At 36.8% G+C, this 57,671-nt stretch carries 55 protein-coding genes and 1 pseudogene (2 of these 56 only partly in view); 35 read left to right on the plus strand and 21 right to left on the minus strand.

What is annotated here, in order from left to right:
* Positions 1-210, plus strand: the 3' end of a protein-coding gene (locus MP477_RS15135) for an arylamine N-acetyltransferase (protein ID WP_257191053.1). It extends 594 nt beyond the left edge of the window; the window shows 210 of its 804 coding nt (coding positions 595-804); the start codon falls outside the window, past its left edge; its stop codon occupies positions 208-210.
* Positions 211-275: 65 nt separating this feature from the next.
* Here MP477_RS15135 and MP477_RS15140 read toward each other — a convergent pair whose 3' ends face one another.
* Positions 276-1,220: a hypothetical protein gene (locus MP477_RS15140; protein WP_257191054.1), complete on the minus strand. Its 945-nt coding sequence runs from the start codon at positions 1,218-1,220 to the stop codon at positions 276-278.
* 321 nt (positions 1,221-1,541) lie between these two features.
* Between MP477_RS15140 and MP477_RS15145 the strand changes: the two genes are divergently transcribed.
* From MP477_RS15145 to MP477_RS15160, 4 genes are all read left to right on the plus strand, one after another.
* The gene (locus MP477_RS15145; RefSeq protein ID WP_047485241.1) at positions 1,542-1,877 is read left to right on the plus strand and encodes a twin-arginine translocase TatA/TatE family subunit; all 336 of its coding nucleotides are present in this window, start codon (positions 1,542-1,544) and stop codon (positions 1,875-1,877) included.
* 3 nt (positions 1,878-1,880) lie between these two features.
* Complete coding sequence (locus MP477_RS15150) at positions 1,881-2,447, plus strand: phosphatase PAP2 family protein (protein WP_230034733.1); 567 nt, start codon at positions 1,881-1,883, stop codon at positions 2,445-2,447.
* Positions 2,444-3,259 carry a tetratricopeptide repeat protein gene (locus tag MP477_RS15155; protein WP_257191055.1) on the plus strand — a complete coding sequence of 272 codons (816 nt, stop codon included), beginning with the start codon at positions 2,444-2,446 and terminating at the stop codon, positions 3,257-3,259. Before MP477_RS15150 ends, MP477_RS15155 begins: the two co-directional genes overlap by 4 nt.
* Positions 3,260-3,645: 386 nt before the next feature.
* The gene (locus MP477_RS15160) at positions 3,646-4,101 is read left to right on the plus strand and encodes a tRNA (cytidine(34)-2'-O)-methyltransferase (RefSeq protein ID WP_257191056.1); all 456 of its coding nucleotides are present in this window, start codon (positions 3,646-3,648) and stop codon (positions 4,099-4,101) included.
* 75 nt (positions 4,102-4,176) lie between these two features.
* On the opposite strand, the gene MP477_RS15165 is transcribed toward MP477_RS15160, so the two are convergent.
* Positions 4,177-4,650 (minus strand): 23S rRNA (pseudouridine(1915)-N(3))-methyltransferase RlmH, encoded by a 474-nt coding sequence (locus tag MP477_RS15165; RefSeq protein ID WP_047485233.1) that lies wholly within the window; start codon positions 4,648-4,650, stop codon positions 4,177-4,179.
* Positions 4,651-4,816: 166 nt separating this feature from the next.
* A complete protein-coding gene (locus MP477_RS15170) occupies positions 4,817-5,803 on the minus strand; it encodes a GlxA family transcriptional regulator (RefSeq protein ID WP_257191057.1) in 987 nt (328 codons plus the stop codon).
* A gap of 119 nt (positions 5,804-5,922) precedes the next feature.
* Here MP477_RS15170 and MP477_RS15175 point away from each other — a divergent pair, with 119 nt between their 5' ends.
* Positions 5,923-6,372: a DUF1569 domain-containing protein gene (locus tag MP477_RS15175; protein ID WP_257191058.1), complete on the plus strand. Its 450-nt coding sequence runs from the start codon at positions 5,923-5,925 to the stop codon at positions 6,370-6,372.
* Positions 6,373-6,624: 252 nt separating this feature from the next.
* Complete coding sequence (locus tag MP477_RS15180; RefSeq protein WP_230034744.1) at positions 6,625-7,638, plus strand: YihY/virulence factor BrkB family protein; 1,014 nt, start codon at positions 6,625-6,627, stop codon at positions 7,636-7,638.
* On the opposite strand, the gene nhaA is transcribed toward MP477_RS15180, so the two are convergent.
* The 12 genes from nhaA to MP477_RS15240 all read right to left on the minus strand — a co-directional run bounded on the left by nhaA (position 7,635) and on the right by MP477_RS15240 (position 23,329).
* A complete protein-coding gene (gene nhaA / locus MP477_RS15185) occupies positions 7,635-8,813 on the minus strand; it encodes a Na+/H+ antiporter NhaA (RefSeq protein ID WP_230034746.1) in 1,179 nt (392 codons plus the stop codon). The genes MP477_RS15180 and nhaA overlap by 4 nt on opposite strands.
* Positions 8,814-8,815: 2 nt before the next feature.
* Positions 8,816-11,026 (minus strand): bifunctional (p)ppGpp synthetase/guanosine-3',5'-bis(diphosphate) 3'-pyrophosphohydrolase, encoded by a 2,211-nt coding sequence (locus tag MP477_RS15190; RefSeq protein WP_257191059.1) that lies wholly within the window; start codon positions 11,024-11,026, stop codon positions 8,816-8,818.
* A gap of 110 nt (positions 11,027-11,136) precedes the next feature.
* The gene (locus MP477_RS15195; protein WP_230034751.1) at positions 11,137-11,502 is read right to left on the minus strand and encodes a hypothetical protein; all 366 of its coding nucleotides are present in this window, start codon (positions 11,500-11,502) and stop codon (positions 11,137-11,139) included.
* A 447-nt stretch (positions 11,503-11,949) separates the two neighbouring features.
* Positions 11,950-13,857: an acetate--CoA ligase gene (gene acs, locus MP477_RS15200; RefSeq protein ID WP_257191060.1), complete on the minus strand. Its 1,908-nt coding sequence runs from the start codon at positions 13,855-13,857 to the stop codon at positions 11,950-11,952.
* Positions 13,858-13,914: 57 nt separating this feature from the next.
* Entirely contained in the window at positions 13,915-15,798 is a 1,884-nt protein-coding gene (locus tag MP477_RS15205) for an AMP-binding protein (protein ID WP_257191061.1), read from the minus strand.
* A gap of 151 nt (positions 15,799-15,949) precedes the next feature.
* The gene (locus MP477_RS15210; RefSeq protein ID WP_257191062.1) at positions 15,950-16,312 is read right to left on the minus strand and encodes a response regulator transcription factor; all 363 of its coding nucleotides are present in this window, start codon (positions 16,310-16,312) and stop codon (positions 15,950-15,952) included.
* Between the two features lie 9 nt (positions 16,313-16,321).
* Complete coding sequence (locus MP477_RS15215) at positions 16,322-19,021, minus strand: ATP-binding protein (protein ID WP_257191127.1); 2,700 nt, start codon at positions 19,019-19,021, stop codon at positions 16,322-16,324.
* Complete coding sequence (locus MP477_RS15220; RefSeq protein ID WP_257191063.1) at positions 19,014-19,208, minus strand: hypothetical protein; 195 nt, start codon at positions 19,206-19,208, stop codon at positions 19,014-19,016. Before MP477_RS15220 ends, MP477_RS15215 begins: the two co-directional genes overlap by 8 nt.
* Positions 19,209-19,270: 62 nt before the next feature.
* A complete protein-coding gene (locus MP477_RS15225; protein WP_047485203.1) occupies positions 19,271-19,498 on the minus strand; it encodes a DUF6814 family protein in 228 nt (75 codons plus the stop codon).
* Between the two features lie 43 nt (positions 19,499-19,541).
* Entirely contained in the window at positions 19,542-21,122 is a 1,581-nt protein-coding gene (locus tag MP477_RS15230; protein ID WP_257191064.1) for an MFS transporter, read from the minus strand.
* A 106-nt stretch (positions 21,123-21,228) separates the two neighbouring features.
* Positions 21,229-22,608: a porin gene (locus MP477_RS15235; RefSeq protein ID WP_257191065.1), complete on the minus strand. Its 1,380-nt coding sequence runs from the start codon at positions 22,606-22,608 to the stop codon at positions 21,229-21,231.
* A gap of 304 nt (positions 22,609-22,912) precedes the next feature.
* Positions 22,913-23,329: a helix-turn-helix domain-containing protein gene (locus MP477_RS15240; protein WP_257191066.1), complete on the minus strand. Its 417-nt coding sequence runs from the start codon at positions 23,327-23,329 to the stop codon at positions 22,913-22,915.
* A gap of 160 nt (positions 23,330-23,489) precedes the next feature.
* Between MP477_RS15240 and MP477_RS15245 the strand changes: the two genes are divergently transcribed.
* From MP477_RS15245 to argH, 8 genes are all read left to right on the plus strand, one after another.
* On the plus strand, positions 23,490-24,176 hold the full coding sequence (locus MP477_RS15245; protein WP_257191067.1) for a GNAT family N-acetyltransferase: 687 nt from the start codon (positions 23,490-23,492) through the stop codon (positions 24,174-24,176).
* Positions 24,148-25,347, plus strand: coding sequence for an argininosuccinate synthase (locus tag MP477_RS15250; RefSeq protein WP_257191068.1), 1,200 nt, complete (start codon positions 24,148-24,150; stop codon positions 25,345-25,347). The genes MP477_RS15245 and MP477_RS15250 overlap by 29 nt, the downstream gene beginning before the upstream one ends.
* 52 nt (positions 25,348-25,399) lie before the next feature.
* The gene (gene argC, locus MP477_RS15255; protein WP_257191069.1) at positions 25,400-26,365 is read left to right on the plus strand and encodes an N-acetyl-gamma-glutamyl-phosphate reductase; all 966 of its coding nucleotides are present in this window, start codon (positions 25,400-25,402) and stop codon (positions 26,363-26,365) included.
* Between the two features lie 106 nt (positions 26,366-26,471).
* Positions 26,472-27,611, plus strand: coding sequence for an aspartate aminotransferase family protein (locus tag MP477_RS15260; protein ID WP_257191070.1), 1,140 nt, complete (start codon positions 26,472-26,474; stop codon positions 27,609-27,611).
* 345 nt (positions 27,612-27,956) lie between these two features.
* Entirely contained in the window at positions 27,957-28,916 is a 960-nt protein-coding gene (locus MP477_RS15265) for an N-acetylornithine carbamoyltransferase (RefSeq protein WP_257191071.1), read from the plus strand.
* Between the two features lie 65 nt (positions 28,917-28,981).
* On the plus strand, positions 28,982-29,776 hold the full coding sequence (gene argB, locus MP477_RS15270; protein ID WP_257191072.1) for an acetylglutamate kinase: 795 nt from the start codon (positions 28,982-28,984) through the stop codon (positions 29,774-29,776).
* Positions 29,751-30,833 (plus strand): M20 family metallo-hydrolase, encoded by a 1,083-nt coding sequence (locus MP477_RS15275; RefSeq protein ID WP_257191073.1) that lies wholly within the window; start codon positions 29,751-29,753, stop codon positions 30,831-30,833. Before argB ends, MP477_RS15275 begins: the two co-directional genes overlap by 26 nt.
* A 241-nt stretch (positions 30,834-31,074) precedes the next feature.
* Entirely contained in the window at positions 31,075-32,379 is a 1,305-nt protein-coding gene (gene argH / locus MP477_RS15280; protein WP_257191074.1) for an argininosuccinate lyase, read from the plus strand.
* Between the two features lie 424 nt (positions 32,380-32,803).
* Here argH and MP477_RS15285 read toward each other — a convergent pair whose 3' ends face one another.
* Positions 32,804-33,265 carry an Lrp/AsnC family transcriptional regulator gene (locus tag MP477_RS15285; protein WP_047485178.1) on the minus strand — a complete coding sequence of 154 codons (462 nt, stop codon included), beginning with the start codon at positions 33,263-33,265 and terminating at the stop codon, positions 32,804-32,806.
* A 241-nt stretch (positions 33,266-33,506) separates the two neighbouring features.
* On the opposite strand from MP477_RS15285, the gene MP477_RS15290 reads away from it, so the two are divergent.
* The 9 genes from MP477_RS15290 to MP477_RS15330 all read left to right on the plus strand — a co-directional run bounded on the left by MP477_RS15290 (position 33,507) and on the right by MP477_RS15330 (position 46,309).
* Positions 33,507-34,397, plus strand: coding sequence for an aspartate carbamoyltransferase catalytic subunit (locus MP477_RS15290; RefSeq protein WP_230034781.1), 891 nt, complete (start codon positions 33,507-33,509; stop codon positions 34,395-34,397).
* 156 nt (positions 34,398-34,553) lie between these two features.
* Complete coding sequence (locus tag MP477_RS15295; RefSeq protein ID WP_230034783.1) at positions 34,554-35,636, plus strand: carbamoyl phosphate synthase small subunit; 1,083 nt, start codon at positions 34,554-34,556, stop codon at positions 35,634-35,636.
* A gap of 11 nt (positions 35,637-35,647) precedes the next feature.
* A complete protein-coding gene (locus MP477_RS15300) occupies positions 35,648-36,010 on the plus strand; it encodes a four helix bundle protein (protein ID WP_257191075.1) in 363 nt (120 codons plus the stop codon).
* Positions 36,011-36,057: 47 nt separating this feature from the next.
* A complete protein-coding gene (gene carB / locus MP477_RS15305) occupies positions 36,058-39,237 on the plus strand; it encodes a carbamoyl-phosphate synthase large subunit (RefSeq protein ID WP_230034793.1) in 3,180 nt (1,059 codons plus the stop codon).
* Between the two features lie 608 nt (positions 39,238-39,845).
* Complete coding sequence (locus tag MP477_RS15310; protein ID WP_257191076.1) at positions 39,846-40,685, plus strand: prolyl oligopeptidase family serine peptidase; 840 nt, start codon at positions 39,846-39,848, stop codon at positions 40,683-40,685.
* 276 nt (positions 40,686-40,961) lie between these two features.
* Complete coding sequence (locus MP477_RS15315) at positions 40,962-41,459, plus strand: hypothetical protein (protein ID WP_257191077.1); 498 nt, start codon at positions 40,962-40,964, stop codon at positions 41,457-41,459.
* Positions 41,460-41,695: 236 nt separating this feature from the next.
* On the plus strand, positions 41,696-43,864 hold the full coding sequence (locus MP477_RS15320; RefSeq protein WP_257191078.1) for a TonB-dependent siderophore receptor: 2,169 nt from the start codon (positions 41,696-41,698) through the stop codon (positions 43,862-43,864).
* Between the two features lie 128 nt (positions 43,865-43,992).
* Entirely contained in the window at positions 43,993-45,267 is a 1,275-nt protein-coding gene (locus MP477_RS15325) for a PepSY domain-containing protein (RefSeq protein WP_257191079.1), read from the plus strand.
* A complete protein-coding gene (locus MP477_RS15330; RefSeq protein WP_257191080.1) occupies positions 45,251-46,309 on the plus strand; it encodes an alpha/beta hydrolase in 1,059 nt (352 codons plus the stop codon). The genes MP477_RS15325 and MP477_RS15330 overlap by 17 nt, the downstream gene beginning before the upstream one ends.
* 308 nt (positions 46,310-46,617) lie before the next feature.
* On the opposite strand, the gene MP477_RS15335 is transcribed toward MP477_RS15330, so the two are convergent.
* Entirely contained in the window at positions 46,618-47,640 is a 1,023-nt protein-coding gene (locus tag MP477_RS15335) for a hypothetical protein (RefSeq protein ID WP_257191081.1), read from the minus strand.
* Between the two features lie 20 nt (positions 47,641-47,660).
* Positions 47,661-48,515, minus strand: coding sequence for a hypothetical protein (locus tag MP477_RS15340; protein ID WP_257191082.1), 855 nt, complete (start codon positions 48,513-48,515; stop codon positions 47,661-47,663).
* 70 nt (positions 48,516-48,585) lie between these two features.
* On the opposite strand from MP477_RS15340, the gene MP477_RS15345 reads away from it, so the two are divergent.
* From MP477_RS15345 to MP477_RS15390, 9 genes and pseudogenes are all read left to right on the plus strand, one after another.
* Positions 48,586-49,104, plus strand: a complete 519-nt coding sequence (locus tag MP477_RS15345) for a Crp/Fnr family transcriptional regulator (RefSeq protein WP_257191083.1) — start codon at positions 48,586-48,588, stop codon at positions 49,102-49,104.
* Between the two features lie 54 nt (positions 49,105-49,158).
* Positions 49,159-49,707: a DinB family protein gene (locus MP477_RS15350; protein WP_257191084.1), complete on the plus strand. Its 549-nt coding sequence runs from the start codon at positions 49,159-49,161 to the stop codon at positions 49,705-49,707.
* Between the two features lie 43 nt (positions 49,708-49,750).
* Positions 49,751-50,263: a methylated-DNA--[protein]-cysteine S-methyltransferase gene (locus MP477_RS15355; protein WP_257191085.1), complete on the plus strand. Its 513-nt coding sequence runs from the start codon at positions 49,751-49,753 to the stop codon at positions 50,261-50,263.
* Between the two features lie 158 nt (positions 50,264-50,421).
* Positions 50,422-51,184, plus strand: a pseudogene (locus MP477_RS15360) (isocitrate lyase/phosphoenolpyruvate mutase family protein).
* A gap of 2 nt (positions 51,185-51,186) precedes the next feature.
* Entirely contained in the window at positions 51,187-52,230 is a 1,044-nt protein-coding gene (locus tag MP477_RS22750; RefSeq protein ID WP_306552769.1) for a bifunctional transcriptional activator/DNA repair enzyme AdaA, read from the plus strand.
* A gap of 29 nt (positions 52,231-52,259) precedes the next feature.
* Positions 52,260-52,862 carry a DUF2911 domain-containing protein gene (locus tag MP477_RS15375; protein ID WP_047485699.1) on the plus strand — a complete coding sequence of 201 codons (603 nt, stop codon included), beginning with the start codon at positions 52,260-52,262 and terminating at the stop codon, positions 52,860-52,862.
* 3 nt (positions 52,863-52,865) lie between these two features.
* Positions 52,866-53,393 (plus strand): GNAT family N-acetyltransferase, encoded by a 528-nt coding sequence (locus MP477_RS15380; RefSeq protein ID WP_257191086.1) that lies wholly within the window; start codon positions 52,866-52,868, stop codon positions 53,391-53,393.
* Complete coding sequence (locus MP477_RS15385; protein WP_257191087.1) at positions 53,390-53,761, plus strand: cupin domain-containing protein; 372 nt, start codon at positions 53,390-53,392, stop codon at positions 53,759-53,761. The genes MP477_RS15380 and MP477_RS15385 overlap by 4 nt, the downstream gene beginning before the upstream one ends.
* A 160-nt stretch (positions 53,762-53,921) precedes the next feature.
* Positions 53,922-54,302, plus strand: coding sequence for a PEGA domain-containing protein (locus MP477_RS15390; protein ID WP_230034820.1), 381 nt, complete (start codon positions 53,922-53,924; stop codon positions 54,300-54,302).
* Positions 54,303-54,393: 91 nt separating this feature from the next.
* On the opposite strand, the gene MP477_RS15395 is transcribed toward MP477_RS15390, so the two are convergent.
* The 3 genes from MP477_RS15395 to MP477_RS15405 all read right to left on the minus strand — a co-directional run bounded on the left by MP477_RS15395 (position 54,394) and on the right by MP477_RS15405 (position 56,474).
* The gene (locus MP477_RS15395; RefSeq protein ID WP_257191088.1) at positions 54,394-55,137 is read right to left on the minus strand and encodes a dienelactone hydrolase family protein; all 744 of its coding nucleotides are present in this window, start codon (positions 55,135-55,137) and stop codon (positions 54,394-54,396) included.
* A gap of 155 nt (positions 55,138-55,292) precedes the next feature.
* The gene (locus tag MP477_RS15400) at positions 55,293-55,904 is read right to left on the minus strand and encodes an HAD family phosphatase (protein ID WP_257191089.1); all 612 of its coding nucleotides are present in this window, start codon (positions 55,902-55,904) and stop codon (positions 55,293-55,295) included.
* Positions 55,905-56,042: 138 nt separating this feature from the next.
* On the minus strand, positions 56,043-56,474 hold the full coding sequence (locus tag MP477_RS15405) for a type I restriction enzyme HsdR N-terminal domain-containing protein (RefSeq protein WP_230034826.1): 432 nt from the start codon (positions 56,472-56,474) through the stop codon (positions 56,043-56,045).
* A gap of 7 nt (positions 56,475-56,481) precedes the next feature.
* On the opposite strand from MP477_RS15405, the gene holA reads away from it, so the two are divergent.
* Both holA and MP477_RS15415 read left to right on the plus strand, forming a co-directional pair.
* Positions 56,482-57,519 (plus strand): DNA polymerase III subunit delta, encoded by a 1,038-nt coding sequence (gene holA, locus MP477_RS15410; RefSeq protein WP_257191090.1) that lies wholly within the window; start codon positions 56,482-56,484, stop codon positions 57,517-57,519.
* An 85-nt stretch (positions 57,520-57,604) separates the two neighbouring features.
* Positions 57,605-57,671, plus strand: partial view of a hypothetical protein gene (locus tag MP477_RS15415; RefSeq protein ID WP_257191091.1) — the start only. It continues 806 nt past the right edge of the window; the window shows 67 of its 873 coding nt (coding positions 1-67); the start codon lies at positions 57,605-57,607; its stop codon lies off the right edge, out of view.

A 57,671-nucleotide genomic window follows, 5' to 3' on the forward strand; every position in this document is an offset into this window, starting at 1 on the left:
ATGTTTAAGAAAAACCTTGTACTCTCAAAAGTGGATGAAGAGGCAAGATATACTTTTAGCGATCACACATTGAATATACGGAGAGAAACAGAAGAAAAAGAATCAGTAGCCATAGAAAGTGATGAACAGTTATTTCAGATATTGAAAGACATTTTCGGATTACAAGAAAATGCAGTGAAGCTTTTAAAACAAAAAATAACTAGTGAATAATTTACAGAGCAAAAGGAAGTCCATGGACTTCCTTTTACCTTTTAAAAATTGAATTCTTATGAAAATTAAGGGTAGAGTGATTTTGTACCATTGCTTACAATATTGCTTCCCAATCCTGAAAAGGATACTGAGAAATTGCTTGTATTAAAACTTAAAGACCCGGTAGGAGTACAAAGACCTAAAGCATACCGACATTGCCCATATGCCCCGGTTCTTTTAATAACTTTACTTTCGCTTTTTGCTTTTCCTAAACTGATATTCCCCCAGTCGCTTACATCAACATTTGAAACAGTGGAACCTGAATAATAGATAGTAATCTGATATCCGATTTCTCCTCTTTTAGAGCCCCAAAGCCAGTTGGCTGTCCACCATTGTTTATACCATTTGGAAACCACTCTTGCCGTTGAGCTGTTTGATACCTCAGAATTTCCTCTTGTATCCATCAGGACCAATCCACCAAAGACATTATCCCAGACAATACCCGAGTCATTATAAAAACAGAGTGTAGTAAATTTTCCATTTTTACCATCCCATGACACTTCCATGACATTAATACCTGCTTTTATCTCATCGGTAGCCATTTCTTTTAATCCTTTCTGAGCAGTGATCAGGGGATCTCCTGAATATAAGTCTCCAATTTTACCAATTTTTACAGAAGAAGGATCCGCAATATTTCCCAACCCAATAAACTGATCCTTATCAGAAATCAGATTTTGAGAGATTTCAAGACCTTTTTGGGTGGAAATTTTCCCCAGAACACTAATTCCTGTGATCTGAAGGTCATTGTTTAAATGTTTTGCAAGATTTTTTTTGGATTCATCAAGCTGTATCTGCACCGTTTGGGGAACAGCCTGTACACCGGGAATAATTTCTTTCTTAAGATCAGTTACAGAGATTTTAGCCTGAGCTGTTTCCTGTTGTGAAACTTCATTGCTTTCATTCTGGCAGCTGCTCAGAGCCAAGACTGACAAAACAGCAAAAAATTTAAAGGGAGTTAGTAATTTTTTCATATAAAAAGTATTTAGATTGTGTAGGGTAAATATACTAAAACAGACATTAAATCTCGTTATTTTGAATTAATTATTTGTTAATATGTTGTTCTCAGGGCGAAATAATTCAGGAATCGGAAATTGAATGCGACGGGAGGAGACAAGAGATTAAGAGACCAGGAGACGTAGAGAGTGGAGATAAGAGAGATGAGAGGGTGAGTGTAGCTGATATCTATAAATTTCAAACTTTAAATAATGAACGTTAGGATATGAAATCTTAAAATTTGTTTAAAATTTTAAATTACATTAAAGAGATGTTATAATCTTTCGTAATTTTACAGCATGGAATTAAGCATTGGAGAAATGGCACTCATTGCCATTGCAATCGTTGTATTATTCGGACCGGATAAACTTCCTCAGATTGCACGTGATTTAGGATCAGGTGTAAGAAAAATGCGTGGAGCAGTGGAAGATATCAAAACTGAGATTATGAAAGAAACGGATAATCCTGTTTCCGAGATCAAACGTGAAATTGAAAAGGTAAAAGATGCTGCCAAAGATTTCAACCCGGTTAATGATATCAAGAAAGATATTTTAACAGAACCTCTTGCATCTAATGAGCCTCCAAAACTAAAGCCTTCTGAAGATGAAACTTATGAAGGACCTGTAAGCAGATAAGGTATGGAGGAAATTATTCAGGAAGATAAAACGGTATTTCTGTACCTTAATAATTTGGGAGACCCTTCTTTCGATCAGCTCTGGATGTTGATTTCCAGTACCTGGATCTGGGTACCTCTTTATATTATATTCCTTTATTTTTTATACAAAAACTATAAGCTGAGATCTTTAGTTTTTATCCTGATATTTTTGGCATTGGGAGCAACGGTTTCTGACCAGCTGGCTAATGTTTTCAAATTTGGGGTTGCCAGGCTGAGACCTTGTCATGATCCTACGCTGGAACATTCTATGAGAATTGTGAAATGTGGAGGGCAGTATGGATTTTATTCTGCACATGCTTCCAATACCTTCTTTCTAGCGGCTTATCTGGGAATTTTATTAAAAAAGAAAATTAAATGGTTCCCATATGCTATATTTGTATGGGCTATAGTGGTTTCCTACAGCCGAATTTATTTAGGAGTGCATTTTCCGATAGATATTTTGGTGGGGGCGTTTGCTGGTTCTTTATTGGGAGTGATATTTGGTGCACTCGCCAAAAAAGTGATCAACAAACAAAATATAACACCATGAAAAAACCTTTATTACTTTTAGCTTCTATTTGTTTCTCCCTCAATTTCTATGCCCAGGATAAAAAAATAGCTGAGGAATGCTTTAAAAAAGCGGATTATAAATGTGCTGAGGAACAGTATTCAAAATTAGCAGAAAAAGAACAGATTCAGAAATTTCAATCCGAGTATTACAATAACCTGGGAACAGCACAAAGAAGGCTGGGAAAGGCTACAATGGCTTTTAAATCCTATGAATCTGCACTGATTGCCAATCCTATGTCTGCTCCTGTATATGCCAACCTGGCGTCATTACACAGCCAGAAAGGAAATAAAGCAAAAGCACTGGAATATGTGGATAAAGGTCTTCAGGTAGACCCTGAAAATACGGATCTGTACCTGACACGTTCCAAAATCTACGACAGCCAGGGAAAAAAGGATCTGGCTATTAAAGATCTTAATCAAATTCTGACCTTTGCACCGGATAATATTTTTGCGAAAACGGGATTGGCAAATCTGAAGAAGAGCAGTGGCGATCTTGACGGGGCTTTAAAAGATTATAACCAGCTTATTGCTGAAAAGCCGGAATCACTTTTGTACAATGGACGCGCAGATGTGTATCTTAAAATGAAAAAATACAAAGAATCCCTTACAGATGCCAATAAAGCAATTTCCATTGATCCCAAATTTGCCCAATCTTATGTAACCAAAGCATTGGTCTTATTTGATACTGCCAAACCTAAAGAAGCTTGTGAGAATCTTGATAAAGCAGTGACCTTTGGGTATGAAAAAGCTGTATTGGCAGATTATTACGCTAAATGCATCAGGAAATCATAATAATTTCAATATAAATTTTCGTTTTCCATCATGCATTATGATCGGTTTGATTAATAATTCATCTAGCCTGTTTAATAAATTAAAATTGAGTCACAAATGCTGAGTGAAATGCTATAAACACTTTAGTTTATTTTAAGTTTAAGCTGATTGAAAATAAAGAGTACACTTAAGCAAAACATCTTTGATTTTTTTTAAAACTTACGTGAGCTTTAGTAAGCTTATTTTCACAGCTTTATTAAGTGTTCAAGAAACGTTGTGATTTTTGACTACGTCGAAATAACATTCATCGACTGAAAGGAGATAATCTTCGATTTGTGGTTAAAATAAAATTCATCAATAATAAAGTGTACTTCTGAAAAGTGAATGAAGTAGATAAAGAAAAATAAATGTTAAATATTGTTTTAGTAGAACCCGAAATACCCAATAATACGGGTAACATAGGAAGATTATGTGTAGGAACGGAAAGTAAATTACATTTGGTTCATCCTTTTGGATTTGTGATTAATGATAAAAACCTGAAACGTTCAGGATTGGATTATTGGATGCATCTTGATGTTTCCGAATATGCAGATGTAGAAGAATGGATAAAAAATATTCCGGATCTTTCACGGGTCTTCCTGATGAGCTCACATGCCGAAAAATCCTATCTGGAAACTGATTTTCAGGATGGCGACTGGCTGGTTTTCGGAAAGGAAAGCAAAGGCCTAAGTAAAGAAGTTCTGGACCGTTTTGAGAATCATTTAACGATTCCTATGTCAAAATTAATCAGGAGTTTTAATATTGCCAATTCTGTTGCCTTTGTAGTAGGTGAGGCCAAAAGGCAGATTAACTCAAAAGCATAATATATTTCTTGTAAAAGTTATAATAAAGCTGTTGTTTACTGAAAAAACTAAAAAATGTTTCTACAATAGACCATTTTAGTCATTGTGATAGGGTTTTCCCTGCAGGATCTGATCAGCCCTGTAAAGCTGTTCAACAATAAATAACCGGATCATCTGATGGGTAAATGTCATTTTAGATAATGACATTTTTTCATTGGCCCTGCTGTACATTTCTTCTGAAAAACCGTAAGCACCACCAATCAGGATATGTACTTTTTTCACAGAGGAATTCATCCAGTTATCAATTTTCTGAGAAAATTCACGGCTGGTAAACTGTTTTCCTTTTTCATCAAGGATGACAACAAGGTCGTTTTTGTCTATATGGTTGAAGAACAACTTAGCCTCTTCTTTTTTTAGAAGATCTGCAGATAAGTTTTTTGCATTTTTAACATCCGGGATTTCTGTAATTTCAAAATTCCAATGCTTGGGCAGGCGATTGAGATAGTAATTGATCAGGGAAGTAATTTCTTTATCGTCCGTCTTGCCGATACAAAGTAAACTGATTCGCATTATAAGAAGTTTGAGGCCGCAAAGATATGCCTTTTTAATTTATCCGGGATTCTGATGCTATCTCTTACGCTGTAAACTCCTGCTAACAACCCATTACTTTCACACCTCCAGTCCCATATCTTCAGTCTCCAATCTCAAGGTCTCCTGTCTTTACTCTCATTCCACATCAATCCATAACACGGCTTTTATATCTGTTCCTGTAATCTGCGGGGGTTAATCCTGTAACTTTTTTAAACAGGGTTCTGAATGTTTTCAAATCATTATAACCGATACTGTAGGTGACATCAGCAATATTACCTTCGCCGGACTCCAATGCCTTTTTTGCTGCCTCTACTTTTATCCGTTGAATGTATTCTATAGGATTCAATGTAGTAGCGGTTTTAAACCTTCGGATAAAGTTCCGTTTGCTCATATTTACCTGGTGGGCAATATGCTCAACAGAAATATCTGTTTTGAATTTTTTTTCGATATAGGTTTGTGCCTGATGAATTTCATGATCATTATGAAGACGCTGCCCCGAAAAAATGGTAAAAATGCTTTGAGAGGTCCGTCCGTAATCCAAAGCATAATACTTACTGAGTTCTATAGCAATTTCTTTGCTGCAATTTTTTTCGATGAAATATAACATGGCATTTAATGAGGAAAAGCCCCCGCCCCCGGTAATAATTGCTTTGGAGTGAGTAACTACATGATCGGGTTTAAAATCTATCTGTGGATACCTCTTTTGTAAATCTTCCATAGCTCCCCAATGTGAAGTAGCCGGCATGCCATTGAGCAAACCGCATTCAGCCAAAAAGTAAGCACCGGTACATAAGCTGATAATCTCGGCTTTTTCCTGATATTTTTTTTCTATCCAACCGATCAGTGAATGGTTTTGCGCAAGCAATACATCTATTTGCTGAAGGTCCATACTTGTTGGCGGAATAATAATGACATCAGTATCAAAATCATCTGATATTGTTTTTGAACACTGAAATTGTATGGGAAGATTGGATTGTACTGTTTTCTGATGAACTCCAATTAATTCTATAAGAAAAGGAGCAGGCATACCTCTTTCTACCGCAGCTTCGTTTGCACTGGACAATAATGCTGCTGTAGTGGATACGGCAGTAGACATGATATGATCATACACTATGATTGAAATATGTTTCATGATAGGATGAATAGATATCTTAAAAATAAGCAAATTTTGGCACAAAATACACTACAGAATGTCATTTTAACGTAGGGACAGTCTTTAAGAGGTGTTGTAATTTTACAAAAAGATATATTATGAAAACTATATTTAACAAACCGGAAAGGGAAGAGCTGATGGAAAGAATCAATACACTGAATTCCCAAAATACGGCCCAATGGGGTAAGATGAACCTGTATCAGATGATGAAACACTGTACCTGCTGGAATGACTGGGTATTGGGAAACGGAGCGTATTCTTACAAACAGGAGTTTTTGGGAAAGCTGTTTGGAAAAATGGTTTTAAAAGGGATGGTAAAAGATGATAAGCCAATGAAAAAGAATTCGCCTGCCGGTATTTTTACAGTTAAAGAACAAAGTGGAGATATACAGCATCAGAAAAAGATATGGCTTGAGCAGATGGCTGCTTATGAAAACTTTTCAAATCCGGAATTTATCCATGATTTTTTTGGCAAAATGAAAACAGAGGATATCGGTATTTTTGTGTACAAGCACATGGATCATCATTTAAGACAGTTTAACGCCTGAGGCTAAAACGTGATTTGTATTATTTCAAATCCTTTTTGCTTGGGTTAAAAAGTATTGCATCAATAACGATGAATATTTTATGATTTTAATACTTCTTGTTTATCAACCTCAGTTCTATACAATTCAGTGTTGGAAGCAGGAGGCAGAAAATGTTTATATTTGTAATGAGAGATGGATGAAATTTATGAGATACTTATTAAAATGAGTGTTTCAGTTTTTTATTGCTTTCTTAATTACCAAATTATAACATAGATGAGTATAAAGGTTCCCAAATTTATCCTGAAAGTTCAAGAGTTTTTTGATGACATTCATATTCCTGTTTTGGGAATATCGCTGTGGCAGATGTTTCAGATTTACATCTCAGGAATTTTTAAAGGTAAAATAGGCAGAAAAGCAGCTGCTATTTCCTGGAGCTTTACCATCAGTTTATTTCCGTTTCTTCTGTTTTTGCTTTCGGTTTTACCCTATATGCCGCATTATGATAAGCTTCAGTTTTATATTTTTGAAGTATTGATGCATAATGTTTTTCCTTCCAATATGGAAGGGGATGTCAGGGGATATATAGAAACCAACATTATTCCCAATATGAAGGGTATCAGTAATCTTACCATTGTATTGGCGTTGGTTTTTGCTACCAACGGTACATTTTCCCTTATCAACGGATTTAATGAAAATACGGATGAAAAGCTCAGTGATGTTAAAGAATTTATTCTTTCATTTTTTATCACCATTGGCTTTATTACCATCGTATTTCTGGCTCTGTTTGGAGTTTATTATGTGGAAGTGGTGATGAAACTTTTCACACCTGCCTATGATGTTACGTGGCTGGTGGATAACCTTTCCAGTATTATTGGATTTGTGTCCTTCCCTCTGTTTTATTTTATTCTACTCACCTTATTTTACTGGCTGGGCACAGTGAAAATTACCCGTTTCAGACAGGCGGTTCCCGGAGCGGTTCTCACAACGATATTATTTGTCCTTACGACTTATATTTTTGCTATTTACGTCAAAGATATAGCCCGTTACAATGTGCTTTACGGTTCCATTGGAAGTATGATCCTGCTGATGGTTTGGGTGAATGTGAATGTCTATCTTCTCCTGTTCGGAAACGAACTGAATATGGCTATCAGAAAGCTTAGAATAGAGAAGCTGTTGTCTGATGAAATTCAAAAAGAGACCACTCATTATCACAGCCAGATTACAGAACCTGATTTTGAGAATAATAAGGAACACCAATGGAAAATGGAAAACCGGAAGAAAGATTAATTTTCTTCCAGTTCCGGATGTTCTTTAGAGCTCATGCTTAATATGGTATATCCTAACACTGCAGCTAAGAATGAAGCGATCAGAATAGCAAATTTAGCTTCATCCTGGATCGGAATTTCGTTTTTAAAGGACAGCAATGCTATAAAAATAGACATGGTAAATCCGATTCCGGCCAGTAAACCTACACCAATCATTTGAGTCCAGTTGCTGTTCTGAGGTAAGGAACTCAATTTCATTTTGATCGCAATGAAGGAAAATAAGTTTATTCCAATCAGCTTTCCTAAGATCAGCCCACAGATAATTCCCAGTCCCAGAGTACTTGTAATGCCGGCAACCATTTCGCTGGAGAAAGTAATATTGGTATTGGTTAATGCAAAAATAGGCATGATCAGAAAACTTACAGGGACATGGAGCTGGTGCTCAAGCTTTTCCAGAGGTGAAATATCTACATTGGAAGCATTCGTAGGAATTGAAAATGCAAGTAAAACTCCCGCTATCGTTGCATGGATACCCGAATGATGGAGAAAATACCATAAAAATAATCCCGGAATAATATAAAATATAATGCGGGTAACTTTTAAAAAGTTTAGCAGGAAAAGGAGAGCCGTTACTCCCAGTGATAACAGAAGATAGCTCCAATGGATTTGCTCTGTATAAAAGATGGCGATGACAAGGATGGCTCCAAGATCATCTACAATAGCTAATGCCGCAAGAAATATCTTAATTGAATTGGGAATTCTCTTTCCCAACATTGAAATAATAGCCAGTGAGAACGCAATGTCTGTAGCCATAGGAATACCCCAGCCGCTGCCATATTCCGTTCCTGAATTGAACAGACTGTAAATAGCTGCCGGAACCAGCATCCCGCCTACCGCAGCAAAAATAGGCAGTGAAGCATTCTTAAAAGAGGATAGCTCGCCTTCTACAAGCTCTCTTTTTATTTCAAGACCTACCAAAAGAAAAAATACAGCCATCAGACCATCATTGATCCAGATGCTGACAGGATATTCCAGTCCAAATAGGTGAGTTCCCACTTCCTTGTCTAAAAAGTGCTGAAAAGCTTCTGCAGTTGATGAGTTAGCAATTAATAATGAAATAAGCACACAGAAAATAAGAATAATTCCTGAAGCTTGGCTGTTGTTGAAAAATTTTTTAAAATAAAGAGATAAATTCATATTTATGATTGAAGGCGTCTTACAATGGAAACGCCGTTAATATTTTTAAGTTTTTTGAAAGTTTCTTCCAGCTGACCCTTGTTTTTTACTTCAAGGTTGATATTTCCTGTAAAAACTCCGTTGTTCGATTCAATAGACATGCTTTTCATATCCATTCCCATACTTCCACTGATGACAGCAGTAATATCATTAATCATTCCCATCCTGTCTAGCCCTTCAATTTCGATCTTCACTCTGTCTTTGAAGCTTTCTGCATTCACCCATTTGGCAGGGATCACACGGTAATCGTATTGGGCTCTCAGGTTGATGGCATTTGGACAGTTGTCACTGTGCACTTTGATTCCGTCAGAAATGGTAATAAATCCGAAAATTTTGTCACCGGGAATTACTGTACAGCATTTTGCGTAGCTGTAGTTCAGTTTTTCTTCATCCTTACCAAAAACAATCATGTCCAGATTTTGCTCTTTCGGCTCTTCGAAATGTAGATTTTTTGTCGGAGATTTTCTGAATCTTGAAAGTAAATTATTGAATACATTTTTACTTTCAATATATTTTCTTAAGCTGCTTACATCCAGTTCATTACTTTGGAATTTAAGGAAGAGCTCCTGTGATGATTTTAAATTAAAGAATTTTTGAAGTTTATTGATTTCTTCATCATTAAAGTTGATCTTCGCATGGCGCAGTTTTCTTTGTAAAATTTCTTTTCCATCTTCTACCAGCTGGTTTTTCTGGGAATTCAGGTAACTTTTAATCTTGGATTTGGCCTTGGAAGTCACTACAAATTCCAGCCAGTCAGATTTTGGTTTCTGATTTTGTGAAGAAAGGATATCTACCTGATCACCGTTTTGAAGGGTGTAAGAAATCGGAACCAGTTTCCCATTAATCTTAGCTCCCAGGCATTTCATCCCTAAATCCGAGTGAACGGAAAAAGCAAAATCCAAAGCGGTCGCATTAGTCGGAAGAATCTTGATTTCTCCTTTTGGCGTAAATACAAATACCTCTTTAGAATATAAATTAAGCTTAATATTATCCAAAAGTTCAGAAGTAGAAAGGTTCTGCTGCTGTTCCAGCACATCGCGGATCTCCGTTACCCATTTTTCAAAATTCCTGTCATCGGAGCTTTGTTTATAGCCCTCTTTGTATTTGTAGTGGGCAGCAACTCCTTTTTCAGCAATTTCATCCATCCTTTCTGAACGGATCTGCACTTCGATCCATTTTTTATCAGGCCCCAGAACAGTCAAATGTAAACTTTCGTAGCCCGTGGAACGCGGTTGTGTAATCCAGTCCCGCATTCTTGACGGATTACTGTGGTATACATCGGTAACGATAGAATAAATCTTCCAGGCCAGGAATTTTTCGTTTTTGGCATCAGATTTATAAATAATTCTGATCGCATAGTTATCAAAAACCTCTTCAAAAGAAACCCCCTGCTTCAGCATTTTCCTGTAAATAGAGGAGATTGCTTTCGCACGGCCTTTGATAGTGAAATTTAGACCTTCTTCCTTGAGTCTTTCTGAAACCTCGGTCTTGAATTCTTCAATATATCTTTCACGGTTTTCCTTAGCCAGTTCCAGCTTTTCTGTAATTTCGTTATATACCTCCGGATTGTTGTACTTTAATGAAAGATCTTCCAGCTCAGATTTAATGTTATATAAACCTAAACGGTGGGCCATTGGAGCATAAATATAAACTGTTTCTGAAGCTATTTTTTTCTGCTTATCCGGAGCCATGCTTTCCAGGGTCCGCATATTGTGAAGACGGTCCGCAATTTTAATCAGAATTACCCTGAAATCTTCAGACAGTGTCAGTAAAAGTTTTCTGTAATTTTCAGACTGTACAGAGATGTTCTGATGGTTCATGATGGATATTTTGGTCAATCCATTCACGATACCTGCGATTTTTTCTCCAAAGATTTTCTTCAGATCTTCATAGGTATAATCGGAATCTTCAATAACGTCATGAAGAAGAGCACAGGCAATGGAGGTAGCTCCCAGGCCTATTTCAGTCGCTACAATTTTAGCAACGGCAATAGGGTGGTAGATATAAGGTTCTCCGGATTTTCTCCTTTGATCTTTATGGGCATCCAATGCAATGTCGAAGGCTTTTCGAATGAGTTTGTTGTTTTCCTCATCCAAAGTCCTGTAGGTGTTAGAAATCAGATCTTTATATCTCGCAAGGATTTCTTTATTCTCTTGTTCTAAGTCGTAACTCATTTGTGTAAATACCTATATTTAGACGAAAATACGAAAAATTTTACGTTTTTCAAGCATAAAAAATCCGTAGAATATTTCTACGGATTCCCGGTTACTAGGTTTTATGTTGATTAGAACTTCACTTCAGAATTCATACCGTCACTTGACATTTTGAACTTAATGTCAGGACTGTTATGAATTTCAGCCCTGTTTCTTGCATCTATATATTTTTTTATAGTATCGTAATGGGCCTGATCGATGCTCATATTTTCAAACAAATACGTCTTTAAGACAATGTGCTGGTCGAAAATATTCCGGGCGCTGTCTGTCTGGCTGCTATCTTTCACCGCCACACTTGCCAGATATTGTGCGTGATTATTTTCATTGTTAAGGTATATGATATAATCCGAATTTTCGAATCCTGAGTTTTCCAGATCATTTTCCAGTTTTTTGTAATCGCTGTTGTGCTCAAATAGCCCAGCTAATATATTTGACATAATTAATGGGTTTTAAAGTTGTTATTAAAGTTAGTAATAATTTTCCGATTTATTTGAATAAAAATCAATAAAATTTATCTATTATTATTTTATCTATAAAACATTGTTAAAATATTTGAGGATATCTATTGAACGCGTGTTTAATATTGTGATTGAAATAATGAAATAGCTCAGGGTAATTAAAAAAAACGCAAGGCTCGCCAAGTTCACCCCTTGGTATGTTTTTTATTTTCGATCGCAAAGGCACTTCGTTCAGCAATGTGATGCATTCTTAGCTAAATGTCATGGCTTTGCGATCTTTTTTACAGTAATTTTTTTGTAAAACTCTTAGCGTTTCTCTGCGTTTAGAAATAAAATATAAATAACCTGAAAAGTTTAAGGTAAGCAATATAAAAAGAGACCGGTTCGATGGTTGAAACGGTCTCTCTATTTATGTTCTGAAAGTAATTAAATTCTTTCATTCTTAATTTCCTCTACAATCTCCGGGTTCAGTAAAGTACTGATGTCTCCGAAATTGCTGAAGTCACCTTCTGCAATTTTTCTCAGTATTCTACGCATAATTTTTCCGGAACGGGTTTTAGGAAGTCCTGAAACGAATTGTATCTTATCGAGCTTGGCAATAGGCCCAATCTGATCTGAAATCAATTGGTTGATTTCTTTCTTAAGGTTTTCCTTATCACGGCCTTCTCCTGTTTCTTTAAGGGTTACATACCCATAAAGTGCATTTCCTTTGATATCATGCGGATACCCTACTATTGCTGATTCTGCAACGGCAGGATGCTGGTTGATACTGTCTTCAATCGGTGCTGTTCCCAAATTATGGCCGGAAACAATGATCACATCATCCACACGGCCTGTAATTCTGTAATATCCCACCTCATCTCTCAAAGCACCATCTCCGGTAAAATATTTTCCGGGGAAAGCTGTAAAATAAGTTTCTTTATACCTTTGGTGGTCTCCCCAGATTGTTCTTGCGATTCCCGGCCATGGAAAGCGTATGCAGAGGTTTCCTGTCACCTGATTTCCTGTAATTTCGTTGCGCTTGTCGTCCATTAAAACCGGCTGTATTCCAGGTAAAGGAAGAGTAGCATACGTAGGTTTTGTAGGAGTTACAAATGGAAGAGGCGAAATCATAATTCCTCCTGTTTCAGTTTGCCACCAGGTATCCACAATCGGACATTTTTTCTTTCCAACATGATCATTAAACCAGTGCCATGCTTCATCATTAATAGGTTCACCTACAGAGCCTATTACTTTTAAAGAGCTTAAATCATGCTTGTCTACCCATTCTGCACTTTCTTTGGCTAAAGAACGGATAGCTGTAGGGGCGGTATAGAACTGGGTGATCTTATGTTTTTCAATCACTTCCCAGAAACGGTCCGGTTCAGGGTAGGTGGGAACTCCTTCAAAGATAACGGTAGTGGCTCCGTTTAACAGCGGTCCGTAAAGAATATAAGAATGTCCTGTGATCCATCCAATATCTGCTGTACACCAGTAAATATCATTTTCTTTATAGTTGAATACATTTTTAAAAGTATAGGCGGTGTATACCATATAACCGGCGCAGGTATGAAGCATTCCTTTTGGCTTTCCTGTAGATCCGGAAGTATAAAGAATGAAAAGAGGATCTTCGGAATCCATAATGACAGTCACGAAATCAGGAGATGCTTTTTCGTACAGGTCGGCCAGCCAATGATCTCTGCCGTCCTTCATTTTAATCTCGTTATGGGTTCTCTTTACTACCAGTACATTCTCTACAGTTGGAGTTTTTTCCAATGCTTCATCTACAATGCTTTTTAAATCCAAAACTTTATTCCCTCTGTAGCTTCCATCCGAAGTAATAACCATTTTAGCGCCACAGTCATTCACCCTTGAGGCCACAGCAGAAGCAGAGAATCCAGCGAAAATAACAGAATGAACAGCTCCTAATTTGGCGCAGGCCAGCATGGTAACCGCTAATTCAGGAATCATAGGAAGGTAAATACAGACTCTGTCTCCTTTTTCAATTCCCATATCCCGTAAAACATTGGCTGTTTTATTGACTTTGGTGTAGAGTTCATTATAAGATATATGCTGTGCTTCTTCTTTAGGATCATTAGGTTCCCAGATTATAGCTGTTTTGTCTCCTCTTACGGCAAGATGTCTGTCTATGCAGTTTTTAGTGATATTGAGTTTGGCATTTTTGAACCATGTGATCTTAGCTTCATTCATATCGTACTTAACAACCTTGCTCCATCGCTGATACCACACGAAGTTTTGATCAGCTACCTTGTCCCAGAATTTTTTAGGATTTTTGATAGACTTTTTATAATCTTCAAAATATTGTGGTAAATCTTCTATTAAGTAATTTCTCATATCCCTTTCGTTTTTTTGAAATTTTATTATACTTTAAATTTATGTTTAAATTATCGTTTAAGCTTTATAAGCCTCAATTTTTTCCTGAATTTCTTCAATAATTTTCTCATCGTCAATGGTAGATGGAATCTGAAAATCTTTCCCGTCAAGCAATGTTCTGATAAGCTTTCTTAAAATCTTTCCAGATCGTGTTTTGGGTAATCGCTTGACCACCATAGCGTTCTTTAAAAAGGCAACCGCACCAATCTTTTCACGAACCATTCGGATGATTTCTTTTTCTATTTCTTCTTCTGATACCGCTGTTCCGTTTTTTAAAACCACTGTTGCAAAAGGAATCTGACCCTTTAAATCATCGTCAATGCCCACGACGGCACATTCTGCTACATCGGGATGGGAGGAAACAATTTCTTCCATTTCCGAAGTAGAAAGCCTGTGTCCGGCAACATTGATTACATCATCCACTCTTCCGGTAATAAAAATGTAACCGTCTTCATCCTGGATAGCGCCGTCTCCCGAAAAATAATAACCGCTGTATTGGGATAAATAACTGTCCTCAAAGCGTTCATGATCTTTCCATATTCCGAGTAAAGCACCCGGAGGAAGGGGAAGCTTGATTACAAGGTAGCCTTCATGATGTGGGCCAAGTTCCAATCCGTTTTCATCAAAAATTTTAATATCATATCCCGGAATAGGTTTTCCTGCAGAAGCTCTTTTGATGGTGTACTGATCTGAGGTCAGTAATCCCAGCATAGGCCATCCTGATTCTGTTTGCCACCAATGATCAATGGCCGGAACTCCTATATGCTCTGCAAACCAGTCCAGTGTTGCTACGTCACAGCGCTCACCTGCTAAAAACTGTTTTTTAAAATGGGAAAGATCATATTTTTTGACTAATTCCCCATTGGGGTCTTCTTTCTTGATAGCTCTGATAGCGGTAGGAGCCGTAAACATAGCGGAAACCTTATATTCTGAAATAATCCTCCAGAAAGTTCCTGCATCAGGTGTCATGATGGGTTTTCCTTCAAAAATAATAGTCGTATTTCTATTGATTAGCGGCCCATACACAGAGAAACTATGCCCAACGGCCCATCCGAAATCCGAGGCTGCCCAGTAGGTTTCTCCCGGTTCAACTCCATACACATATTTCATAGAGAATTGTAGGGCTGTAGCATAGCCCCCGGTATCACGGACGATCCCTTTAGGTTTTCCCGTAGTTCCGGATGTATAAAGAAGGTAAAGAGGGTGGGTAGATTCCACTGAAATACAATCAGCCGGTGCTGACTTCTGTACAAGCTCTTCATAATCAGTCAATCCGTCAAACATTTCATGCTGATTATCCACTAGTTTTCTATTGTAAACGATAATATGTTCCACTTTATCCTGTGCCAGTTCAATTGCTTTTTCTACCAGAGGAAGATAAGGGATTCTTTTAGCGATTTCTATGCCTGCTGTTGCGGTGATTAGCACTTTAGGTTTGCAGTCGTCAATTCTTACCACCAATTCATGAGGGGCAAAACCCCCGAAAACCACATTATGAATGACCCCAATTCTTGCACAAGCCAGCATGGCAAAAAGAGTTTGTGGAATCATGGGCATGTAGATTACTGCAGTGTCTCTTTTTTTTAATCCTAAAGAAGATAATCCTCCTGCAAGCTTTGAAATTTCTTCCTTGGCCTGGTTGAAAGTATAGGTTTTCTTTACACCTGTTACGGGTGAATCATAAACAATGGCATCCTGATCCCCAAAACCATCTTCAATATGCCTGTCAATGCATAAATAACACATATTGAGTTTTCCGTCAGAAAACCATTGAGGATAGCCGTTACTATCTTTTGAAAGGATCTTTTGCGGGAACTCAAACCATTGTATTTCTGCGGCCTGGTCTTTCCAGAAGCTTTCTTTATCTTCTATGCTTTGTTTAAATAACGTATCTGTTTTCATAAGAATAGTCGTGTGTTTGGTTTAATACGCTTGTCAAGGTTTTAAACCTTGACAAGCGTAAGTAGTCGTTTTAGTGTGATCTAAAGGTGAAACAGTCCCTTCTTTTCATCTCATGTCTCTTATCTCTTATCTGAAATCCGGCATCTCACCTCTATCCAAACATTTCCTCAATCTGCTGCATCAGTTTCTTAATCGAATAAGGTTTCGTTACATAGGCGTCAGCTCCCATTTCAAGACCTTTTTCAATGTCTCTCGGGTTATTTTTGGCGCTGAGAAAGATGACTTTTGTGTCTTTCATTTTGTCATCCTGTTTGATGAGATCCAGCGTGCTGTATCCATCAAGGTTCGGCATCATGATATCGAGAAGAATCACATCGGGAATCATTGTCTTTAAAAATTCCAGAACTTCTGTTCCGTCGCGTGCAATATAGACGTCATATCCGTTTTTCTTAAAGCTGTATTCCAGCGACATTAATATTTTGTGTTCGTCATCTGCAATGATTATCTTTTTCATAGGTGCTTTTTAAGAATGTTCAACTTCATTTTTAATCTCTTTTATTATCTCGGGAATGCTGATGGTGAAAGTGACACCAAGTCCGCTGTTTTCAGCTTTGATACTTCCGCCGTGAGCCTGTACAATTTTTTTAGAAATAGCGAGCCCAAGTCCGCTTCCCGTAGGCTTTAAAATATTCTGGTTTTTGGATTGATAAAACTTGTCAAAGATCATTTCCAGGTCTTCCTCAGGAATATGTTTTCCTGTGTTGAAAATAGAAATGATTAACTGGTCTTCCTTTTCAAAAAGTTTGGTTTGTATAGTACCTTGTTCATCAGTGAATTTCAATGCATTTCCCCAAATATTCTGAAAAAGCTGGATCATCCTTGCTTCATCATATTCAAATATAAACTGATTCAGAAGATTTACTTCACTTAAATGAATATTTTTCTGCTGTATCAGATGGAGGAGAGGGTTCAATGCTTTTTTATAAGTCTCGATGATGTTATTTTCCTGAATACTTAGCAGGATTTCTCCATGTTGTAGCTTATCAAGATAAAGAATATCGTTGATGATTTCACTTAATCTGTCAGATTCTGTGATGATATTATTTAAAAACTCCTGTTTGATATCAAAAGGGATATCGTCGTCATCCGCTAAAATCTCTCCGGCGGAACGGATAGCTGTAATCGGAGTTCTCAGTTCATGGGCAACAGAATCCAGAAAATCGTCTTTCTGGCGGTCTTTGACAATCAGGCTTTCGTTGGCGGTACGCAGATCATCAGAAAGTTTCTGGAGTTCCTCAGACTGCTCTGTCAATTTTTTATTTAAGCTGATGTTTTCCTGGGATTCCTCCAGAATATTCAATACCTCTTTTAGAGATATTTTATCTTCTTTGGTTACACCTTCAATCAAAATTTTTGCTGACGCAGTGCCTATTCTTCCTGCTAAAAGATTTTCCGAGAATTTAATAAACCTTGAGTCTGCCGTTTCTGTATTAGAATCGATATTGTATTTCAGGTTGAAAATCCTTAGAGCCTGCTCTGTTTTACTTTTACCTAAAAACCTTTCGAGGATATTCTGAATGTCGGAAATATAGGCTGTTCCCCGCCATATAAAAGCGTTTTCGTGATTTTGAATATATTTGTCGATATCTACATACAGTTCCGCAAAGTTTCTTTCTCTGTAATTCCCTTTGGTGCTCACTGAAATAATGGTGAATAAGCCTGTATTTACCAAAATTGACCAGAAAAAAATCTGTGGAATTCTTCCTAAATAAGGGATGGTGAAAAAACCGAAAGCATCATACATATCTCTCAATACACCTTTGAACTCCTGGTTGTACGAAAAATAATATTGAGGAATAATCAATCCGAAATAACAGATTGCCAATCCGGCGATAAGCCCAATGACAGCACCTTTATAGCTCCCTCTTCTCCAGAATAGAGCACCAAAAAATGAAGGTGCCAGCTGGCCGATCACTACAAATGAAATTAAGCCTACAGAATCAAGAGAGGTCTTCAGTATAAAATATTTATAGAAGGCAAAAGCCATGATAATCAGTGCGAAAATGCTGAATTTCCTGATGTTGGTAATATTTCTTGTATTCTGCTCTTCACTTTCGGATTTGAACTTTCCAAGCAAGCCATAAGGAATGATCAGGTTATTGGATAACATGATGGATAAAGTAATGGCTGAGATAATGATCATTGAAATGCAGGAGCTTAACCCGCCAAGGAAAACCAAGACCGTAATCAATGTGTTGTCAAAATGTTGTGGAATTAAAATAGAGTAGAACTCCGGATTTACTTTCTGTCCATCAAAAATCAACCTTCCGCCCCAGGCGATTGGGAAGATAAATACAGTGAAAATCAACAGGTAAAGAGGGAAAAACCAAATAGCCGTTTTAATGTGTTTTTCCTGTCTGTTCTCTACAATAGCAGTATGGAATTGTCTGGGCAAAATACAGATGGCTGTAGCGGAAATCATGCACAGAAGCATCCAGTTCATAGCGCCCTCAGTTCCGTTGAATGTATTTTTTTCTTTAAAATCTTTAAACTGGCTTGCCTTCTGATAGATATCTGAAAAACCATCAAATACATAATAAATGACAAAAAATCCAAGAATGATAATGAAGAATAATTTTAAAAAACTTTCCAGGGCAATGGCTGAAATAATTCCCAGCCTTTTTTCTGAGGCATCTACGTATCTTGTTCCGTAATATGAGGCAAATAAAGCAATTAAAACAACCACAAAAGTAGCGTTGTCCGTAAGGATGTCTTTTGACATCGGTGTTTCTGTAACCAAATGGAAGGTCTCGGAAATCGCTTTAATCTGCAGTCCGATATAAGGAACAATACCAAGAAGGCACACTATTGTAATAATAGCACTGAAGCTTCTGCTGTTTCCATATCGCAATGAAATAAAATCTGCAAGACTGCTGATTTTATTGACTCTTGAAATCCTTACAATTCGTGTATTGATATAAATCCACGCAGGAATAATCATGATGGGACCGATGTAGATCGGTAAATAGTTTAATCCGCTTGTAGCTGCTACACCAATACTTCCATAGTAAGTCCATGCCGTACAGTATACAGCAAGAGACAAAGCATAAATGTAAGGATTGTTGATCCAGATCTTGCTTTTCTTCTTCTCTGCCAGATAGGCAACTAAGAACAAAAGGGCCAGATAAAACAAGACTACAAAAAATAAAGCGAAACTACTCATCATACTTTTTTACGATTACAAAAGATATCACGATGGAAATCATCCAGACCGTAAACAGGTAGATCAGAATCATAGGGTAGCCCAAAACACTTTTCTCACTGTTGAAAATCAATGAAATGGGAATGCTGAAAGCAATCATCAGCCCGATGCTTAAGATAATAAGTTTCTGTTCGTGTCTTTTTTTCATAAATGATGATTGATAAAAGATAATTGATGAATGCTGCATCCATCAATTATCCATATTATTTTTTAAATTTTGTCGTCCGAATATTCTCCCGTTAACGCATAATAACCGAAAACGGCCATTCCACCCGAGACAATGGGCATCAGTACAAACAAAATGATGATGCCGAAAACCAGGTCTTCCTGTTTTCCGGAAGTGATTTTGGGAATTCCCATTACCGTGGTTCCGAAATATCCTACGATCACAGCAATTGCGATCCAGAGAATGCCTAATATTTTTTTTAGTCCGTTCATTTTAATAGTTTTAAAATTAATAAAAATTTGAGTGATTCCATGCCTAATCGTGAAGATTATTGTTCTTATTTTTAAGATAAATTAATCCGATGAACAGACAGACTGCTGCCACTCCGATGGGATACCACAGTCCTTCAAGATACCATGTTGCATGCCCTGCTTCTTTTCCTGTAGTCACCAGATACGTGGCAACTGCCGGAAGAAGGCCTCCAAATACCCCATTTCCAATATGATACGGCAGAGACATGGAAGTATAGCGGATTCTTACAGGGAACATTTCCACAAGGAATGCGGCAATAGGCCCATAAACCATGGTTACAAATATCACCTGAATAAACACAAGGAAGACCAGGTACCATTTCGTGTCATCACTTAATTTTACGGTTTGAGAAACTTTTGCTTCCTCAGCTTTTCCGTCTTTCATAACCGGACCGTTTGGCGACCAGTGAACAATACTGTCTTTTTTAACCAAAGTTCCGTCTGTAAAAAGGGTCTCTTTATGAATGGTAACCAAGCTGTCTGTAGCAATATCATTATGGATTTTGGCCGTTCTTTTTTCTGTAATTCCATTAGCCGCTACTGTTTTATTTTCAAGATTTACGCTTTTAAACATGCTGTCGTATATTGGTCTGTATGCTAAAATAGCGACAAGCATTCCGGTCATCATGACTGCTTTTCGGCCTATTTTATCAGAGAGCCAACCGAAAAATACAAAGAAAGGAGTTCCTAAAAGCAAGGCTGTTGCCATCAGTAAATCTACCTGGGAAGATTCCACATTCATTACCTTTTGTAAAAAGCTCATAGCATAGAACTGCCCGGTGTACCAGATGACCCCTTGTCCCATTGCAGCTCCAAATAAGGCAAGCAGAACAAATTTGAAGTTAAACTTATTGCCAAAACTTTCTTTTAAAGGATTTTTGGACGTTTTTCCCTCGCTCTTGGCCTTGGCAAAAAGCGGAGATTCTTTCATATTTTTTCTGATGATATAAGAAACCCCAACCATGAGAATAGAAATCCAGAAAGGAACCCTCCATCCCCAAGTGTCGAAATCTTCAGGAGAAAGAGTTTTTCTTGTGATCAAAATAACAATTAAAGAAATGAAAAGTCCGGCAGTAGCTGTAGTTTGGATCCATGAAGTCCAGTAACCTCTTCGATGAGGCTGTGCATATTCTGCGACATACGTTGCTGCACCTCCATATTCACCTCCAAGCGCTAAACCCTGTAGTAGTCTTAAGATTAAAACTAAAACCGGAGCCATAAATCCAATGGTTTCATAACTTGGGATACATCCGATAAGGAAAGTGGAAAACCCCATAATCAGTAAAGTTACCAGGAAGGTATATTTTCTTCCGATAAGATCTCCCAGTCTTCCGAAGAATAAAGCACCGAAAGGCCTTACCACAAATCCGGCAGCAAATGTTGCCAATGTAGATAAAAAGGCAGCGGTGGGATTATCTGCAGGGAAAAATTTTGTTGCTAAAACGATGGCTAAACTTCCGAAAATGTAAAAGTCATACCATTCTATCAGGGTTCCAAGGGATGAGGCGGTAATAACGCTCCATATGGTGCGGTTTTTCTGCCTGTCGGTCATATTTTCGTAGCTTTCGTAGTGCTTTTCGCTCATATTGATTAGTTTTTGATGTTAGTAGAAAATGATAATAATTCAGTGAAATTTTTTATCAGGTTATATTGTTTTCATTGCCTTAATGCTGTACTGTGTTGGCGGTGGATTATAGATAAATCTGAAACTGTACAATGAACTCACCTTTTGAAGAAGGACTTTCCGTGGGGCTTGTATAGACCGGTCGTGTTGAATACTGTGTGGTGATTTTTGCATGATGACCATCGATAAACCAGTTGGCTCCAACATCAAACTGGGAGGAAGACTTGTCAAATGCTTCAAAACTTTTGTGTGTGTAAGCTGCAAAAGGCTGTATTCTGATTTTTGGTTTCTCAGCCTGGCTGGGTAAAAGTAAACCAGCCTGAGCGTAGATAATATTACCTGTTCCAATAGTAGGCTGTAAGTTTCCCGGTCCTGCAATGGCTTTGTTACCTATAAAATTGGGGTCTGTGGCGGCAATGTTCATTGTTCCCAGATTTCTTATATAATTGGGTCCGAAATTGTAGTTGTAATATCCGGCATACGCAGAAACGGCCATTTTATTTTTGGCTTCTCCCAATGGAATATCTGCAAAAGCATCTACAGCGAAAAGAGTGATATCGTGTTTCTCAATATTAGAATTAACGGAAGTTCTTGTTCCGTCTGCCTGATGATAAAACCCAGCCCCTACATTGAAAACTTTCTTTGTTCCCAGATAAGAACCTACTTTGAAAGGTAGTGTATTGGACTCTTCATCAAGGAATTGATATTCAAGATAACCTGCCTTTGAAAAACTTGGATTTCCATTATTATCTACCGCTACAGCTCTCGCAGGATCAGTGACATTCACTGGTGTCAGATCTGTTGCAAAAGGTTTATTTAAGCTGAGGCGATATTCCAGTTTTCCATATTTTCCCTTGGCAAACATTCCAAGCTGTCTGGCAAACTGGTCTGAATTGTCAATCAGAGGCCATGAAAAAACAGGGGAGTCTACAGTCAGGAAATTAAGGGTAGAAGCCATCGTCATTCGGGAAAGTCCCATATAGTAATGGAGCCCTGCCCCTAAAGATAAACTGAATTTTCCCGCTTCTCCAGGTAAAATAACTGCATATTCATTCCAGGCATCATGGAAAAACAGCTGGGTTTTCTTTCCGTTTCCGTAACCTCCTGTTCCTGAAGTTCCTGTTGCACCTCCGTTGATGAAGGTCTGATTGTTAATTCCGAAATGAAGGAGGATCATATATCTTTTGGAGATCTGAGCATACGTTAAAGCCCGTAATCTTCTGTTTCCTATGCTCCAGGAATTGTCTGTGGGTTCACTTCCCACCATACTCCCGGGGTTCATAGAGGTGTTTCTTAACCAGAGCTGGTCCCATAAAATAAATCTGATGAACTTGTCTCCGTCCGGGTTGAGGTTGACTTTTAATCCGCTGCCGTAATCAGGAGAACCTTGCGAGTATAAAGAACTGCTGATTAAGGCTACTCCAATGAATGTAAGTAATTTCTTCATAAATTATCAATTTTTGGCGTTGTTTTTTGTGAATGCCAAATTGGAATTAATAATTTATTTATAAAAATTTAATATATATTAGTGGTAATGATATAGTTTTTTTTGGTAAAAGGCTGACGGTTATGAGTTATGAGTTATGAGTTAAGGGTTAAGGGTTAAGGGTTATTAGTTAGGGGGGTAGGTGTTTATTGAAATGTAATAATTTGTAAATCAATAAATTTAGGGTCTCAAGTCTCCTGTTTAATACCTGATGTCTTTATTCTTGGTTCTTGGTTCTTGGTTCTCTTCTCTTCTCTTCTCTTCTCTACTTCTTAAATCTCTCCCATTTGATCAGCATGTACTTATCGGCAAACTGGGTGATGATAATTCCGGAGTTTTTAATGTTTTCTTCCTGGGCAATGTATTCAATTAATTCATTCTGTTTTAATATTTTATAAACAGGATGGAATTCAGAATGGGGAGGTCTGGTAATATTGTATTTTTTGATCCATGAGCTGATCGTAACATGGGAAACCCCGATAATTCTTTCGATTTCACGGTAGCTTAGACCTTCCAGGTAGAGCTGTAAAGCTTTGGTTACATAGTAGTCGTCAATCTGCTTTCCCAGTTTTTTAACCGTGAAATAATACTTGCAGTTCTTACAGTGGAACCGTTGTTTTTCATTGATGATCCCGCTTTTAACTATTTTATTACTACTGCATTTAGGACATGTATTTTCCATAGCTATACTTTTTTAGCAAATATATAATAAATTAGCAAATATATAATTTCTGATAAAGATAATTTTACCTGTATAATTTTTTAAAACAAAAAAATTATCTTTTTTATTTGGTTTTTATAGAAATTATATTTTAAATTTGCCAAAAAAATTAGATAAATAAATGGAAATAGAAATTTCCTCATGCGAACATCTAATGTATGTGAGTGAAATACAGCAGGAAATGTATGATTCTGCACAGCGCAGAGGAACGGGTATCGCAAAACGTTCCATCGAATATTTAAGTAAAAAGATTTCAGATGGCAATGCTGTGGTAGCTACTGAAAACGGCGAGTGGGTGGGTTTCTGCTATATAGAGACCTGGTCGCATGGGAAGTTTGTTGCCAACTCAGGATTAATTGTATCTCCGAAATTCAGGAATGGAGGAGTAGCGACGCAGATCAAACATAGAGTGTTCCAGTTATCTAGAGAAAAGTATCCGGAAGCTAAAGTATTTGGGCTGACTACAGGTCTGGCGGTAATGAAAATAAATAGTGATTTAGGATACAAACCGGTTATCTATTCTGAACTGACTCAGGATGAGGAATTTTGGAGCGGTTGTAAAAATTGTGTCAATTACGAAATTTTAATGAAAAAGGAACGTAAAAACTGCCTGTGTACGGCAATGTTGTTTGTTCCGGAAAATATAACAAAAAATGAGGCTGTGAATGATCAGCCTAACAATAAATATGATGAAATAAACCAAACGGGATTGGGGTATTCTGCTCAAAATTCTCCTGGTGAATTTCATCTGGCCATTAACAAAAATAAAAAGAATTCAGATGAAAAAGAAGGTCATCTTAGCGTTTAGCGGAGGTTTAGATACTTCCTACTGTGCGAAATATCTTAATGAAACACTGGGGTATGATGTATATGCAGTAACTGTAAACACCGGAGGTTTTTCTAAAGAAGAAGAAAAGGAACTGGAGAAAAAAGCCCTTAATCTAGGGGTGAAAGCATACAGGTGCGTAGATGCTCAGGAAGATTATTATAATTCTTGTGTGAAGTATTTGATTTTTGGGAATGTATTGAAAAATAATACCTATCCTCTTTCTGTAAGTGCTGAGCGCACTATTCAGGCACAGGAGATTGCAAAATATGCAATTGAAGTTGAGGCAGATGCTATTGCTCATGGAAGTACAGGGGCCGGAAATGATCAGGTTCGTTTTGATTTGATATTTCAGGTAATGTGTCCAGATGTGGAGATCATTACCCCGATCCGGGATATGGCTTTATCCCGTGAAGAGGAGATTGAGTTTTTGAAAAGCCATGGCTATGAAATGGAGTTTCATAAAGCGCAATATTCAGTGAATAAAGGCCTTTGGGGAACTTCTGTAGGAGGAAAGGAGACTTTGACATCAAGAAATTACCTGCCGGAAGAAGCATTTCCTTCCCAAATTCAGGAAACTCAGGCTTCAGAACTGGAGATCGAATTTAAAAACGGAGAAGTGGTTGCTGTGAATGGGGAGAGTTTTGAACATTCCGTATATGCTATTCAGAAAATAGAAAAATTAGCTTCTGTGTATGGTATCGGCCGGGATATCCATGTTGGGGATACTATTGTAGGGATAAAAGGAAGAGTAGGTTTTGAAGCAGCAGCAGCTTCAGTAATTATTAAAGCACACCATTTATTGGAAAAGCATACCCTTTCAAAATACCAGCAGATGATGAAATCTCAATTGTCCGATTGGTATGGAAACTGGCTTCATGAAGCATTGTTTTTAGACCCTGTGATGAGAAATATTGAATCTTTCTTAGTAGATTCTCAAAAAACAGTAAGTGGAAAGGTATTTGTAACCCTTCATCCTTACAGATTTGTTTTAAATGGAATTGAATCTGTTCACGATTTAATGTCTGATCAATTTGGAAGCTATGGAGAAGCGAACAGAGCTTGGACAGGAGAAGATGTAAAAGGGTATACAAAAATTGTAAGCAACTCTTTAAATATATACCACCAAATTAACCAAAATATCAACAACTAGTTCCGAAGGAACGATTTAACCCAAGATAGGATGTAGTCCTATTAGTTTGAATATGAAGAAAACAGTAGGAATTGTAGGAGCCAACGGCTATACAGGAAGTGAGTTGATACGCTTACTGGCTTTTCATCCCCATGTGACATTGAGTTTTTTATATAGTCGTTCGAATTCGGGAACAAGAATATCGGATTTGTACCCGGATTTGACGACGGTTTGCGAACAGGTTTTAACAGATCAGCCTGAAGAGGTGGATATTCTTTTTCTGTGTCTTCCCCATAAGGAAAGCCAGAATTGGTTAACCCAGAATCCTGTGAAAGAGGAGACTTTGGTGATTGATCTGGGAAATGACTTCCGTTTGCAAGGAGATTTCGGAAACAGAGATTTTATCTACGGATTGCCTGAAATCAATAAAAAACAACTGTCAGGGTCAAAGAGTATTGCCAATCCGGGATGTTTTGCAACCGCGATTCAGTTAGCTCTTTTACCATTAGCTGAAAAAGAATTGCTGGATGAGGTTTTTACAACAGGAATTACAGGATCTACAGGAGCAGGGCAGTCTTTACAGGCGACTACGCATTTTACCTGGAGAAACGATAATGTCTCTTCTTACAAAACTTTATCTCATCAGCATGTAGATGAAATTTTACAACAAATAGTTTTGTTTAATCATAAAGAGGTCAGCCTGAATTTTGTACCATGGAGAGGGGATTTTGCAAGAGGAATTTTTACAAGTTCTACGGTAAAAACAGATTGGGGACTTTCTGACCTCTATCAGTTGTATCAGGATTTTTATGCAGGAGAGCCTTTTGTAAAGGTAAGTGAAAAAGCAATTGATTTAAAACAAGTTGTCAATACCAATCGCTGTGTGATTCAGATCGAAAAATGTGGAAATGTAGTAGTGATCCACTCAGCGATTGACAATTTGTTGAAAGGCGCTTCAGGACAGGCAGTACAGAATATGAATATTGCCATGGGCTGGGAAGAAAATGAAGGACTGAATCTGAAGCCGATAGCTTTTTAATGTACAATGCATAAAGTACAATGTATAATGTTACAAAGTAAAATGTATTAATGAGGTGGCAGATCCTATTAACTCTCAACCATCAACTAACAACTAGCAACAAAAAATGAATTTATTTAACGTATATCCATTATTTAATATAAACCCGGTTAAAGCTCAGGGATCTTTCCTTTGGGATGATAAGGGAGAACAATATCTTGACTTTTACGGAGGTCATGCGGTAATTTCCATTGGACATAATCATCCTCATTATCAGACAAAACTAAAAGAGCAGTTAGAGAAAATTTCTTTTTATTCTAATTCTGTTCAGAATGAATTGCAGACTGAGCTGGCAGAGAAACTTGGGAAGCTTTCAGGCTATGAAGATTACAGTCTTTTTTTATGTAATTCCGGAGCTGAGGCGAATGAGAATGCCTTAAAACTAGCTTCTTTTCACAATGGAAAAAGCAAAGTGCTTTACTTCTCCGGATCATTTCACGGAAGAACTTCTGCAGCGGTTTCTGTAACCGATAATCCCAAAATTGTGGCACCGGTTAACTTTTCAGAACGATTTATCAAATCGGAATGGAATGATATCGAACAGCTTGAAAAGACTTTTGAAGTATCTGGAAATGAAATCTCTTCTGTAATTATCGAAGGAATTCAGGGTGTGGGAGGAATTATGATTCCAACGGCGGAGTTTCTATCTAAAATTAAAGAATTGTGTGATAAGTATGACAGTGTTTTGATTTTAGATGAGGTACAATCCGGATACGGAAGAAGCGGATATTTCTTTGCGCATCAGGAATTCGGAATACAACCGGATATGATTACCACAGCAAAAGGAATGGGGAACGGTTTTCCGGTGGGAGGTGTTTTAATTCATCCTAAATTTCAGACAAGCTATGGTTTGTTGGGAACAACATTTGGCGGAAATCACCTGGCTTGTGCAGCGTCTATTGCAGTTCTGGATGTTATGAAGGAGGAAAACCTTATCGAAAATGCTCAGCAAATGGGCGAATATATTGAAAATGAAATTAAGGATTTACCACATATTAAATCAATCCGAAGGAAAGGACTGATGATCGGAATAGAACTCGACAGGGACTGTTCGGAAATAAGGAAAAGCCTGCTGTATGATCATCATATTTTTACAGGAAACTCAAATGATAAAAGTGTTTTAAGGATTCTTCCGGCACTTACTATCAAAGAAGAGGAAACCGACCTTTTCATCAATGCTTTGAAAATAGTATTGGAAAAAATTTAAACAAAACTGCAGAGAGCAAAATTGCAAAAAGCCTAAGATCCAAATTATAATGCAAGTTTGTCATTCCGTAGGAATCTAGGCGAAATAGTCAAAACTTGAATTGAAAATATGTTAACCACAAAAGTCACAAAAGACTTAACACTTTAGTGATTTTAAGTAACAACTAAGCGTTAATAAGAACATTTAAGTTCTTTGAAAATCTTTGATTTTCATCTTATGTAAACTTTAATGTTTTCAAGGTGTTAAACTTTTTAAAATTAAGTGTTTAAATAAAAAACTTTTGTGTCTTTTGTGGTTTAAGTTATCACAATTAATAGGTCAATCAATTTTTAAAACATTCATTCAATGAAGAATTTTACCGCTGTAAGTGATGTTGAAAACTTACAGGAAATCATAAAAAAAGCTTTAGAGATAAAAGCAAACCCGCTTTCAGAAACAGAAAAAGGAAAGGGGAAAACTATAGGACTTGTATTTTTAAACTCAAGTTTAAGAACCCGTTTGAGCAGCCAGATTGCAGCGCAAAATTTAGGGTTAAATGTTTTGACACTGAATGCAGCACAGGAAGCATGGAATCTTGAATTTGCTGATGGAGCGGTAATGAACGGAGATACAGTGGAGCATATCAAAGATGCTATTGAGGTATTAAATCAATATTGCGATATTATTGCTGTGCGTTGTTTTGCAGGAATGAAAAGCAAAGAAGATGATGTCAATGAAAGTATTTTAAGCCAGTTTCAGCAGCATGCAAAAGTTCCTGTTATCTCTTTGGAATCAGCAACCCGTCATCCGTTGCAAAGTTTGGCAGACTGTATTACCATCACCGAAAACTGGAAAAAAGATCATAAACCAAAAGTAGTGCTTACATGGGCTCCGCATATCAAACCCATTGCTCAGGCTGTAGGAAACTCTTTTGCAGAATGGATGCAGGAAATGGATGTTGAATTGGTGATTGCAAATCCTGAAGGCTATGATCTGGATAAAAATTTCACAAAAGATGTAAAAGTAATCCATGATCAGAATGAAGCATTAAAGGATGCTGATTTTATCTATGTGAAAAACTGGTCTTCTTTTGATGATTATGCAGCCATGCCGGAAGTACAGGAAGATTGGATGCTGACGAATGAAAAACTGGCGAATACCAATCAGGCAAAAGTAATGCACTGTCTCCCTGTTCGCCGTAATGTAGAGCTGAGTGATGAAGTGATGGACGGAGAGCATTCTATTATCTACCAACAGGCAAAGAACCGTATTTTCTCGGCGCAGGCAGTATTCAGCGAAATTTTAGATGAATTAAAAGCCAAATAATCCTTGTCAAGGTTTTAAGCCTTGACAAGGATCAAAAAGAGCAAGTGTCTCAAAACGTTTACAAAATGAAGGAAAAGTTATACATCATAAAAATTGGAGGAGCTTTAATTGATGATGAGGAATTATTAACTCAATTCTTAGAACAATTTTCTGAAATCCAGGAAAAGAAAATCCTTGTTCACGGCGGTGGTAAATTGGCAACAACTTTGGCTGATAAACTGGGTATTGAGCAGAAGATGATTAATGGAAGACGGATTACGGATAAAGATACATTGGATATTGTAACGATGGTATATGCGGGAGGGATCAATAAGAATATTGTTGAAAAACTGCAACAAAAAAACTGTAATGCAATAGGCTTTTCCGGTGCGGATGGCAATTTGATTAAAGCTAAAAAAAGAGAACATCCGGATATTGATTTTGGTTTTGTAGGGGATATTAATAAAAAAAGTGTGAATAAGAAATTGGTTTCAAAATTCATGAAGCTCGACCTTATTCCTGTATTTTCAGCGATTACCCACGACAAAAAAGGAAATCTTTTCAATACCAATGCAGATACCATTGCATCAGTGATGGCGCAGGCTTTATCATCGAAATTTGAGGTCGAATTATTATACTGTTTTGATAAAGAAGGAGTGCTTGAAAATGTAGATGATCCGGAATCATTGATCAAAAGTATGAACGGTGAAGATTTTGATGTGTTGAAAAAAGAAGGAAAGCTGCATAAAGGGATTTTACCCAAACTTGAAAATGCTCTTGGAGCGATAAAAAATAACGTAAATAAGGTGTTTCTGATTAAAGAAACCCAATTGAAAAATCATATAGAGAATCATCATGCAGGAACTGAAATCTGTTTATAATAAAGAAGAATTGCTGAATAATGCAGTTGAATTGCTGAAAAATCTGATTGAAATTCCTTCATTCAGTAAAGATGAATTCAATACATCGGTGGAGATTGAAAATTTCTTCAAAAAACATCAGATTCCGACCAAGCGTTTTAAAAATAATATTTGGGCAGTCAATAAAAATTTTGATGCAGGTAAACCCTCTGTTTTACTGAATACCCATCATGATACAGTAAAACCTAATAACGCCTATACTTTGGATCCGTTTGTGCCGATCGAAAAAGACGGGAAACTTTATGGTTTGGGAAGCAATGATGCCGGAGCTTCTCTGGTTTCTATGGCACAGGTTTTCCTGTATTTTTATGATAAAGAAGATTTAAAATATAATCTGGTAATTGCTTTAACTGCAGAGGAGGAGATTTCAGGATTTGATGGAATAGAAGCTTTATTTCCACAGTTACCCAACATAGAATTTGCCATTGTAGGAGAACCCACACAGATGAATTTGGCGATTGCCGAAAAAGGACTGCTTGTGATTGATGGGGAAATGAAGGGAACTCCTTCCCATGCTGCTCATCCTAATAATGATAACTCGATTATAAAATGTATGCAGGATCTGCAGCATATTTTAGAATTTAAATTCCCAAAAGTTTCAGAATATCTGGGAGAGGTAAAAGTGACTTTATCAGGCATTAATGCCGGAGTACAGCATAATGTGGTACCTGAATCCTGTCATTTTACACTGGATGTAAGGGTGACAGATGAATACTCCAATAAAGAAGCTTTTGAAATGATTCAGTCTCAAATGGAATCAACACTTACAGCGAGATCTTTCAGACTCAATTCTTCGAAAATTGAAATGGATCACCCGTTTGTACAGGCAGGTCTTGAAATTGGCAGGACAACATATGGTTCTCCCACCTCTTCGGATCAGGCCATTATTCCATGTACATCAGTGAAAATAGGCCCCGGAGACAGTAGGCGCTCTCACACTGCGGATGAATTCATCTATGTTCATGAAATAGAAGAAGGGATTGCGGTCTACATCCAAATTCTGGAAAAAGTGTTATAAAGATATCAGATACTAAATCTCAGATCTCAGATACAAAGAGTCTGGCATTTGAATATCTAAAAATATATGTTTTGACAACGCTCAGCAGGTAGAAAGTTTAAGTTTTTAATAAGGATTTATGCAAAAAAGAAAATTAAAAACGGAAACTTTTATTGAGGAAATGTTTTTTTATAGTTAATAGTAATTTTAAGGAATGCCTGCTGGGCATGTCAAAACCAATTAATATTTTAAATAGTTACATATGAAAAAGATATGGCAGAAGGATAACCTTGCCACCAATATATTAGTCAATCAGTTCACCGTAGGAAAAGATCTTGACTTTGATGAGCGTTTGGCAAAATACGATGTAAAAGGCTCTATGGCCCATTGTAAAATGCTTGCAGAAACAGGGATTATTTCCGATGAAGAATCAGAGCAGATGTTATTTGTTTTGAATGAAATTTTAGAAAAAATTGAAAAAGGTAGTTTTGAAATTGATAAAGAAGCTGAGGATATCCATTCTCAGATAGAAGCTATTCTCATTGAAGAATTAGGCGATACAGGAAAGAAAATCCATACTGCAAGATCAAGAAATGATCAGGTGTTGCTGGATATCAAACTCTATTTACTGGATGAGATCCGTGAGATAACGGCGCTTACAGATGAGTTTTTTCAGATTTTAATCAAACTGGCAGATCAGCATAAGGATGTTTTACTGCCCGGATATACTCATCTTCAGATTGCTATGCCTTCGTCTTTCGGGCTTTGGTTTGGAGCTTATGCAGAAGCACTTTTAGATGATGTTGAAATGCTGTTTTCAGTGAAAAATATCATCAATAAAAATCCATTGGGATCTGCAGCAGGTTATGGTTCGTCTTTTCCTATTAACCGTGAGAGTACAACGTATAATTTAGGCTTTCAGTCGATGAACTATAACTCAGTGTATGCACAGATGACCCGTGGGAAATCAGAAAAATTACTGGCAATGTCAATGGCAACATTGGCAGGAACACTGGGGAAGTTTGCTTATGATGTTTGTCTGTATTTGAATCAGAATTTTGATTTTATAAGTTTTCCAAAAGAATTTACAACGGGCAGCAGTATTATGCCCCATAAAAAGAATCCGGATATCTTTGAATTGGTTCGTGCAAGATGTAACAGAATACAGTCTCTTCCGAATGAGCTTATCCTGCTAACGAATAATCTTCCGTCGGGATATCACAGAGATGTACAGCTGACTAAGGAAATTCTTTTCCCGGCGATTGACTCTCTGAAAGAATGTCTGGAGATTTTAAGCTATACCTTACCCAATATCCAGGTAAAAGACGGGATTCTGGAAGATGAAAAATATAAATATCTTTTCAGCGTAGAAAAGATCAATGAAGAAGTGAAAAATGGAAGTTCTTTCCGTGACGCCTATGTGAAAGTAGGACAGGAGATTGAAAATAATGCATTCGATTTTGAACCGGGAAATCTTGATCATACGCATCAGGGGAGTATAGGAAACCTCTGTCTGGATAAAATAGAATATCAGTTCAATAAACTGAAAAATAAATTATTGGGTTAGAATCTAAGCCATTGAGGTCATCAAAAACTTAAGCAAAAAAATCAGTAGAATTTCTAAAATTATTTTAGCCTGCTGCCTTTTCGTTGTGAAACCTTAATCTTATAAATCTTACCTGCTTAAATGATCTTAATGGTTAGATTTTATTCCGCTCTTTGAATTTGATGATTGATTTTAAAACTTTGAAACTATTGAGTATAGTTGGAAATTAAGAAATTTTATCGGAGATAAAATCTTTGCGCCTTATAGCATAAAGGATATAAATTTCTTTTGCGTCTTTGCGTTTTTCTAACAAAATAAGAGATTATAAAAACCAAAAAATGTTGGTATACGCAAAGACGCAAGGAATAATAAGTATTATTTTTAAGGTGCAAGAAAATCAAAGATTTCAGCAAGTGAAATTAATTTAAGTTTAAAAATGAAAAAATTATTCCAGGTCAATTTTGAATTTAGTGGATTTTTTTACCTCATGAAGAACAATGGAGCTATGGTATTGTCCGATATTGGGAAGGTTTGAGATGACATTGACTGCAAATTCATTATAGGAGTTAATGTCTTTTGCAATGATCTTTAGCATATAGTCATATTCCCCGGAAAGGCTGGTGATTTCCTGTACTTCATCATATTTTCCGATGTTTTTCTCAAAGGTTTCCAATACTTTCTTGGATTGCTCTTTAAGACGGACATTACAATAAACTATGATATTCAAACCCAGTTTTTCACGGTTTAAAAGACCTACATATTTTTCAATAATTCCGTGCTTCTCCAGCTGTTTGATCCGCTCATAGGTTGGAGTAAAGGTAAGGCCTATCTTTTCTGAAATTTCCTTAACAGATAGAGTAGAGTCTTCCTGAATAATGCTGAGAATCATTTTGTCTTTTAAATCCATAAACTAATTTGAGTGATAACAAAAATATTAATTTAAAATGAGAATAGGAAAATACTGAGGTTTTAAATTTTTTTGAAACTTTGTTTTTGTAGATTCGTAAAAATACTGTATCTTTGCACCTAATGAATAAAAAAGCATTTATATCATTAGATTTACCGGGCGAAAGCGCCCTTTACGATATTTATTGTTATTAAGCGAAGATCTTGTCTTCGCTTTTTTTATGCTCAAAAATTAAAGAATTATGTTTACGATTACAGAACTAAGCACCGAGAGAATCAACAGTATACTGACAGAAGCAATGGCTTTTGCGAATGGAAAAACTGCTAAAATTGAAGGAGAAGTTTTTTGCTCAAACCTTTTCTTTGAAGACAGTACAAGAACAAAGACGAGCTTTGATATTGCAGAAAGAAAGCTGGGACTTCAGGTTGTTCCTTTTGATGCTTCACACAGTTCGGTAAACAAAGGCGAGAGCCTTTATGATACGGTGAAGACCATTGAAAGTATAGGGGTAAACTTAGTAGTGATCCGCGATAAAAAGGACAGGTACTTTGAGGAATTGAAAAATATTAAGATTCCTGTGATCAATGGAGGAGACGGAACAGGAAATCACCCTTCACAGTGTATGCTGGATCTGATGACGATCTATCAGGAATTCGGAAGGTTCGAAGGATTAAAAGTAGGGATTGTAGGGGATGTAAAACACAGCCGTGTTGCCAATTCAAATGCTGAAGCCCTAAGAAGATTAGGAGCTAAAGTATACTTCTCAGGACCGGAACAATGGTTTGATGAAGGAGCTTTGATTAACGGAACTTACCTTTCAGTAGATGAACTGATTGCTGATGTAGATGTTCTGATGCTCTTAAGAATACAACACGAAAGACATGATGACGCGATGAGCTTTACAGCTTCCGACTATCATAAAAGATATGGCCTCACCAAAGAAAGGGAACGAGCGATGAAAAAAGAAGCAATTATTATGCATCCTGCACCTATCAACAGAGGGGTAGAAATAGATTCGGATCTTGTAGAATGTGAACGTTCAAGAGTTTTTAAACAAATGCAGAACGGCGTTTTCGCAAGAATGGCGATCCTGAAGGAAGCGCTGGAAGAAAAAGGATTTACGTTTAAGTAAATTGTAAAAAGTATAATGTACAAAGTAAAATGTACAAAATACAGATCGGAGAAAAGTACATTATACATTGTACACCCGACATTGTACAAAAAAAAATAATATAGAACAAGGAAGTCTGACTTCTAAGTTTTAAAATCTAATATCTAATTTTTAAAAATGAAGAAAAAATTAATACTGGAGTCCGGTGAAGTGTTTCATGGAGAAGGTTTCGGAGCAGAGTTGGAAACTGCAGGAGAAGTAGTTTTCAATACCGGAATGACAGGGTATCAGGAATTGATTTCTGACCCGTCGTACTGCGGTCAGATAGTTTGTATGACCTATCCGCTTATCGGAAATTATGGTATTAACCGTGATGATTATGAAAGTATCGAGCCTGCAATTAAAGGACTTATCGTAAAAGAACTTTGCGATCTTCCTTCTAATTTCCGTACTCAGATTACTTTAGATGAATTATTTAAAAAGAAAAACCTTTCAGGAATCTCAGGAATTGACACCAGAAGACTGACAAGAATTCTTCGTAACTATGGAGTAGTGAAAGGTAAAATTGTAAATGCTGATGCTGATGAAAGTGCAGTTGCTGCAGAACTAAAAACTACAAGTTTCCCTATCAACCAGGTGGAAACAGTTTCTACAAAAACACCTTATGCTAACCCTAATCGTGGGTTCAAAGTAGTCTTAGTAGATTTTGGAGCTAAACTGGGGATCATCAGAGAGCTGTCACAAAGAAATTGCGACATTATCGTTGTTTCTCAGGATACAACAGCAGAAGAGATCTTACTGATGAATCCTGATGGAATTATGCTGTCAAATGGTCCTGGAGATCCGGAAGATGTACCACACGCTTTGGATATGATCCGAGGTTTACTGGGGAAAGTTCCCATCTTTGGAATCTGTTTAGGACACCAGCTGATCGGATTAGCTTGCGGAGCAAAAACCTTCAAACTAAAATTCGGACACAGAGGAGGAAACCACCCGGTATTGGATCTGGAGAAAAACAAAGTGGCTATTACTTCTCAAAACCATGGGTATGCAGTAGATCAGGAAAGCTTAAAAGGAACAGATCTTATTGAAACCCACATCGCCTTGAACGACAGAACAAATGAAGGATTAAAACACAAAATCCACCCTTGTTTCTCCGTTCAGTACCACCCTGAAGCGAGCCCAGGCCCGGAAGATGCAAACTACCTTTTTGATGAGTTCATTGATCTAATGTACCAATTTAAAAATGTACCAGTTTAACAATAATTAAAATGATCAATTTCGAAAACAATCCTTTAATTGAAAAAACCGTTAAGTTCTCATTAGATATTATAGAGTTCTGTGAATTATTGGAAAATAAGAAGAAATTTGTTATTGCTAAACAATTATTACGTTCAGGAACAAGTATTGGCGCAAATTCTTTTGAAGCACAAAATCCCTACAGTAAAAAAGATTTTGTGAATAAAATGAAAATTGCTGCTAAAGAGCTTGAAGAAACAAAATATTGGCTATATCTGTGTAAACATTCTCAAAGTTATCCATTTGATGAAAAACTAGAAACACAGATTATAGAAATTGGAAAGATTATTTATAAAATTTTAAGCACAAGTTTATCAAAAGACAACAGTTTGTAAATATTGTTACACTGTTAAATTGATAGATTGTTACATTTTAAACCCCTATGAAAAGAAACGATATAAAAACAATTTTAGTAATCGGTTCAGGACCTATTATCATTGGTCAGGCAGCTGAATTTGATTACGCAGGAACGCAGGCTTGTCTGTCTTTGAGAGAAGAAGGCTACAAGGTTATTTTGATCAACTCAAACCCTGCAACAATTATGACGGATGTAGAGATCGCAGATAAAGTATATATCGAGCCGATTTCATTACAGTTTGTAAGCCACATCATCAGAAAAGAACGTCCGGATGCATTGTTACCAACACTGGGAGGTCAGACAGGGCTGAACATGGCGGTAGAACTGGAGAAATCAGGAATTCTTGAAGAATGCAAAGTGGAAGTATTGGGAACTACACTTTCTGCAATTAACAGAGCAGAAGACAGAGACCTTTTCCGTGAACTGATGAGAGAGCTGAACGAACCGGTTCCGGAGTCTGATATCGTTAATACAGTAGAAGGAGCAATTGCTTTTGCTGATAAAATCGGATATCCTGTAATTGTTCGTCCTGCCTTTACCATGGGAGGAACAGGAGGTGGTATCGCTTCCACGGAAGCTGAATTGAAGGAGATTGCTGAACTGGGATTGAAATATAGTCCTGTTACACAGTGTCTTATCGAGAAATCAATTGCTGGTTTCAAAGAAATTGAATATGAAGTAATGCGTGATGCAAATGACAACGCGATTGTGGTTTGTAACATGGAAAATATAGACCCGGTGGGAGTTCATACCGGAGATTCAATCGTAGTAGCACCTTCTCAGACCCTTTCAGACAGAGAGTATCAGTTATTGAGAAATGCTTCTTTAAAAATCATCAGAGCATTAGGAATTGAAGGAGGATGTAACGTACAATTAGCATTGGATCCACATTCTTTCGAGTACTATATCATTGAGGTAAACCCAAGAGTTTCCCGTTCTTCAGCACTTGCAAGTAAAGCAACAGGATATCCTATTGCCAAAATTGCTGCCAAAATTGCTGTAGGATTGACACTTGATGAAATTATGAACCCGGTGACAGGAAAAACATATGCGTGTTTTGAGCCGGCGCTGGATTATGTAGTTACTAAATTCCCAAGATTCCCATTTGATAAGTTCGAAACTGCCGACAGAAGACTTTCTACTCAGATGAAAGCAACAGGTGAAGTAATGGCTATCGGAAGAAATTTTGAGGAGTCTTTACAGAAAGCAATCCGTTCATTAGAAACAGGAATCAAACACCTTGGATTAAAAACAAAACAGGCTGAGGCTCTTACAGCAGAAGAAATTGAAAGAAGAATCAGAGTTTGTGATGACGAAAGATTGTTCATCATCGGAGATGCTTTAAGAAGAGGATACGATTGGGAACAGATTGTAGAATGGAGCAAAATAGATAAGTTCTTCATTTGGAAACTGAAAAAGTTAGTAGATTTCGAAAAAGTGATTGCTGATCATAAATTTGATAAAGAAACTTTAATTCAGGCTAAGAAACTAGGTTTTGCAGATATCAATATTGCTGTTCTTTGGGATGTAACGGAACGTGAAATTTTCAATTTCAGAAAAGAAAACGGAGTGATGCCGGTATACAAAATGGTAGATACCTGTGCCGCAGAATTTGAAAGTGAAACTCCCTATTTCTACGGAACCTATGAAGAAGAAAATGAAAGTGTTGTTTCCAATAAAGAAAAGATCATTGTGCTGGGTTCAGGACCTATCAGAATCGGACAGGGGGTAGAATTTGATTATGCTACAGTTCACTCGGTTTGGGCAATCAAAGAAATGGGTTACGAAGCGATCATCATCAATAACAACCCTGAAACAGTTTCCACAGACTTCTCTATATCTGATAAATTATACTTCGAACCTCTTACGGAAGAAGATGTAATGAACATCATCGACCTTGAAAAACCTAAAGGAGTAGTGGTTCAGTTCGGAGGGCAAACTGCGATCAACCTTGCAGATAAGTTAGCATCTCACGGAGTACAGATCTTGGGAACTTCTCTGGAAGATCTTGACAGAGCTGAAAACAGAGATAAATTTGAAAAAGCATTACAGGAGCTTGGAATTCCTCAGCCAAAAGGAAGAACTTCAACCTCAAAAGAAGAAGCAATAGAAATTGCCAACGAAATCGGTTATCCGGTATTGGTACGTCCAAGTTATGTTTTAGGGGGTAGAGCAATGGAGATTGTATACACAGAAGCAGAGCTTGCACACTATATGGAATTCGCAGTTGAAGCAAGCCCAGAACATCCCATTTTGGTTGACAAGTACATGGTAGGAAAGGAGATTGAAGTAGATGCAATCTGTGATGGTGAAACAGTAATAATTCCCGGAATTATGGAGCACATCGAAAGAGCAGGAGTTCACTCCGGAGACTCTATTGCAGTGTATCCGCCACAAAATATTTCACAAAGCGAAGTTGATACTTTAGTAGACTATACAAAGAGACTGGCAAAAGGACTGAAGGTTATAGGATTAATGAATATCCAGTACGTACTTTTCGAAGGAAATGTATATGTAATCGAAGTGAACCCGCGTTCTTCAAGAACAGTTCCTTTCTTATCTAAAATCACTGAGGTACCAATGGCTAACCTTGCTACAAAAGCAATATTAGGACAAAAACTGACAGATCTTGGTTACAAAGACGGGCTGGTTCCTAATAAAGAAGGTGTATTTGTAAAAGTTCCTGTTTTCTCTTTCTCAAAACTAACGAAAGTTGATATCTCTTTAGGACCTGAAATGAAGTCTACAGGAGAGGTTATGGGTAAAGATACAACGCTTGAAAAAGCACTTTACAAAGGTCTTGTTGCAGCAGGAAGAAAAGTTCCTATGCATGGTTCCATCCTGTTTACAGTAGCAGATAAGCATAAAGGAGAAGCCGCAGCTTTAGCAGCAAGATTCCATGAAGTAGGATTCAGAATCTGGGCTACAGAAGGTACCGCGAAGTTCTTTGGAGAAAAAGGAATCCCTTGCAAAATTGGATATAAAATAGGAGAAGAAAGTGTAAACCTTATCGATCTGATCCAGAAAGGAAAAGTTCAGTATGTTGTGAATACCACTACAAAAGGTAAACAGGCAGAAAGAGACGGTTTCCAGATCAGAAGAATGAGTGTGGAGAACGGTGTTCCTTGTTTAACGTCAATGGATACGGTAGAAGCTATTCTGAAAGTAATTGAAAGCATGAGTTTCAAAATGGAAACGATGTAATTTTCAGAAAATATAACACTATAAACCTCATAGATTTTTGAAATCTATGAGGTTTTTTTATCTCAATCAATTATATATCAACGCTAGGTTTGCCAGAGCTCTCCCTTACCTAATTTTTACTTTCTGTTATTGTGGCTAAATCTTCAATGAACAATACGTTTATCCAAATCAATTTGTTGATTTATTTCTTACATAGACTTCTGCAACAGAACTTTTTACTTTTAATTAAAACAATCTCCTGTAAACTATTAAAATTTGATTGTTGAAATACGTAAATTTGAGAACCACAAGTATCAGTGATTATTATGGTGTTTACAGTTTCAATTATATAAATGATATTGTAAAACCTAAAGCTTTTAAAAAAATAAAAATCTAAAATCAGTTGATAAATCGGTTGTGGACAGTTCCGGTATTATCTTGGAAATTGCTCCGCAATCAACAGTAAGAATTGAAAAAACACATAATTCCCGATGGTATTGGGAAATTGATAATGTTGAGATAGATGGTAAAAAATTTAGCATTCAGGAATTAGAAAAAAGTCTGATAAAATTAGAAATGATTACGTTTACAAAATCAAATAAAAATTAATGATAATTTTTAAAAACACCATGCAAAGACAAATTTTACAACCTATTTTGATTATTATTTCCCTGATTTTAACCACAAACTCTATAGTTGGTCAGAAGAAAGAATTCAGGGATACTCAGGTGGATAGCCTGACTTTTTTAAATAACCGGAAAGTTGTAAACAGTTTAAATACTGAAGTTTTCAGGAAAAAAATATTCTCAAAAGATAGTATGCAGATTCCTTACAGGCTTTTAACTCCAAAAAATACTGCTAAGGGTAAGAAATACCCGTTAATCATCACTTTCCACAATTCAACCAGAATTGGCAATGATAATGAAAACCAGCTTGAACCGTTTGCCAAAATGTGGTTAAGGGACGAGATTTACAGTAAATACCATTGTTATGTAATAGCACCACAGTTCAGTAAGCGCTCTTCAAATTATGAAAAGAACAATGATAGTATTCAAATTTCAAAACCTTCTCATGAAGTTTTTGCTTTATTGGACTTGATAAAAAATGTAGAAAAAGAATATCCGGATATTGATAAAGATAGGATTTATTTGATAGGGTACTCTATGGGGGCATCAACGGCACAAAACCTGATGAATATTCAGCCGGACAAATTTGCGGCCCTGGTATCGGTAGCTGCTGTTCCGGATTTTTCGAATCTTAGAAAGATAAATAAGAAAAATATCTGGTTGATTCACGGAGAAAAAGATACTGAAAATCCGTACATCGGAAGTGTAGAATTATTTAACAGGATGTCTTCAGATCCTAACCTAATTTTCACCACCTTCACTTATCTCAATCACAATACTATTGTTATTCCGTTTTTACTGACGGAAGAAATTCCAAAATGGTTGTTTAAAAAACATAAATAGAAAACTGTAGATAGATATAAAATATAGTAAATTCAATTCAAATAAATGCTGTTAATTTTCTTTCAGTCTTTCGATTTTAAGATAGTTGGCTTGCTGAAAACATATTTAAATTTCTATTTTTTTGTGTTTCCATAAGAATATGTCTTCTGGTGTATAAAACATCTTATATTTTTTTTGCTGATTTATGTAAGAGGTTGTAAATTAGGGGGTCATAAATACTTTGTTTTTAAATATATTTTAGAAATTAATAAAAACTCCACCAAATCAGAAATAACCATGGCAGAATATCTTGCAAAATCAAATAATTCTTTATCCTTTGAGGTGACACAGGGTGGCCAGTTGATAGGAAAACTTACCTACGGAAGCTGGTTTAATTTTAATGCGATAGCAGAAATTGCAAACGTAACCTATCAGATTGAGCCTAAGGGTTTTTGGGGGACCACTATTGAGCTGAAAGATAATGAAAAAGTACTCTTAAAGTTCAGAATGAACTGGAACGGAGAAATTGTAGTCCAGACTTATTTTAATGGGATAAAAAATGGATTTCTTTTTAAACACAGAGGTATTTTTAAAGAATCATTTGTATTGACTGATCAGGAGGGAATTGAGCTTTTAGTAATGAAGCCCAACCTCAAATGGAGTACCTTAAATTACGAATATGATATCACAACCTCTGATGCCTTTGAAACATTTCCTGATAAAGAAATTGTACTGATCAATGCCTTACACTGTGCCAATTATTATATGTCGATGATGATGTCTGCAATAATATAGCAACATAACTACAATAAATATACTGAAGATATTATTATACTTACTCCATTCATTATGGAACAAACAAGAAAATATAGAATTAAATATCATCAAACGATGGAGTAAAGGGTTTCTGAAATTTCAGAAACCCTTTATTTATGGCCTTTTTTATTCAGATAATTTTATGATTTGTATCATATTTTTATTTAGAATTAATAAAAATAATATAGTTTTGCAATACTAAACTTAATTATACAATGAAAAGGACAATTATTTCTGCGGCTTTATTAGCCGTATCTATGCTGAGTGCTCAGGAAAAAGATACGGTTAAAATAGCTGAAATTCAGGCAGTATCTCTGCAAGGAACTCATAATTACAGAACCAAGAAATCAGAATCAGTAGCAAGACTTCCATTGGAAAATCTTGAAAACCCTACTGTTTATAACCTTGTTCCGAAAGAAATTATCAGTGAAATGAGTGCTGTGGATTTCAATACGGCAATGGCTTCAGCTCCGGGAGTGGTGGTGAATAACAGTGTGAACGATAGTGGAAATGATATTTTCCTGAGAGGGTTCAGTTCTTCTGCGAATTTTAGAAACGGGTTGATCCAAAACCCGAGAGTACAGTCTGAAATTGCTAATATAGAAAGAATAGAAGTAATCAAAGGACCTTCAGGAACGCTGTTTGGAGGAACATTAGCTAATTATGGAGGAGTAGTAAATGTAGTGACTAAAAAGCCACAGGAAAATTTTGGTGGAATCATCAACTATACTACCGGAAGCTGGGGAATGAACAGAATCACTGCAGACATCAATACTCCGTTGAATAAAGAGAAAACAGCTTTAGCAAGATTTAATGTGGCTGCCTATTCTCAGGACTCTTTCCAGGATGCAGGGTACAATAAAGGATTGTTTTTCTCAGGAAGTATTTTATATAAAGTAAGTGATAAAACTACCGTAACATTGGATACCGAATTCCATTCGCCGGAGAAAACACTGAATGCCTACGTGAGGCAGTCTGAAAAGCTGACCTTTCACTCTATGAAAGACCTTGCAGCCATTCATGGCAGATCATTTACAAGCAATGACATAGGATCAAAAAGAACCAATTTCGTTACCATGGCTGAAGTTACCCATAAATTTAATGATCAGTGGACTTCCAGAACGTCTTACCAGAGAGGAGAAGCTAACGAAAACGAATCTATATTTTTAGTATTGAACTATTTAAATGACAATTCTGTAAGCAGAAGTATCCGCCCTTTTGATAATTATAAAATTACCACAGATAATATTCAGCAGAACTTTATTGGAGACTTTAAAATAGGAAAACTGAGAAACCGTCTGGTTGTAGGATTTGATTATTTCCACCAGAATAGTAAAAATCAGTATCCTGTCTATAAAGTGGGTAAGAATGATTCTTCCGTATTTGTTCCGTATCCTTTAAACGGTGTCATTGTAGACAAAGATCAGCCTCAGCCTGCAGATGTCGTTTTACTGAATGGAACTTCTGACTGGACTTCAATTTCCCGGGATGTCGTGAAGGCACTTCCAAGAAATGGGACCAAATACGAAATATCACAATACAGTACGTACAGTGCATATGTTTCTGATGTTTTAAATATTACGGATAATTTCCTGGTAATGGCAAGCTTAAGAATGGATCATTACAAAAATGATGATAGTAAAAGAAACGGGGTTCCCGAAAATGACGGGTACAACCAGACCCAGTTTTCTCCAAAATTTGGGTTAGTCTATGAAATTAAAAAAGATGAAATTTCGTTCTTTGCCAACTACGTAAATGGATTTAAAAATATAGCCCCTTCACCTAACCAGGATGGAGTCCTTACAAAATGGGATCCTGAGCAGGGAAATCAGTTTGAAGCCGGTTTTAAACTGGATTTATTCGGGAAGAAATTGCTTTCAACCATTACCTATTACAATATGAATGTTAAAAACAGGGTGATTGCTGACCCGGGAGGTATGGGAAGCAGACAGGACGGAAATATCAAAAACCAGGGGTTTGAAATGGACGTGGTCATAAACCCGGTGAAAGGATGGAATATCGTAGGAGGATACGGGTATAACGATAACCGTTATGATGACAGAGGTAAAGATGCCGGAAAAAGAATTGCATGGACACCTAAACATGTAGCCAATTTATGGACCAGCTATAAAATTATGGACGGCGCTTACGAAGGATTAGGCTTCGGAGCAGGGTTCAATTTTGTAGATAAAACTTATATCAATATTACCAACCATTTTCTGGCACCTTCATACACTTCTGTAGGCGCTACTATTTTCTATGATAAGAAGAAATACAGAATTGGTCTGAAAATGAATAATGCCCTGAATGAGACTTATTGGAACTTTTATGGCCAGCCACAAAAGCCAAGAGAGGTTCTTGCCAACTTCACATTTAAATTTTAATTAAAATTAAAAATTATTTAAAAAAGATATAATTTGTTGGGAAAGCCTTACAAGCAGTATGGATGGTAATCCCTTGCTCCTTTGTGCTTTCCAACAATTATAGTTATAGATAACCGGATAATTTAGATATGGATAATAAAAAAACTAACCCCAAGAAAAAACAGGGGAAATCCCTGACCAAACGGATTACAGGCTGGCTGCATCTCTGGCTGGGACTTGTTTCCGGAATTATTGTACTGACTGTAACACTTTCAGGAACAGTATTCGTCTTTTGTGACGAAATTATAGATCTGTGTGGTGGAAGTGCCAAATATGTTCAGGTTCCTGCCGATGCAAAGAAAAAGTCTCCTGAAGAACTCCTTACCCAATTTCATCAGCAGGTTCCGGACCGCAATGCATTTTATTTTGATACCTATAAAGAAGCAGACCGAAGCTTTAGAGTGGCTTCTGCCACCAAACCTCCTAAAGATAAAAATACAGAAAAAGCAGGAAAACCAAAAGGAAAGGGCCGTGGTCCCAGAGGAGTATTTGCCTATCATTACCTTGATCCTTATACCGGAAAAGTGATGGGCTCAACAAAGAGCTATGAGTTTTTCTATGTTGTTGCCCACATCCATGCTCAGCTATTGGCCGGAAAGTTCGGGAAAACGGTGGTAGGAGTAGCTTCTATTATATTTTTTATCCAGCTTATCGGTGGGCTTATCCTTTGGTGGCCCAAAAAATGGAATAAAACCACCAGGACAACTGCATTTAAAATAAAATCAGGAACAAAATGGCGCAGGAAAAATTATGATTTCCACAACGTATTCGGTTTTTATTCATTGCTCCCGGCAGTATTTATCACAATCACAGGGCTTATTATGGCTTATAAAGTGCTTACAGATCTTACACAAACCGTTTTTGGAGGCGTAGCTGATGCCCATAAAATTGCTGAAAAATTTGATCCTAAGTTTGATCCTGAAAAAAAAGCATTGCCTTTTACGGCGTTTATAGATAGAAATTTTAAAGAAATTCCTGAAGCAAAACAGATCAGGATGAGTGTTCCAAGAAATGACTCAGCGACTGTTTATAATGTAGTGGCAGCCCAATTTATCGGCTTAAAAAGTATTACAAACGGTAAAAGCAGGGAAATCAATAAATATACAGGAAATGAAATCATCTATCCGAAAGAGGTTCTGATGCATGAAGCGATTGAACATATGAATTTTGACCTGCATGTCGGCTATTGGGGCGGAATGTTTGGGAAAATCTTCACTTTCGTTATCGGAATTATCTGTACAAGCCTTCCGGTAACGGGATTCCTGATCTGGTGGGGAAGGAAAAATAAATCAGCGAAAAAGACAAAGGAAATCAAAAATATTCATCAACATACAAAAGACGAACATCATGAACAACTGGTTTAAATTTTTATGCCTTTCCCTATTTTTAATTCTTACTTCAAAGGCCAATGCCCAGGAAAAAGTAATAGTGGGAGAGAAGCAGGTTTTATTTTCAAAAATTTTAAATGAAAACAGAGAAGTTTGGATTCATCTTCCTAAAACCTATGACGACATCACAATTAATCCTGCAAAATATCCTGTAATCTATCTTTTAGATGGTGAAATTAATTTTGAATATTATGTCGGGATGACTGATTTTTTGGCCCGGACACCTTATGCTGATATTCCGGAATGTATTGTGGTAGGAATTAAAAATACAGAACGCACAAGAGATCTTACACCCACAAAGGCTCAAAAGAAAAGTCCGGTAAACCCTAATCTTACCCTTTTTGCCGACAGTGGAGGAAGTGAGAATTTTGTGAAATTCCTGCAGGAAGAACTGAAACCTTTTATCAGTAAGAATTACAGAACTCAGGAGTATTCTTTGCTGGTAGGGCATTCTTTTGGAGGACTGTTCGCCATTAATACTTTTCTTACCCATCCCGATTATTTCAATGCCTATGTTGCCAACGATCCCAGCTTATGGTGGGATAATAAGGTGTTGATCTCCAGAACTAAATATTATATTGAAAAGCATAAGAAATTTCCGGCGAAGAAGTCTCTGTTTGTATCCCAGGCAGATAATGAGGAACAGCAGAAAAACTGGAACTCCGATATGACCCAGGCCATAGAAGAGTTTAAAATAATAGTGGAAAACAATGGTTCGCTGAATTATAAACACCGTTTTTTTGAAGGAGAAGTACATGGTACCGTTTCTTATCCTGCAAATTATGAAGCCCTGAAGTTTATATTTAAAGGCTTCAGAACAGATATTAAGCAGCTTGCCAAAAATCCGGAATTGTTGGAAGAAGACTATAAAAAGCTGTCTGACAAAACAGGAACAGACTTCATACCATCAGAATCTTATCTGAATGTAGTGCTTAAATTTATGAAAAGTAATGAGTTCAAAGAATCTGAAAAGTATTTTATAGATCTGAAAAGCAGGCTTTATCCTAATGTAAAATAATGCTGGGCGGATAAGGAATTGAGTTTAAATAATTGTAAAAATAAAAGAGGCCGTCTCACAACTCGTGAAAACGGCCTTTTTTATGAAATTTTCCTGTACCCCTATATGAGAAGGGTTTTCGTTTAAATGATTCTCAACCCACATCGTTTAGTTGTGAGACAGCTTCTTTTGTCATTATTAGATAATTATAATAAGTTTTGGCTAAAGCCGATGGATGATTAATAAAATATAAAACGGGCTAAAGCCCGTTCCAATTGATAAATATGCTGTAATGACAGAATTTCTCATAAATGCTGCTGAGTAAATTACTAATGTCTGTTATCACAGTTGATTGTAAAATCTTTCTGATTTTTATCTAAAAATGTAATGGAAGGGCATCCAAAAGACTGTGCAATAAATCCAAAAATTACAGGAGGTTTCCCTTTGAACAGATAACCGGTCCATTGAGAATTGTTGGCCTCATCAGTATTGATTCCATTAAGGGGAGTAAATTCTGCCCCGTCACCGCCGGCTGTAGTAATTGTTTTTTCAAATGTTTTTTCATGGCGGTCATTGATTACTACCAATTTGCGCTCCTGAACCATTTCATCCTGAAGATAGTCCTGCAGATAATAGGTGAGATCCTCATATTTCGCCTGATAGGTATCTCCGGGTGTAAGCCTGGAAGACGTAAAGTATTTCTTCGAAATGTCCGCGCTCGCTTTCTTCCATTGAACAGGCTTCATTTTATGCTCAACAAAAGGGTTTTTATTCCCAAAATAGGCAACAGCATTCTCATATTTATTTCTGATATCCGGTTCTTTATGAGCTTCAATCTGAAACCCTACCATGTATGAAGAACCATCTACTTCTTCACCATCCATGGAATAGAAATCTAAATAAGCAACTGCTTTGAGCTTGTTTAATGGAAGTTTTTCCAGTTTGTTGAATTGATAATTGTAAAGGTAAAGTGAATCAGTCTCCGTAAGATGAAACCCGTCCAGTATTTTACTTCTGTGCTTCGAATCAAGCTCAATATACTGAAGCTGCTCAGGAGAAACATTTTTCTGATTGCTTAAAGCCTCTTTCTGTATAGGTTGGGGATCGTTATAAATATCTGATACAGAAATAAAAATATCTGACAGCGCATCTTTCTGTCCGGAGGAAATTACAGTGACACTGTAAATATTAAAATTTTTATAATCTATTTTTTCTTCCGTTGCTTTTGGAGTTTTTACAGAATCATTAGTAGCAGTAATTGCTGTTTCGGTGGGCTTCTTTTCATCCTTCTTGCAGCTGATAACCGCCAGTTGGGAAAATAAAAGTGCTGCGAAAATCCTAATCTTCTTCATAAATCTTTATTTGTAATGTTTTAATTTATTTTGTAGTAAGGTTCTGAATAATACTTACTTGGCTTGATATAAGCTGTATTTCTGTCTGCGTCAAAGATCCATATAAATCTGCGCAGCATATCAGCACCAAAATAGCTTACATTCTGTGTTTTAAGATTTCCCGAGAAAAAAGCCACGGAAATATCTTTGAAAACAAAATCCCCTAATTTTAAAAAAGGAAGAGTTCCCTGTTTAATGGCTAAACTTTCCGATTTGGAATTTCTCAGTTTTTTTTCTCCGGTTATTTTTAAATTTTTCTCCAGGTTTTTCTCCTCGGTAAACTGGTTACTGTAGAGTACGCTTCCCGAATATCCGGACTGAAGGACAAAATAAGCTTCCTGTTGTTTTTCGCCATCCACTACATTATCAGCGGCCACATAAAATACATCCTGATCCTTCGTAATCTTAATCGGTTGGTATCCCGTCAGGTCAGGGTTTTTATCATAGATTACAAACTGGCTGTTATCATAATCAATTTTAAAGGTTTTCCCTTCAAAAAGTGCTGTCCCGATTTTTCCATCGGCTTCGTAGCCTGTGAGCTGATTATCAAAAAAGCGAACGTTTTTCAAAGTTACTGAGCCAATATCCACCGTATTATGATCACTTATTTCTTCTTTATTGAAAATAATATGGTCTGCTTTTCTCTGCCGTTCCGGAGAAATAGAACCATCTTTCATCGCAATCTGAAACATCAGGTCCAGTGAATCTTTTTTGTTAACCTGGGACTTTACAATGATATTATTGTATTTCGTAATTCTGAAAGGAATAGTTTGCTGTGCCTGAATGCCAAGATAGCCGGCAAAAAGGAATAATAGAAGATTTGTTTTTTTGAGCATCGTTAGTAGTGATTGGTGTTAAAACTTTAAATTTACCCATTATCTTTGGATCAGCAAATAATATTGTGAAATGGTTGAGAAGTTACTTCAAAGCGGCCTTCATTGGGAAAAGAAAGAATTCAAAAGGAATGAGTTCCTGAAAATTGCAGGAAGTACAGATACCTACATTTATTTTATAGAGAACGGAAGTGTCCGGATCTTTATGACAGATGAACATGAAGAAAGGATTATCCGTTTCGGATATACCGGTAATATTATCGTTTCCCTGGATTCTTTTCTTTCCGGAAAACCATCCGGTCTGTACATTCAGGCGATTAAAAAAACAAAGGTAAAACTCGCCTCAAAGAAAGATTTTTATGAAGTTATTCAGTCGGATGGAGAGCATATGAAGTTTTGGATACAGGTGCTGGAAGATTTGGTTTTGCAACAGCTGGAAAGAGAAAAAGATCTGCTGATCAATTCTCCGCGGGAACGTTATAAAAGAGTTTTAAGAAGAAGCCCCAAGCTGTTCCAGGAGATTCCCAATAAATACATCGCAAACTATCTCAGGATGTCACCGGAAACATTATCCAGGCTTAAAAAATCTTGAGTTCAATCAAGATTTAAGAACCCAACGATCTGGATATTTGCATAAAAAATGACTATGAAAATTTCAACTTCACAATTGTTGAATGAATTGAAAAATAAGACCCAACAACATCTTCAGTATGCAGAAATGCTCTTACGGAAAACTGAAGATGAGTTAAATTTCAGGATATCAGCAGATAGCTGGAGTGTCCTGGAATGTCTGGAACATCTCAACCGCTATGGAGAATTCTATATTCCGGAAATCAGCCGTAAAATTTCTTCCTCTGTCACTTCTTCCCAATTAACTTTTAAGCCGGGTATTTTAGGAAATTATTTTGCTAAAACGATGCTTCCTAAAGAAAAAATCAATAAGATGAAAACACTTAAAGCGATGAATCCCATTCATAGTCAGCTGAATAAAAGTGTTATTGACGAGTTTATCAGGCAGCAAAAACAGATGTTTGAACTTTTGGAAAAAGCCGGACATATTGATCTGGAGAAAACAAAAACAGGAATCAGTATTTCAAAATGGATCAGCCTGAAATTAGGGGATACCTTTCGATTTGTTATTTATCATAACGAAAGACATATAATTCAGGCCGGAAAAGTTTTGAAGAACATTTGAAACATTGATTGATGAATTCTAAAAAAGTAGTAATTTTAAACTAATGGAAATCATCTGTCAAAAAACCATACAAACTCCGCTTGGAGAAATGATAGCCTGCGCAGTAGATCAGGGGATCTGTTTACTTGAATTCACGGACCGGAAAAATATTGAAAAGCAGTTTAAATCTCTGTCAAAAGTCCTGAATGCTGAAATAGTAGAAAAGGAACACTTCCATTTCATACAGCTGGAGAAAGAGCTTAAAGAATACTTTGATGGAAAGAGACTGCACTTTGAAGTTCCACTATTCATCACAGGAACGGAATTTCAGGAAAAAGTATGGCAGCTCCTCCGTGAAATTCCAATGGGAGAAATAAGAACCTATAAACAGCAATCTGAATTTTTAGGAAATCCGAAGGCCATCCGTGCAGTAGGAACAGCCAATGGTATTAATAAAATTGCCATTTTAATTCCGTGTCACCGTGTGATTGGCTCTAATGGGGAGCTGGTAGGCTATGCAGGAGGAATCTGGAGAAAACAGAAATTATTGGAACTGGAGAAAGCTATTTTGTTTTAAGAATAAAGAATAAAGAATAAAGAATAAAAGTGGTTAATAGTAGTGGCATTTCCTGCTTAGTACTAGTCATTCACATATTTTCCGTGCTTCAAAAATACCTGTCCATTTTTCGGTTGCATACCGCCTGGCAATATTGATACATTTGAAGAAAAATAATAATGATCAGTTTTAAAGATTTACATCAGGGTGAAGACCCTTTGTTATTAGGCAATGTATGGAATGTACAAAGTGCCAGGATATACGAGAAATTGGGCTATAAAGCACTGGCGACCTCAAGCTCGGCTGTGGCTCTTAGCTTAGGGTACGAGGATGGTGAGGAGATGAGCTTCGAAGAGTATTTTTATATTATTAAAAGAATCAAAGAATCCGTTTCTATTCCTTTATCTGTGGATCTTGAATCCGGATACGGAAATACAGAAGAGATCATTGTATCTAATATAATAAGGCTTCTGGAAATAGGAATTGCAGGAATTAATCTGGAAGATACCTATGTGGTGGATGGTAGAAGACTGCTGTTGGATAGAGAAGTATTTGCAGAAAAACTGAAGAATATTTTCTCAACACTGAAAGACAGAAGGAGTGACATTTTTATCAATATAAGAACAGATCCCTTTTTATTGGGAACGGAAAATGCATTGGAAGACTTTAAAGAGAGTGATGCTCTTCGAAGATCTTAAAGCTGACGGAGTTTTTGTACCATGCATTAGTAATGAAAATGATATAAAAACCGTAGTAAGCGCTACCAGGCTTCCTGTAAATGTTATGGCAGTACCAGGACTTCCGGATTTTAGTGTCCTTAAAAAATTAGGGGTAAAAAGAATTACTTCCGGAGCTTTTTTAAACAGATACATTTACCAACAGCTGGAAATAATGAGTGAAAATATTACGAACAATAAAAGCTTTGCCACTCTTTTTGCTTAATCATGGAAATAACTGACCAAATAATGTATGAAGCTTCTTTTAATAAAGACTCTTCATTTGAAGGAGTCTTCTGGATGGCAGTAAAGACCACTGGAATTTTCTGTCGCCCCACCTGTACGGCACGCAAGCCCAAATTTGAAAATGTGGAGTTTTTTACCAATACAAAAGACGCCATATTAAAAGGATACCGTCCGTGTAAAGTGTGTAAACCACTGGAAAATCCTGATGTAACCCCTGAGCATATAAAAAGACTGTTACAGGAAATTGCTGAAGATCCCTCATTGAAACTTAAAGATTATGATCTGGTAAAAAGAGGGCTGGAGCCTGCAACTGTTCGCCGGTGGTTCTTGAAACATCATGGAATTACCTTTCACACTTTTCAAAGAATGTCTAAGTTGAATGCCGCATTTAAAAAGCTTCAACAAGGTGAATCGGTTACAGAAGTGGCATTTGAAACAGGATATGAGAGTCTTAGCGGTTTCAATGAAAGCTTTAAAAATATTTTCGGGGTATCTCCTAAAAATAACAGGATAGAAAAGATTATTGATCTCAAAAGAATTGAAACCATGCTGGGAACCATGATCGCCTGTGCTGATGAGAAAGGGATCTGCCTTCTGGAGTTTTCCGATAGAAAAGCACTCCCTACAGAGCTGAAAAGTATTTCCAAACATCTTAATGCCAATATTGTACAAGGGGAAAATCCTCATTTTATGACCCTGGAAAAAGAACTTTCCGAATATTTTGAAGGAAAAAGAACCGTATTTACTGTTCCTCTTTCCCCCGTGGGAACCACCTTTCAGATACAGGTATGGGATATCCTGCAGACCATTCCTTATGGAAGGACAAGGAGTTATCAGGAACAGGCCGATATTTTAGGAAATCCTAAGTCTGTAAGGGCTGTAGCCAACGCCAATGGCTTTAATAAAATATCCATTATCATCCCCTGTCACCGTGTAATTGGAAGCAATGGTCAACTAACAGGTTATGGTGGAGGAATCTGGAGAAAACAAAAATTATTGGAATTAGAGAAAGCTATTTTGTTTTGATTTTCGTAATTTTAAACAAAAATTTACACGTGAAAAAGTTATTAGTTGCACTTTGCATCTCTGTTTCAGCATTCAGTTTTGCACAGGATTATTCCGTACCGGCAGCAAGCCCGCGTCAGAAGGTAGAACAGCAGTTTTCAATGTCTAAGATCTCTATAGATTACGGAAGACCGGGAGTGAAAGGACGTAAGATCTTCGGGGAACTGGTTCCCTACGGACAAGTTTGGAGAGCGGGAGCTAACTCGTCTACAAAAATTACATTCGGACAGGCCGTTAATTTTGGCGGAAAAACAGTTCCGGCAGGAACTTACGGATTATTCATTGTTCCTACAGAAAAAGAATGGAAAGTAATTTTGAATAAGGACTTCCAACAGTGGGGCGCTTACACTTACGACCCTAAACAGGATGTAGTAGATGTTACCGTACCTGTTAATAAATTAGCAGATAAACAGGAGTGGTTTGAAATTACCCTGAATCCTACAGATGAAAACTCAGGAAATTTAGTGATCAAATGGGACATGGCTCAGGCAGAAGTTCCATTGAAGCCCTCTAAACTGGATACCGTAATTAAGATTTCTGATAAACTAAAGGAAATCAAGAAGATAGAGTCAGATTCTACTAAAAAAAGCTAAACTATGAATTTTTCTGTTCAGCCTGTTTTAGAGAATGAAGAACTTCAATTAATCCCCTTACAGCAAGGGGATTTTGAATCTTTATATGAAGTAGCTTCCGATCCTAAGGTCTGGGAGCAGCATCCCAATAAAGACCGTTACCAGAGAAACGTGTTTGAAAACTTTTTTCTGGGTGCTATGGAGAGTGGTGGAGCTTTTAAAATCATTGAAAAAGCTACCGGAGATGTGTTGGGAAGCAGCCGCTACTACAACTTTGATGAAAATGACAGTCATATTTTTGTGGGCTATACTTTCTATGGGACAAAATCCTGGGGAAAAGGAATTAATCCGCAGGTTAAAAAGCTGATGCTGGATTATATTTTCCAATATGTAGATAAAGTTCATTTCCATATCGGAAAAGAAAATTTCCGCTCACAAAAAGCATTAGAAAAATTGGGAGGTAATAAAATAGCAGAAGAGGAAGTTGCCTATTTTGCTGAACCTACAAGAACCAACTTTGTATATGAAATCAAAAAAGAAAATTGGGCATGAAAAAATATAAAATCCAGCAATCGCCATTTATAGTTCCTACTACAGATGGTAAGCTGATTGAAGAGCACTGGGGGAACTCAACCGGAAATTCCAATGTTTCCATTGCTCACATGGTGGCACCTCCAGAGTGGAGCGAGCCTCATCAGACTCCGGAGTTTGATGAATTTACCTATATTATTTCAGGAAAGAAGCAATTTGAAATTGATGGTGAAATTGTAGAACTGGAAAAAGGACAAAGCATTCTTATTGAAAAAGGAGCAAGAATACGTTACAGTAATCCCTTTTCAGAACCTTGCGAATATCTGTCCATTTGTCTTCCTGCATTCTCTATGGAACTGGTCAATAGGGAAGTGGAAGGAGTAGATTAGAATATAAACACTTAGAATCTAACAAAGCAATCTCAATTTTGAGATTGCTTTGTTTATTTAAATACCTGTTAATACTAGATTTTTCACAATAGTAGTGCTTGTTATCTCTAATTATTTTGTAAGTTCGCGGACTTAAAAAAATAATAACTATTTAAAATATATGAAAAACAATTTATCAATTGTATTACTGATGGGTATTGCCCTTTCTGCCACTTCATGCGCAAGTATGTTTACCGGTACTAAGGATAAAATCACTTTCAATTCCAGCCCTGAAGGCGCAAAAGTATTCCATAAAGGAGTGGAGAAATGTATGACCCCATGTACTGCTGAAATCTCAAGATCATTGAGTAAGCAAACCGTAACATTTGAAAAAGAAGGTTTTAATAATAAGGAGATAAAACTAACGAAGACTTTTAACCCGGTCACTTTGCTGAACATCCTTTTGGGTGGAGCTATAGGGATTGGAATTGATGCTGCAACAGGTTCCTTGACCAAATATTCTCCTAAAAAATATGACGTTGAACTGGAAGCTAAACCTTAATGAATTAAAATAAAAATAGCAAAAGGCAAATTCGAGAGTGAATTTGCCTTTTATATGTACTGTATTAGGTTATTTCTGTTGAACTAATGGTTTACTTCAGGATCTCTTTCAAAAACATCAATGTGTGATTCCATGCTCTTTTGGCCATCACTTCATTGTAATCCGGAGATTTCGGATCTGTGAAAGTATGTTTTGAATGGGCATAAGTGATGATCTGCCAATCGGCATTTCCTTCGTTCATTTCTTTGATCAGGTTATTATAATCATCGGGTGTTACGCTTCTATCATCTGCCGGATTTTCTACCAGAATTTTAGCCGCTAGCTTTTCATTTTTTCTGGTCTGATCTCTTCCCAAACTTCCATGAATAGAAACAACTCCTGCAACAGGTAAATTACCTCTGGCAGATTCTAAAGCTCCTGTTCCTCCAAAACAATATCCAATCACCGCTGTCTTATCGGAAATAGCTCCGTTTTTCTTCAGCTGGTCCAGTGCTAATCCGATTCGTTTTTGATATTCCTTATAATTCTGTTTATAATACCCTGAGCTTTTAGCGGCTGCATCGTTGTCAGCAGGGATCTTTCCCTCCCCATAAATATCGGCGATGAAAGCAATGTATCCCTGTTTTTCAAGCTCTAAGGCTGCCATTTTAGCTTCTTCGTCAATACCTTTCCAGGCCGGAAGAATTAAAACCCCGGGCAGCTTTTTTCCTGCATTGGACGTGATTAAACCATTCAGTTTTTGGGAGCCGTCCTGATAGGAAACGGTTGCAAGTTTTTGGCTGAAAAGCGTTCCTGAAGCCATAATCAATGTGGTTAATAAGATTGAACGTACCATATTTTATAATTTAGTCATAATATACCTTATAGAGAATTGCGGATTACAAATGAGGCTGTTTCATTATTTTGTTCCTTACAATGTCAATAAAAAAACCTCAACTAATTTACTTAAAATAACTTAATTGAGGAGATTTATATTTTATTTGGAAGACCTTATAGGGTAACTCCTAAACCGGCAAGTTCCTGTTCCAGATTGGTATCCGGGGTAACATGAATAGTGATAAAACCTAGATCTTTTGCCATCTCAATATTCTTTGCATTATCATCAATAAAAACGGATTCAGCAGCCTGGATATTATATCTTTCCAATAAAACATACCATATTTTAGGATCCGGTTTAATCAGTTTTTCCGTTCCGGAAACGACAATTTTTCCTTCAAAAATTTGAAAGAAATCATAGTTTTCCAATGCGTAGGGGAAGGTTTCTTCAGACCAGTTGGTCAGTCCGAAAAGCTGGTAGTCTGTATTTTTAAGCTTTCTCAGAATTTCTACGTTCTGGGGAATATCACTTTTCAACATGACGGTCCAGTTATCATAAAACGCTCTGATTTCTTTTTCCCATTCCGGAAATTTCTTCACCTGGATTTCTGTTCCTTCCGAAAGGCTTCTTCCTCGGTCCTGTTCGATATTCCATTCGTCCTGAGCGATGTTTTCAAGGAAATATTCCATTTTTTCATCGTCATTGAAATAATCTTTGAAGAAATACCTGGGATTCCAATCCATCAGTACGCCTCCGAAATCGAATATAATGTTTTTTATTTTCATATGAATTAATATTTTTGTAAACCTCCGTCAAAGATTCTTTGAATTTTTGCCACCCTTCCAGAGGAGGGGAATTCTCACGATTACAACTGTATTATTCGTGAGGAGGGAGTGATATTATGGTTTTTACGCAGCATTTATCTACTCTGGTTTATAAAACCGATACTGTCCGTCTTCATAATAGGCATTGATGTGTTGAAGCCCATTGGTCAGGATAATTTCTTTGGCTCCAATAACAGAATTGTACCGGGCTGTTTGCTCAAATGTTTTTTCTGTCAGTTTGATTTGCGGAGCTTTACATTCAATCAGGATGACAGGCTCTGTTTTTTCTGTAATAAGAAGGTCAATCCTCTTGGTAAGTCCATTTAAAATGATCTTTTTTTCTGTAATAAGGGCTGATGCAGAATAGGCTTTTACGGTGAGATAATAATGTACCCAGTGCTGCCTTACCCATTCTTCAGGAGTAAGGAGAAGATAAGTTTTACGAATCAAATCATAAATAAAAAACTTATCTTTGTCTTTCTTGAATTTAAAATCAAAAGTTTCCTGAAAATTCAGTTTTGGAAGTTCCATTAATAAGATGAAAGAATTAGATTTAATCCTCAAAAATATTAAAAATAAAGAAGTTTTACCTATTTATTTTTTCCACGGAGAAGAAGCCTACTTTATTGATGTTGCTGTAAAAGCCCTTGAGCATAACTTTTTGGAGGAAGATGAAAAAGCTTTCAATCAAACGGTTACCTATGGAAAAGATACTTCTTACCAGGAAGTTCTTTCTCTGGCAAGGCAGTTTCCGATGATGGGAGACAAACAGGTGATCATCGTTAAAGAAGCACAGGATCTGAGGTTGAATGAAGACGAAAACCGAATTCTGGAATCCTATGTTGAAAACCCGGTACCTTCTACCGTACTGGTTTTCGCACACAAACATAAAAAACTGGACAGCCGGAAAAAAGCAGCTAAAGCTTTAGATAAAGCCAAAGCTCTTTTCCTTAGTGAGTCTGTAAAGGAAAATAATCTTCCGAAATGGATTGCAGATGAGTGCACAAAACTTAATATAAAAACAGCTCCCAATATTTCACATCTCCTGGCAGAATATCTGGGAAATGATCTTTCCAGAATTGCCAACGAGCTGAATAAATTAAAGATCATCCTTAAAGAAGGGGAAGTACTGGATGGAACAATTGTTGAAAACCATATTGGAATCAGTAAAGAATACAATGTTTTTGAACTTCAGAAGGCCTTGGGAACAAAAAATGCCAATGCAGCCTTTAAAATTGCCCATTTTATGGGAAAAAACCCTAAGAATAACCCTTTTGTAATGCTGCTTGCCAGTCTGTATAACTATTTTTCCAACGTTATTATTTATCAGACCATGGCTGGGCAGCCCCCGCAAACTATTGCTTCACAAATGGGAGTTAATCCGTATTTTATTAAAGATTATGCGGAAAGTGCCAGGTTATATCCTTTAAAACATGCTACAAGAGTGATCTCTATTTTAAGAGAATTTGATATGAAAGGAAAAGGTCTTGGTGCGGTAAATATGGGGGAAGCAGAACTCATTAAGGAACTGGTGTATAAGATCATTAATGTAGATAAAATTAAGATGAAAGTCTAAATTTTTACGAATTAGGGGAATTTGAATTTTACAGGATATTTTTTTAGGTTTTAAAATATAGGTGTTGATGCGAAAAATTCTTTTTTTGATAGTTTTATCTGTGATTTTCCTAAGCTGTACAGCAAAGAAGGCTGAGGGCCAATTTATAAAAG

It is taken from the genome of Chryseobacterium sp. WG23, from assembly GCF_024586575.1.
In the GTDB taxonomy this organism is placed as follows: Bacteria; Bacteroidota; Bacteroidia; order Flavobacteriales; family Weeksellaceae; genus Chryseobacterium.

Bases quoted from the DNA above. Each gene is read 5' to 3' on its own strand.
- MP477_RS15230 (WP_257191064.1), bottom strand. From the start codon at position 21,122: ATGAGCGAAAAGCACTACGAAAGCTACGAAAATATGACCGACAGGCAG.
- MP477_RS15300 (WP_257191075.1), top strand. From the start codon at position 35,648: ATGATCAATTTCGAAAACAATCCTTTAATTGAAAAAACCGTTAAGTTC.
- argC (WP_257191069.1), top strand. From the start codon at position 25,400: ATGAAGAAAACAGTAGGAATTGTAGGAGCCAACGGCTATACAGGAAGT.
- MP477_RS15335 (WP_257191081.1), bottom strand. From the start codon at position 47,640: ATGAAGAAGATTAGGATTTTCGCAGCACTTTTATTTTCCCAACTGGCG.
- MP477_RS15390 (WP_230034820.1), top strand. From the start codon at position 53,922: ATGAAAAACAATTTATCAATTGTATTACTGATGGGTATTGCCCTTTCT.
- MP477_RS15275 (WP_257191073.1), top strand. From the start codon at position 29,751: ATGCAGGAACTGAAATCTGTTTATAATAAAGAAGAATTGCTGAATAAT.
- MP477_RS15160 (WP_257191056.1), top strand. From the start codon at position 3,646: ATGTTAAATATTGTTTTAGTAGAACCCGAAATACCCAATAATACGGGT.
- MP477_RS15235 (WP_257191065.1), bottom strand. From the start codon at position 22,608: ATGAAGAAATTACTTACATTCATTGGAGTAGCCTTAATCAGCAGTTCT.
- MP477_RS15220 (WP_257191063.1), bottom strand. From the start codon at position 19,208: ATGAAAAAAAGACACGAACAGAAACTTATTATCTTAAGCATCGGGCTG.
- MP477_RS15325 (WP_257191079.1), top strand. From the start codon at position 43,993: ATGGATAATAAAAAAACTAACCCCAAGAAAAAACAGGGGAAATCCCTG.
- MP477_RS15155 (WP_257191055.1), top strand. From the start codon at position 2,444: ATGAAAAAACCTTTATTACTTTTAGCTTCTATTTGTTTCTCCCTCAAT.
- MP477_RS15315 (WP_257191077.1), top strand. From the start codon at position 40,962: ATGGCAGAATATCTTGCAAAATCAAATAATTCTTTATCCTTTGAGGTG.
- MP477_RS15175 (WP_257191058.1), top strand. From the start codon at position 5,923: ATGAAAACTATATTTAACAAACCGGAAAGGGAAGAGCTGATGGAAAGA.
- MP477_RS15290 (WP_230034781.1), top strand. From the start codon at position 33,507: ATGTTTACGATTACAGAACTAAGCACCGAGAGAATCAACAGTATACTG.
- MP477_RS15140 (WP_257191054.1), bottom strand. From the start codon at position 1,220: ATGAAAAAATTACTAACTCCCTTTAAATTTTTTGCTGTTTTGTCAGTC.
- holA (WP_257191090.1), top strand. From the start codon at position 56,482: ATGAAAGAATTAGATTTAATCCTCAAAAATATTAAAAATAAAGAAGTT.
- MP477_RS15260 (WP_257191070.1), top strand. From the start codon at position 26,472: ATGAATTTATTTAACGTATATCCATTATTTAATATAAACCCGGTTAAA.
- MP477_RS15190 (WP_257191059.1), bottom strand. From the start codon at position 11,026: ATGAGTTACGACTTAGAACAAGAGAATAAAGAAATCCTTGCGAGATAT.
- MP477_RS15385 (WP_257191087.1), top strand. From the start codon at position 53,390: ATGAAAAAATATAAAATCCAGCAATCGCCATTTATAGTTCCTACTACA.
- MP477_RS15380 (WP_257191086.1), top strand. From the start codon at position 52,866: ATGAATTTTTCTGTTCAGCCTGTTTTAGAGAATGAAGAACTTCAATTA.
- MP477_RS15350 (WP_257191084.1), top strand. From the start codon at position 49,159: ATGAAAATTTCAACTTCACAATTGTTGAATGAATTGAAAAATAAGACC.
- argB (WP_257191072.1), top strand. From the start codon at position 28,982: ATGAAGGAAAAGTTATACATCATAAAAATTGGAGGAGCTTTAATTGAT.
- MP477_RS15170 (WP_257191057.1), bottom strand. From the start codon at position 5,803: ATGAAACATATTTCAATCATAGTGTATGATCATATCATGTCTACTGCC.
- MP477_RS15215 (WP_257191127.1), bottom strand. From the start codon at position 19,021: ATGAGTAGTTTCGCTTTATTTTTTGTAGTCTTGTTTTATCTGGCCCTT.
- MP477_RS15180 (WP_230034744.1), top strand. From the start codon at position 6,625: ATGAGTATAAAGGTTCCCAAATTTATCCTGAAAGTTCAAGAGTTTTTT.
- acs (WP_257191060.1), bottom strand. From the start codon at position 13,857: ATGAGAAATTACTTAATAGAAGATTTACCACAATATTTTGAAGATTAT.
- MP477_RS15405 (WP_230034826.1), bottom strand. From the start codon at position 56,474: ATGGAACTTCCAAAACTGAATTTTCAGGAAACTTTTGATTTTAAATTC.
- MP477_RS15355 (WP_257191085.1), top strand. From the start codon at position 49,751: ATGGAAATCATCTGTCAAAAAACCATACAAACTCCGCTTGGAGAAATG.
- MP477_RS15245 (WP_257191067.1), top strand. From the start codon at position 23,490: ATGGAAATAGAAATTTCCTCATGCGAACATCTAATGTATGTGAGTGAA.
- MP477_RS15285 (WP_047485178.1), bottom strand. From the start codon at position 33,265: ATGGATTTAAAAGACAAAATGATTCTCAGCATTATTCAGGAAGACTCT.
- argH (WP_257191074.1), top strand. From the start codon at position 31,075: ATGAAAAAGATATGGCAGAAGGATAACCTTGCCACCAATATATTAGTC.
- nhaA (WP_230034746.1), bottom strand. From the start codon at position 8,813: ATGAATTTATCTCTTTATTTTAAAAAATTTTTCAACAACAGCCAAGCT.
- MP477_RS15195 (WP_230034751.1), bottom strand. From the start codon at position 11,502: ATGTCAAATATATTAGCTGGGCTATTTGAGCACAACAGCGATTACAAA.
- MP477_RS15150 (WP_230034733.1), top strand. From the start codon at position 1,881: ATGGAGGAAATTATTCAGGAAGATAAAACGGTATTTCTGTACCTTAAT.
- MP477_RS15250 (WP_257191068.1), top strand. From the start codon at position 24,148: ATGAAAAAGAAGGTCATCTTAGCGTTTAGCGGAGGTTTAGATACTTCC.
- carB (WP_230034793.1), top strand. From the start codon at position 36,058: ATGAAAAGAAACGATATAAAAACAATTTTAGTAATCGGTTCAGGACCT.
- MP477_RS15395 (WP_257191088.1), bottom strand. From the start codon at position 55,137: ATGGTACGTTCAATCTTATTAACCACATTGATTATGGCTTCAGGAACG.
- MP477_RS15240 (WP_257191066.1), bottom strand. From the start codon at position 23,329: ATGGAAAATACATGTCCTAAATGCAGTAGTAATAAAATAGTTAAAAGC.
- MP477_RS15225 (WP_047485203.1), bottom strand. From the start codon at position 19,498: ATGAACGGACTAAAAAAAATATTAGGCATTCTCTGGATCGCAATTGCT.
- MP477_RS15210 (WP_257191062.1), bottom strand. From the start codon at position 16,312: ATGAAAAAGATAATCATTGCAGATGACGAACACAAAATATTAATGTCG.
- MP477_RS15205 (WP_257191061.1), bottom strand. From the start codon at position 15,798: ATGAAAACAGATACGTTATTTAAACAAAGCATAGAAGATAAAGAAAGC.
- MP477_RS15340 (WP_257191082.1), bottom strand. From the start codon at position 48,515: ATGCTCAAAAAAACAAATCTTCTATTATTCCTTTTTGCCGGCTATCTT.
- MP477_RS15320 (WP_257191078.1), top strand. From the start codon at position 41,696: ATGAAAAGGACAATTATTTCTGCGGCTTTATTAGCCGTATCTATGCTG.
- MP477_RS15310 (WP_257191076.1), top strand. From the start codon at position 39,846: ATGCAAAGACAAATTTTACAACCTATTTTGATTATTATTTCCCTGATT.
- MP477_RS15295 (WP_230034783.1), top strand. From the start codon at position 34,554: ATGAAGAAAAAATTAATACTGGAGTCCGGTGAAGTGTTTCATGGAGAA.
- MP477_RS15265 (WP_257191071.1), top strand. From the start codon at position 27,957: ATGAAGAATTTTACCGCTGTAAGTGATGTTGAAAACTTACAGGAAATC.
- MP477_RS15330 (WP_257191080.1), top strand. From the start codon at position 45,251: ATGAACAACTGGTTTAAATTTTTATGCCTTTCCCTATTTTTAATTCTT.
- MP477_RS15345 (WP_257191083.1), top strand. From the start codon at position 48,586: ATGGTTGAGAAGTTACTTCAAAGCGGCCTTCATTGGGAAAAGAAAGAA.
- MP477_RS15145 (WP_047485241.1), top strand. From the start codon at position 1,542: ATGGAATTAAGCATTGGAGAAATGGCACTCATTGCCATTGCAATCGTT.
- MP477_RS15165 (WP_047485233.1), bottom strand. From the start codon at position 4,650: ATGCGAATCAGTTTACTTTGTATCGGCAAGACGGACGATAAAGAAATT.
- MP477_RS22750 (WP_306552769.1), top strand. From the start codon at position 51,187: ATGGAAATAACTGACCAAATAATGTATGAAGCTTCTTTTAATAAAGAC.
- MP477_RS15400 (WP_257191089.1), bottom strand. From the start codon at position 55,904: ATGAAAATAAAAAACATTATATTCGATTTCGGAGGCGTACTGATGGAT.